Genomic DNA, 46,313 nt, shown 5'->3' with positions numbered 1-46,313 from the left:
AATGGTACAAAATATTTATTTTGTTTTAATACAATATACAATGAATTGGTTACAATGTCAAAATAGTTTAATTAAATTAAATAAAATAAAATTCAAAAATGTAGATAAAATAGTTGTTTTTAACAAATAAAATGTAGGTAGGCATAAGGATAAATTAAAGGATATTGAACAAATTGAAAATAATGAACAAATTTTATTGAAACTTTTAAGGAGGCACAAGATGTATAGAAATAATAAGGGTAACTTTAAGAAAATAGAATTTAATGAGGTATATAAACGTGCAGTTAACGGAGGAAATTTTGGAGTATTTGAATGGAGTATAAATAAAAATGAAATGTTCATTTCTGAAAAAATAAAAGAGTTAACTGGGTACAAATTTGAATATGTTAAAGATATGATGGAATTCATCAATGTTATAGCTTATGAAGAAGATAAAATATTAGCAATGAGAGATTTAAATAGGCATATTAGTGGAGATTTACCATTTTATCAGAGTACATTCAGAATAAAAAATCAAAATGGACAAATTAGATGGGTGAGGTTTAAGGGGAAAATCTTTAAAGATAAAGCAGGAAGGTATAATTTATTTTCAGGAGTAATGTCAGATGTTACAAAAAACAAAATGCTTGAAGGGTGTGATAATCTCACTAGGATTCCCAATAGAGTATTTATTTTTGAAGAACTTAACAATTTAATAAAAGATATAAGAATTAATAATAGAAAAGGTGCATTGATATATATTGACATAGATAATTTTAAAAATTTAAATGATAATTTTGGATGGCATTTTGGAGATATGATTTTGGTGTTATTTTCTCAATTAATTACTACTTTACTTGATAAACATGGTAAATTAGCAAGATTAGGAGGAGATGAATTTATAATATTAATTGACGAATTTAATGACATAAAAGAAATAGAAGAAATATGCAATAGAATTCAGGAGTATATGGAAAAACCTTTCGAAGTAATGGATAAAAAAGTTTATATAACTGTAAGCTTAGGAGTAACAATTTTTCCGGATGACAGCTCAAACATGGATGAATTATTAAAATTTTGCAGTTTTGCAATGTACAAATCTAAAAATAAGGGGAAAAATATGTGTACTTTTTTTGATAAGCAAATAGCAGAGACTTATTTTAGAAAAATTCTAATTGAAAGTCAATTAAAAAATTCAATTAATAATAATGAATTAGATATTTTTTATCAGCCTCAAATTGATGCTAAAAATAATGAAATTATAGGCATTGAAGCACTTTTAAGATGGAATAATTGTAAACTTGGAAATGTTTCACCTCGTGAATTTATTCCCATTGCTGAAGATATAGAATATATAATACAAATAGGAAACTGGGTCTTAGATGAAAGTTTAAAAACTGCTTCTAGGTGGAGGAAAAAAGGTTATAAATTTAATGTCATTTCTGTAAATATATCACCTATACAAATAAAAAGAATTGATTTTAAGGACAACTTATTAAATACATGTGCAAAGTACAATATTCCACCTTCCTCACTTGAAATAGAAATAACAGAGGGAACTTTAATGGAGGCTTGTAAAGATAGAATTGAAGCATTAAATCAACTTATTAAAAGTGGTGTAAATATTGCAATAGATGATTTTGGAACAGGGTATTCTTCATTAAACTATTTAGTTACTTTACCAGTTAACACATTAAAAATAGATAAATCCTTTATTGATAACATTAAAAATGAGAAAAATAAAGCTTTAATTAAATGTATATTAAATTTATCAAAGTCTCTAAAATATAAAATAGTTACTGAAGGTGTGGAAACAAAGGAACAAATGGATTTACTTGTTGATTTAGGATGCAATATAATACAAGGTTACTATTTTAGCAAGCCACTTCCATTGAATGAAATTGAAGATTTATTGGAGAAGAAAAGTGAAATGTTAAAAATAACTTAGAGGTAAAAAATATAGGTCTTGCTTTCAAATAATAATTTTTACAAATATTGTAAAAATTTAATGACCGCATTAGAGAAATCTGATGCGGTTTTTGATATTTTATATAAAAATAATAAAATATCAATATCCATATAAAGCATTGACAAATTATTAATAAAAAGATATTATAATTGATAAATTAATAAAAAAACAACATTTTTTATTAATTTGACTGAATAAATTCACAAGTAGGGGAGGGTGGAGTGATTTGTTTACTTGTAAAGAAATGCTTAAAACAGAAGGATTGGAAAAGATAAGATTAGTTGCAGGAAAAGGTGGGTTAGATAAAATAATAAACTGGGTTCATGTGATTGAAGTACCAGAAGTAGTGGATTGGGTAGAAGGAGGAGAACTTCTTCTTATAACAGGAGTAACAATACAGGATAATAAAGAAGCACTTTTGAAGCTTGTAAGAGATATAAATGGAAAGCGACTTTCAGGACTCGTTATAAACGTAGGACCATATATAAAGAAAACTCCAGATGAAGTTATAGAGCTTGCTAATTCTTTGAATTTTCCGGTATTTGAGCTTCCTTTTGAAGTAAAGCTTATAGGAATCACCCACATAATATGCAGAGAAATTTTTTCTAGTAAAATTCAGCAAGAATCTATGAATAGTTTTATGAATGAATTAATATTTGGTGAAGATGTTATAAATGATGTAGCAATAGATAGAGCTGTAAAATATGGGTATGATATAGAAAAAAATTATTATGCAATCATAGTAGAAATTGATGATTTTAATGAATACCTTCAAAGAAATAATATAGGAAAAGAAGAAAAAATAATAGAAGCCAAGCAGCACATATTAAAAATAATTGATACTGTTATGAAAAACTGCAATGAAAAATATATGTATATGACAGTAAGTGATTCTTTTTATCTAATGATAGAGGTAGATAAAAATGCCAATTATACGGACTTTATTAGTGAAATTGCAAGAAGGATTAGTGAAGATATAAGTAAAAATATTAATAACCTTACTGTAAGTATTGGCATAGGAGAAAAAGCATGTACATTAAGTGAATTTAGAAGTGCCGCATTGGAAGCCAAAAATGCAGTAGAGATATCTAAAAGATTATATGGAAAGAATAGCATGGGAGATTGCAGAAAGCTTGGAGTCTATAAATTATTTCTTGGTATTGAAAATGTAGATATAATGCTAAAGATATATAATGAAAAACTGGGAAAATTAAAGAGTAATGAAAAGAGTAGCTCCAATGAATTATTAAACTCCTTAGAGATATATATTGATGAAAATAGAAATATAGGAAATGCTGCTGAAAGGTTATTCATTCATAGAAATACTATGAAATATAGAATTAATAAGATTGAAGAAATACTTGAATGTGACCTTAAAGATGATAAGACTATGTTTAATATAATGTTATGTCTTAAGATAGGGAGATTCTTAGGTCTAAATTGATTTGGTTTTGAAGAGCTGAAACTTAAGATTTTATGTATAGTATACAAAAAAAATAAAAAAATTTGGATACCATGGACATAGGATTTAAATTAACAATATGTTATTATAACTTTATTGAAATTGATAAATTGATAAAAATAAAGATTAAATTTTGATAAATTATCATTAGAGAGGTGAGCGAATGAGTTGTTTTATTTTTCAGAGTCCTGTGAAAGTAATCTATGGTATAGATTCTACAAGAGCTGTGGGAAAAGAGGCTGCTAACTATGGGAAAAAAGCTATGTTAGTAACGGGGAGAAACTCTTCCAAAAAAACTGGTGCACTTTCGAAAGTAGTAGACAGTCTTAAAGAAAATAACCTAGAAGTTCTTATATTTGATGAAGTTGAATCAGATCCTAGTGTAAAAACTGTAAGAAAAGGTACAGAAAAAGCTAAAGAACAAGGTGTTGATTTTATTGTAGCTTTAGGAGGAGGAAGTGCCTTAGATGCAGCTAAAGGAATTAGTGCTATGTGTACAAATGCAGGAGATATTACTGATTATGAAAAAATTACCCTTACAAAAATGGGATTACCAGTAATTGCAATACCGACAACTGCAGGCACAGGAAGTGAAATTAGTAAATTTACAATAATTACAGATACTGAAAGAAAAATAAAAATGCTTATAGGAGGAGAGGCCATAATTCCTAAGGTTGCAATTTTAGATCCAAGTCTTACTATAATGATGCCCAAGAATGTAACAGCGGCAACAGGAATGGATGCACTAACACATGCTATAGAGGCTTATATCTCTAGGGCAAGTCAACCTATGACAGAGATGTATGCATTAAAAGCTATAGAGATTATAAGTAAAAACTTACCTAAGGCTGTATTGGATGGTGAAAATATTGAAGCAAGACAAAATATGTTAATTGGACAAATGTATGCAGGTTTTGCATTCAGTAATGCTTCAGTAGCATTAGTACATGCTATGGCAAGGCCACTAGGTGCATATTTTGATGTAGCACATGGACTTGCAAATGCACTGCTGCTTCCAAAGGTTATGGAATTTAACAGACCAGCTTGCAAGGAAAAATTAGTGAAAGTGGCGATAGCAATGGGAGAAAAGGTTGATGGGTTATCAGAAAATGAGGGGAGCTTTGCAGCCGTTAAAGCAATAAATAACCTGTTTTTAGAAACAGGACTTCCAAAAGCATTAAAAGAAGTAGGAGTCCTGAAAGAAAGTATTAAAGATTTGGCTAGGGATGCGCTTGAAAGTGGAAGTGTACTTTTCAATCCTAGAAAACCAAGTTTAGAAGAAATCATAAATATTTATGAAAAAATATATTAATTTTTAGAGGCTTAAGGGGGAAGAGAAATGTTAGTTTTAGAGAATAATAATGTAACAACAGAACAAGTAAAGGAATTTGATAAAAAATATAATCTTCATTCTTGGAGTGTACAAGGAACTTTAAATCCTATGGTAATTGAAAAGGCAGAGGGAATTTATTTTTGGGATAGTGAAGGTAAAAAATACTTTGATATGTCCTCTCAGCTTGTAAATATAAATGTAGGACATGGAAATAAAAAGATAATTGAGGCTATTAAAAAACAAGCGGATAAGATGGCCTTTATGGGACCAGGATATGCAATAGATGTAAGATCCATGCTAGCAAAAAAAGTAATTGAAAAAGCTCCAGATAACATGGGAAAGGTCTTTTTCACTCTTGGAGGATCAGATTCAAATGAAAATGCAATTAAAATAGCAAAGATGTTTACAGGAAGAAACAAAATCTTTTCAAGATACCGTTCTTATCATGGTGCTAGCTACGGGGCTGCAAATTTGACAGGAGAACCTAGAAGATATACTTGTGAGCCAGGTATATCCGGTTTTGTAAAGTTCTTTGATCCTTATATTTATAGAGCGGGCATTGAATTTGAAAGTGAAGAGGATGCATCAAAATATTATGTAGATAAATTAAGAGAGCAATTAATTTATGAGGGAGCTGAAAATGTTGCAGCAATATTTTTAGAAACTGTAACAGGAAGTAATGGGGTAATAATACCACCAAAGGGATATTTAAAGGGTGTAAGAGAAATTTGTGATGAGTTCGGAATACTCATGGTGTGTGATGAAGTTATGGCAGGATGGGGAAGAACAGGAAAATGGTTTGCTTGTGAAAACTTTGGTGTAAAGCCGGATATTATCACTTTTGCGAAGGGTATAACCTGTGGATATATACCATTTGGAGGAGTAATAGTAGATAAAAAAATAGCTGAATATTTTGATAATAATATGCTTATGTGCGGTTTAACTTACAATGCTCATCCAATGGGATGCGCTGCAGGAATTGCAACTTTAGAAGTTTATGAAGAAGAAAATTTAATTGAAAACAGTAGGAAAATGGGAAAAGTACTTGGAGAACTTTTAGAAGATATTAAAGAAAAGCATCCATCAGTTGGAGATGTAAGGTATATTGGACTATTTTCAGCAGTTGAATTAGTAAAAGATAAGAATACCAGAGAAGCATTAGTTCCATATGGAAAAGATCCAGATAAAATCATGTCAAGAGTAATTGGAATGTTAAAAGAGAAGGGTTTTTCAACTTATCATCATGAAAACAACATAATGATAGCTCCTCCACTTATTATCAAGGAAGATGAACTTAGAGAAGCTATGAGTATTTTTGATAGGGTAATGTGTTTTGTTGATGAATATATAAAAAGAACAATTTGATAATGACAATGTAAAAAGCGATTTAAATATAAATATAGGGGTGTGTGATAAAATGGAGAGCATTAGTTGTAACAGAGAAAGAATGGAAGATAAGATTGTTACATTTAGTAAATTTGGTGATACTGGGAGAGGTGGAATAACAAGGCTGGCTTTATCAGAAGCAGATCTTCAGGCGAGAGCAGAATTTTGCAAGAGAATGAAAGGCCTTGGGGGAGATATTGTGTCGGATGATATGGGAAATATATATGCTACCTTTAAGGGATCAGAAGATCTTCCACATATTGCTATGGGCTCGCATTGTGATTCAGTGGTACAAGGGGGAAATTATGATGGTATCTTAGGAGTACTTACTGCAATGGAAGTAGCTGAAACTATTGTCATAGAAGAAATTATGCATCGCCATCCAATAACAGTTATGATTTGGACTAATGAAGAAGGTGCTCGCTTCGATCCGGCAATGATGTCATCAGGCGTTATTACAGGTAAATTTGATAAGGCAAAGATGTTGGTATCAAAGGATAAGGAAGGAGTAACCTTTGGTGAGGCTCTGGAGGCAAGTGGGTACAAAGGTGATGAGAAAAATAGAATTAATCCTAAGGATTATATGGCACTTGTAGAACTTCATATCGAACAAGGCCCGGTACTGGAAGCTGAGAAAATTGACATTGGTGTTGTAGAAGGCGTTGTAGGAATGGTAAATTATGAATTTGAATTTATTGGTCAGGCTGGTCATGCAGGAACAGTTCCACAGAAAATGAGACAGGATGCTCTTTTAGCAGCTTCTGAAGCCATACAGTATTTGCATAGAGAGCTTGATAAACTTGACAAAAAACTGGTTTATACTACTGGTAGAATTATATGTTCACCAAATGTACATACAATTATACCAGATAATGTTAAGTTTACCTTGGACGCAAGACATCAAGACCCAGAGGTAATAGAGCGGGTTGTTGAAATTATAAAGAAAATTCCTTCTGAACTTGCAAAATGTAAGGTAAGCTACAAGGAGTTGTGGTCACGAAAAACTGTAAGTTTTAACAAAGAGTTTGTAGGTTTCGTTGAAAAAAATGCAAAGTTTTATGGCTACTCAAATATGAGAATGTACAGCGGACCAGGGCATGATGCTCAGTTTGCGGCAGATATGCTGCCTACGACTATGATATTTGTTCCAAGTATTGGTGGGCACAGTCATTGTGAAATAGAAAAAACTACCCTTGAGGATTGCGTAAAAGGAGCTAATGTACTATTACAAACTATCTTAGATATTGATAGAAAGTAAAGATGTACATTTTGATCAATAGAAGTTATTAATAAAGCAGCTTGGATTATAGACATATTTTTAAACATTATAGAAAGGGCTGAGGAAATTTTTGAAAAAATATAAAAATAGGAGTGATAAGTAATGAGAGAAGAAATGTATGAATTGACTGAAAATATGAGTTCAAGCAGCCTTTATAATGAAGATTTAGCACCAACAAAATTAAAGGAAAGAACTTGGAATACTTATAATTATACAGCACTTTGGGTTGGAATGGCTCACTGTGTTCCTACTTATACAATGGCAGGAAGTCTTATAGCACTTGGTATGAGCTGGCTTCAAGCATTGTTAACAATAACTCTTGGAAATCTTATTGTACTAATTCCAATGCTTCTTAATTCTCATCCTGGGGCAAAATACGGAATTTCTTTTCCTGTCTTTGCAAGAGCGTCCTTTGGAACAAAGGGAGCCAATATTGTAGCTGTGCTGAGAGCAGTAGTAGCTTGTGGATGGTTTGGAATAAATACTTTTATAGGAGGAAGTGCACTAAATGTATTGGTATGTGCATTAGCTCCAGGATTTAAAAATCTTGGAGGTAGTTTTCAAATTGCAGGTTTATCACTTTCAGCTGCGATTACCTTCATGATATTTTGGGCAATGGAAATGCTTGTTATATATAAAGGAATGGAAGTAATTAAAAAATTTGAAAACTGGGCTGCACCATTAGTAATGGTATTAGCGTTTATATTACTTGCTTGGATTGTTGTAGCAGCAAAGGGTTTTGGACCATTATTAAATGAGCCAAGTAAACTTACAGGTACAGGACAATTTATGAAGGTATTTATACCATCACTTACAGGTACTATAGGATTTTGGGCGACTTTGTCATTAAATATACCAGACTTCACTAGATTTGCAAAAAGCCAAAAACAGCAGATGAGAGGACAAGCAATAGGTCTACCAACAACGATGACTATATTTTCTGCGATGGGAATAATAATAACTTCTGCTACTGCAATTGTATATGGAAAAGCAATGTGGGACCCTGTTGATGTTGTATCAAAATTTACAAATCCAATTGGATTATTTGTAGGTTTCTTTGGAATAGTAGTGGCATCACTTTCAGTTAATATAGCAGCTAACACTGTATCACCAGCATATGATTTTTCAAACTGTTTTCCAAAGCATATAAGCTTCAAAACAGGAGGACTTATAACAGGAATAATAGGTATAGTAATAATGCCATGGAAGCTTCTTGCAGATCCATCAGGATATATATTTACGTGGCTTGGAACTTATTCAGGAATACTTGGACCGATAGCTGCAATAATAATTTGTGACTATTGGGTCTGCAGAAAAACAAATTTAAATCTAAAGGATCTTTATGACACAGCAGGAGAATATTCATATAAAAATGGTTTTAATCCAGTTGCAATAATTGCATTAGTAGTAGGTATTTTTGGTGCACTTATTGGAAAAATAGTTCCTAGTTTAAGTGGAGTATCTGATTATTCGTGGTTTGTAGGTTTTGCATTATCTTTTATAATCTATGCTGTATTAAATCCTATTAAAAATATAGAAAATTCAGATGAAATACCAAGTGAAAATATAGTTTAAAAAATTACGATGTAATTTTTTAGAGGACAGTGAAGGAGGATTTTTCTCCGCTACACTACGAAAAATCTTTAATCTATAGTTTCGTAGGAGTAGCTTTTGAGTAAGTGATTTATTATAAATCTTTAGTCTGTGTAAGCGATGTTTTGCATTAGCAAAGCAAGCGTAAAAAAATATAATAGTTTTCTGACGTAAGGAAGAAAACTTACCTTCACTGTCCTCTAAAAATTTTGTGTCGCAAAATTTGCGAAAGTTGTGTTAATTAACAAGTGTTATTTACTAAGAAATAAAAAAGGGGTGATTTTATGGATAAGATAATTAAGAATGGCACTATTATAACTGCTTTTGATACTTATAAGGCAGATGTAGCTATTGAAGGTGAAAAAGTTGTTATGATAGCAAATAATATAGTAGATGATAAGGCTGAAATTATTGATGCTTCTGATAAATATATTCTTCCTGGTGCATTAGATGCACATACACATTTGGAAATGCCCTTTGGAGGAACAATTTCTTCGGACAGTTATGAAGCAGGTACACGTGCAGCAGCTTGTGGTGGAGTAACTACTGTTTTTGATTTTGCACTTCAACAAAAAGGTGAAGGAATTATACAGACTGCTAAAAGAAGAAATGAACTTTGTGAACCCCAGGCTTGTGTAGATTACGCTTTTCATGTAGCTATAACAGATCTAACCACGGAAGTACTAAATGAATTTAAAGCTGCAGTGGATTTTGGTATATCAAGCTTTAAAGTATTTATGGTGTATAAAAAGGAAGGACTAATGGTAGATGATGGGGTAATGTGCAAGGTGCTTAAAAAGGGTAAAGAAGTAGGAGCTATGATTGCTGTTCATGCTGAAAATCCAGATCTTATTGATATGAGGACGGAAGAATTTTTAATAGAAGGAAAAACATCAGCATGGTATCATTATCTTTCACGTCCAGAATTTGTTGAAGCGGAAGCTGATATTCGAGCCATACACTGGGCGAAATCACTAAATACACCATTATACATTGTACATCTTGCAAACAAGCAAGGCATGGAAGAAGTTAAAAAAGCAAGAGATGAAGGCTATGAGATATATGCAGAAACTTGTCCGCAGTATCTTCATTTTACAAGTGATGTGTATAAAAGAGAAGATGGTAGAAACTTTGTATGCTCACCTCCAATGAAAGGTCAGGAAAGTCAAGATGCATTATGGCAGGGCATAAAAAGCGGAGATATAGCTACAATTGCTACAGATCACTGTCCTTTCCAAAGCTATGAAAAAGATTGGGGAAAAGATGATTTCACAAAAATACCTAATGGATGTATGGGAATTGAAAATATGTACCCATATATGCTAAGTGAAGCAAATAAGGGAAGATTATCTTTTAATAGGGTAGTGGAGCTTTGTTCAACAAATCCTGCTAAGATTTATGGATGTGCTCCTGAAAAAGGAACCATAGCAGTAGGCTCTGATGCAGATATAGTAATATATGATCCTAATAAGGAATTTACAGTTTCAAAAGATAATATGCATTCAGATGTAGATCATACTATTTGGGAAGGTTTGAAACTTAAGGGATATATTGATACCACTCTTTCAAGAGGAAGAATAGTATTTAAAGAAGGAGAATTTTTAGGACAACCTGGCTGGGGAAAATTCTTAAAGAGAAAACCGAGAGCTTAAGAAGATTTGTGCCTAAAGGATAAGTATGAAAGGAATGAATACAAATATGGGAAAAATAAATTTCATTATGTTAAAGGAAGAAGCATCAAGATGTTTGTTATGTTATGAACCACCCTGCAGTAGTTCTTGTCCAGTAGGAAAAAATCCAGCAAGTGTAATTATGTCCTTAAGAATGGACAACTATAAAGGAGCCGCTTTAAAAGTAGAAAAAGCTATAGAAGATCTAGGACGGTGTGGAGAAGCTTGTGACAATAAAATGCATTGTCAAAGGAATTGTGTAAGAGGAAAAATTGACAGACCTATTAAAATAAGAATGGTTCAGGAAGCTTTATGTTTATAACTGAAACAATTTTTTAACAAATAGAAATATAGTACAGAATGCTTAATAGAGGATGTTGCACTATATAGATATCTATAGTGCTGAGACTTGGAAACATATCCCGGAGTGTAAGCCAACTTTTGGCAGTGTGGATATCTATAAGTACAAAGGAGGATATATAATGAGTAAAGATTTATCTATAGAGTTTTGTGGAATTAAATGTGAAAATCCTTTTTTTCTTTCATCTTCTGTTGTAGGAAGTAATTATGAAATGTGCGCAAAGGCATTAGAAATGGGCTGGGCGGGAGTCGTTTTTAAAACAATAGGTTTTTATATTCCTAGAGAGGTTTCCCCACGTTTTGATGTAATCGGTAAAGAAAATACGCCGTTTATGGGATTTAAAAATTTAGAACAAATTTCGGATCATACTCTGGAACAAAACCTAGCTTGGTTACAAAAATTAAAAAGGGATTTTCCAAGTAAAGTAATAGTTGCATCTATAATGGGGGAAAACGAGGAAGAATGGACAGAACTTGCAAAGCTTGTAACAGAAGCTGGTGTGGATATAGTAGAGTGTAACTTTTCTTGTCCTCAAATGACTAGTGAAGCTATGGGAGCAGATGTAGGACAAAGTCCAGAATTAGTTGGGAAATATTGTGAAGCAACTAGAAAAGGAACTCATCTTCCAATATTATCGAAAATGACGCCTAATATTGGAGATATGATAATACCAGCAGTAGCATCTATTGAAGGTGGAGCAGATGGTATTGCAGCAATAAACACAATAAAAAGCATAACTAGAATAGATCTTGATACACTTACACCTTTTCCGGTTATAAATGGAAAGTCCGCTGTATCCGGATATTCGGGTAAAGCAATAAAACCAATAGCACTAAGATTTATAAACGATCTAGCACAAAGTGATAGACTTAAGGGAATTCCGATAAGTGGAATGGGAGGAATAGAAACTTGGAGGGATGCAGTTGAATTTTTAAGCTTGGGAGCCAGTAACTTGCAAATTACTACAGCAGTTATGCAATATGGATATAGAATAATTGAGGATTTAATTAATGGTATTACTTTGTATATGGAAGAAAACGGCTTTGAAAAGCTGGAGGATTTGGTTGGAATAGCTTTAAAGAATATAGTTACAGCAGATAAATTAGACAGAAACTATGTAATATATCCTAGGTTTAATAAAGAAAATTGTGTTGGTTGTGGAAGATGCTATATTTCATGCTATGATGGTGGACATCAAGCCATAAAATGGGAAAGTGAAATTAGAGAACCTAAGTTAATAAATGAAAAATGTGTTGGATGCCATCTATGTGCAAATGTATGCATGATAAATGGAATTTCAGCAGGAGAAAAGGTGTATAAATGATTTAATTTACTGCAATATTAATGCAATGAAGAGTCTTTGAATTTCAAAGACTTTTGTTGTTTTTTGAAGTGAAAATACTGAGCCTTAGCCTTATCAAAAGTATTTATCGTGCCGAAAGAATGTCAATATACACTGAAGGATAAGTTAAGTGTGGGTCGTGTTTACCTATATTTACTGGTGATAAATGAATGCAAAATTCAATACGATTCTTATCACTTATAATATGTTAAAATAATATTATACAAAGTTTATCAATTGAAAGCCAAACTTCAAAAGGGGACAAGGAGTGAAAAAATGAAAAAGAAGTTTTTTATAATATTTTTATCTTCCATTTGTTTAATTACTATAGGTTATAAAGTTTTTACACAGAAAGATAAATATTTCAGCAGTAATATAACAAAGGTGCAGATTAAAAATACATCCAGTGAAAAAAAGAACGAGACAATTGGCCAAAAGTTAAAGAAGAGCATAATACTGATAAGTTCAGATAAAGATAAAGATGGAATAAAAGATCAGGAAGATATAGTTCTTGGAGCAAGAAAAGAAGCAGATAAGAAAATAAAATATAAAGGAGACTATTATGTTGGTGGATATCCTCCAGAGAATGAAGGAGTATGCACTGATTTAGTATGGAGAGCATTTAAAGAGGCTGGATATAATCTAAAAGATATGGTAGATGAGGATATAAGAAATCATCCTAGTGACTATAAGAGAATTGAGGGTAAGCCAGATCCTAATATAGATTTTAGAAGAGTGCCTAATCTTTATGTTTATTTTAAAAAGCATGCAAATAGTCTTACTACTGAATTAAAGGCTAACGATATAGAGAATTTAAAAGAATGGCAGCCCGGGGATATCTTAACCTTTGATCACAGTGAGCATATAGCTATAGTTTCTGATAAAAGAAGAGCAGATGGTATTCCGTATATAATACATAATGCACCACCTTATGCTAGAGAGGGGGATGAAATTATGTATTGGATGCCAAAAATAACAGGTCATTTTAGATTTCCAAAGCAATAATGGTTGTGATTGTAAGCATGCAAAATATATCAAATTGTAGTGAAAAGTCTGCATTTATTTCTATTGACTGAAATAAGAAATAAGTGTATATTTATATATAGATAAACGATGCATAGTAATTCTATGCATAATGTTTGGAGGTGAAATTATGGCAGTTAATAAAGAGCTTATGAAAGGAAGTACAATAATTTTAATTTTGTCACTTTTAGATAAGAAGTCGATGTATGGCTATGAAATGATAAAAGAGATAGAAGCAAAATCTGATGGAGTATTTACTTTTAAAGAAGGAACCCTATATCCTATACTTCATTCTCTAGAGAGAGAGGGAATGGTAGAGTGTTATTGGACAGAAGCTGATAGCGGAAGAAAAAGAAAATACTATAGAATAACTAAGACGGGAAAAAGTCATATGAATGAAAAGCAGGAGGAATGGAAAGTATTTCGCTCAGCAGTAGATAAAGTTATATGGGAGGGGTTTTCATGGGGATAGAAGCTTATAAAATAGATGAATATATTAATAGAGTTTGCAGCCATGTCAAATACAAAAAGGCGCATAATGAGATAAAGGAAGAACTTTTTGATCACCTGCAAGAAAAAATAGAAGGATTAATGGAAAATGGAATAATTGAAGAAGAAGCAGTAAAAGAATCTATTTTACAAATGGGTGATGCTGAAATTATTGGTAAACAGCTAAATGAGAGTCACAAAGCAGTTCCTGAAATTTCTATTATACTTTTAACAGTTGTATTATCACTTATAGGATTACTTAGCATTTATTTTATTGCAACAAGAGGAATAGACCTAAATATAGATAGAGTCTATAGAACTATATTTTACAATGTACTCGGTTGTTGTATAATGACAGCATTATATTTCTTTAATTATAAAACCCTTGAAAGGTATTCTAAAATTATTTATACCATAATAAGTTTAATATTATTTTTTCAATGTATTGTATGTCCTGAGATAAACGGTACAAAGAGGTGGATTAACTTAGGTTTTTTGAGCATGGATATTACAGAAATGAGTTTGTTTTTGTATGCTATCACTCTTCCAAAGATGCTGCAGGATTTAGAGTGGGACAGCATAAAGCATATAGCATATCTATTTTTTATAGCTTTTATACCGTTAGGACTATATGTGCTTTTAAATACAATGATGTGTTTAATAATTTATCTAGTATTATTTATAACTCTCATGATTCTTGTAAAAGCAAAATTAAGGTATATTCTTATTATGATATTTACAGTTTTAGGTGGCACTATTACGTTTATTGCTTCAAGAGAATATCATATTAAAAGATTAATGGTATTCTTACATCCAGAAAGTGATCCCAATGGAGCAGGTTATATTAATTCACAAATTTCATTAGTTTTAAAATCAGTGGGATTATATGGTCATGGTTTAAATTCTCCTCCTAGAACTATTCCAGAGATACAAAATGATTTTGTGCTTACCTACATAATTTATGCTTTTGGATGGATAGGTGGAATTGTGGTTATATCATTGGCTTTTATATTTATAATACGCTTATTTATGGCAGCAAAGAAAATAAGAGATAGCTTTGGAAGCTTAGTTATTCAGGGATTTTTGTGTATTTTTGCACTAAAATTTATTTGGAATATACTTATGATATTAGGCTTTATGCCTATTGTATCAGTAAGTTTGCCCTTTATAAGTTATGGAGGATCAGGATTGGTGGTTCAAATGGCGGCAGTAGGGCTTATATTAAGTATATATAAAGCGAAAAACTTGTCTAATACTTCAAGTATTAGTATTAAATCTTAAGGGATTATTGTACTTAGGCAGTCTTTATCTTTTCTTCTTCTGTTGTAAAAAACAGTTTTTGCGTTGTTTTATCTTCATATTTAAGTCAATTACAGTTCACTATATTTGAAAAACAGAATCCTGCACTTAGTTTACAACACAGAAGTCTAAAAGGACAACAGGTATATACTTTCAATAGCTATTGAGTTTGTAGAAAAATATAGCAATTAGGAGTATAATTGTAATTTTATTTTGGTTTTCAGCAAATATAATACTACATTTAAAATTGCAATTATGGATGGACAGCTGTAAAGTATTGTGGCATAGTTTCAATAATAGTTATTATGGTCCAGACTATATTTGCAAAGATTTATACAAGTGTTTATTCAAAAGAATTACTAGAGAAGATATTGAGAAACTAATAAAAGATTCACTAAAATTAGACTATATATCTAATTTTAGTGAGTCTTTTTGGTTACTTAGTCTATATTTATGCGGAGAGATTCCTTCATATTTTATAAAAACTTTAGTGAAATAAGCGGGATCTATATAACCAAGATCAAGGGATATACTGCTTATGCTTCTGTTTGTAGATACTAGTAATTTTTTTCCTTCTTTTATTCGTACTTTAGATACGTACTCTGTAAAATTTACACCTGTGTTATTCTTAAAATATCTACTAAAATACTGAGGATTTAAATGTACGAATTCTGATACTGATTCAAGAGTTAAGTTTTTATTAAAGTTCTTTTTTATATATTTAACAGCTTTAAAAATAGGATCTTTATTGGAAGATATATCTTCAGAACTTTGGGAAAATATTTTTTCGTTTTTTAATAAAGATATAACTTTAGTAACAGAATTACTGAGTTCTTCAGGTCTTATAGGTTTTAATATGTAGTCAACTACACCAAGTTTAATAGCATTTTGTGCAAAGTTAAAGTTATCAAAAGCTGTCAAAATAATTGTCTTTACATTTGGATTAAATTGAATTATTGATTGTTGTGCTTCTAAACCATTTTTTCCTGGCATTTTGATATCCATAATGAGTATATTAGGTTTATATTTTTTGGCTAATAATATAGCATCGTCTCCATTAGCTGCCTCAGCTACTATTTCTATATTGCTAAAGTTCTTTTTTAGCATAAAGCGAATAACTTTACGTTCAAAAGCTTCATCATCTACAATTAATAATTTACACATAATATTATATCTCCTCTAAAAATTTTAGTGAACTCAAAATATATATACTAGTACATTTAATAATTATTTAACAATATCAAATAATTATGCTTAAAGATTTATATGAAAAAGTTAATTGACACCTACTATTAGTGTAAGAAAATATTGAGTATTTGTAAAGAATATACTAATTTACATCAAAAAAATACATAAATCAATACAAAAAATACAATTTTAATAAGTTTATATAGACAATAAAATAGTCAAAATAGTATAAAAAATATCAGGAATATTAGAATAAAATAAATATATAAAAGGAGGAATTATATGAATATATTTAGCGTTAAACCTAAAATTTGTTTTGATAAGGGATCAATAGAGTATTTAAATACTATAAGAAATAAAAGAGTATGCATAGTTACAGATCCATTTATGCTTAAATCAGGTGCTGTAGATAATATAGTTAACATATTTAAGGCTAATGAAGTGAAATATGAAATTTTTTCAGAAATAAAACCTGACCCATCAATTGAAACTGTTGCTGCAGGAGTAAATAAAATGAGAACTTTTAAACCAGATGTAATAATTGCATTAGGTGGGGGCTCCTCAATTGATGCTACCAAAAGCATCATATTATTTACTATTAAAATATTAAATTCTAATGGAGATAAATACAATAGGCCATTATTTATAGCTATACCAACTACCAGTGGTACAGGATCTGAAGTTACTTCATTTTCAGTAATTACTATGGGAACTACAAAATTTCCTTTAGTTGATGAGGAGATGGTTCCGGATATAGCTATAATAGATGCAGATTTTGTTAAAACAGTACCTCCACAAATAACAGCTGATACAGCCATGGATGTTTTAACCCATGCTATTGAGGCTTATGTTTCTAAAAATAGCTCTGATTATACAGATGCTCTTGCTGAAAAAACTGTAAAATTGGTATTTGGGTATTTATTGAGAGCTTACAAGGATGGAAATGATATGGTCGCAAGAGAAAAACTGCATAATGCATCATGTATGGCCGGTATGGCATTTACAAATGCAAATTTAGGAATTAATCATAGCATAGCTCATACTGTAGGTGGAAATTTCCACATTCCTCATGGTAGAGCAAATTCAATTGTTCTACCTTATGTAATTAAATATAATGCAGAGCTTCAAGGGCAAAGAGAAACAGAAGCAGCTAGAAAATATGCTGATTTATCTAGAATATTGGGTCTTCCATGTTCCTCAACAGAGGAAGGAGTTATCAGTATTATTTGTGCAATAAAAGTACTTATGAGAGAAACTAATATTCCAAGCAATCTAAAAGAAGCAAATGTAAACAAAAATGAGCTATTTAGTAAGTTGGAAAGCATGGTAGATGCAGCATTAAAAGATAATTGTACAAAAACTAATCCAAGAATACCTAGCAAAGAAGATATAGTAAGTTTAATTAAAGAGATTTATGAAGATTAGTCATAGAATATGTTTAAAGATAAATTAAGTTTATTTCATATAAGATGGGCTTATCAGAACGCATATGTATGCATTTTGATACAGCTCTTTTTCTTTTATAGGAACTCTTTATTAAACAAAATAGGCATTAGAAAAAATAAAAAACTATTGACTTTGAGTTTACTCCAAGTGGTAGAATTATATATTAGCAAGAAACAACTTGCAATGAAACAAAAACAATTGATAATAATGTAGGACAATTATTAAGGAGGAAATACAGTAATGGAAAAGAAAAAATTAGGATTTGGATTTATGCGTTTGCCGCTAAAGAGCCAGGATGATCAAGCAAGTTTTGATATGGATACGTTAAATCAAATGGTGGATACTTTTTTGGAAAGAGGATTTACTTATTTTGATACAGCTTATATGTATCATATGGGTAAAAGTGAGATGGCTATAAGAGAGGCTTTAGTAAGACGCCACAAAAGGGAAAGCTTCACTTTAGCAACAAAATTGCCAACTATGATGTTGAAAACAAAGGAAGATCAAGAAAGAATCTTCAATGAGCAATTAGAAAAATGTGGTGTAGATTATTTCGATTATTATCTTCTTCACAATTTAGGAGTAGTAAATTATGAGACAGCTAAAAAATTAGATAGCTTTTCATTTGTACAGGAAAAAAAGAAAGAAGGAAAAGTAAGAAGTATTGGATTCTCTTTCCATGATAATGCTGACCTGCTGGACGAAATTCTGACAGCGCATCCTGAAATGGAGTTTGTTCAATTACAAATCAATTATATGGATTGGGAAAATGAGAGTATTCAATCAAGAAAATGCTATGAAGTAGCAAGAAAGCATAATAAACCAGTTATTGTTATGGAACCCATAAAAGGCGGTACTCTTGCTAAAGTACCTGAAAAATTAGAGCAATTATTTAAAGAATATTATCCAGACATGTCTGTACCATCATGGGCAATTCGTTATGTAGCAAGCCATGAGGGAGTCATGATGGTATTAAGTGGAATGTCCAATATGGAGCAGCTATTGGATAATACAGGATATATGCAGGAGTTCAAGCCATTTGTACAGGAAGAATATGATATTATAGAAAAAGCCGTAGAAATTATTAATGAAACAATTGCAATTCCGTGTACAGCCTGTCAGTATTGTGTAGATGGATGTCCTAAAAATATAGCTATTCCAAAATATTTTGCATTATATAATGCGGAAAAGCAATCGGTAAAGACTGCTATGTCTATACAAAGAGTATATTATAATAACTATACAAACACATATGGAAAAGCATCAGAGTGTATTGGATGTAAACAGTGTGAAAAAAGCTGTCCACAACATATTCAAATTATAAAAGGTTTAAAGGATGTAGCGGATACCTTTGAAATATAAAAGGCTATTGACTTAAATCGAATTTAAAATGATATGCTTATTTGGGAGGTACATGATATGGAATATCGAGTTTTGGGAAGAACAGGAATTAAAGTAAGTGCCATTGGTATTGGTGGTGAGGGATTTGAAAATAAAAGTTATGAAGATTGCGAAGCAATTGTTGATTGTGCTATCAAAGAAGGTATTAATTTTATTGATATATATAATTCAAATCCACAAGTTAGAAGTAATGTTGGTAAAGCATTAAGTAAATATCCTAGAAGTAGTTTTGTTATTGAAGGACATTTATGTTCTACCTGGGATAAAGGACAATATCGACGCACTAGGGATTTTAATGAGATTGTAAATGCATATGAGGATTTCTTAGATAGAATGCAGTTAGACTATGTAGATATAGGTATGATTCATTATGTTGATGATCAAAAAGATTTTGATAACATTTTTAATGGAGAAATAATAAATTATGCTCAAGGATTGAAAGAAAAAGGTGTTATTAAATCTTTAGGAATATCAACACATAATACGGATATTGCTTTTAAGGCAGTGAAAAGTGGAATAGTTGATGTAATTTTATTTAGTATCAATGCGGCTTATGATATGCTGCCACCTATCGAGGATGTATACAGTCTATTTGAAGAAAGCACTTTTAAGAATAGAACCTATGCAGGTATCGACCCAAAGCGTGATAAGTTATATCGAATCTGTGAAAATGAGGGTGTTGCTCTAACTGTTATGAAAGGGTATGCGGCAGGGGTATTACTAAGTGACAAACAATCACCCTTTGAAAAAGCACTGACTCCAATACAATGCTTACATTACTGTTTAAGTAGACCGGCAGTTGCTTCAGTAATGGTTGGAGTATCTAATACATATCAAATACTTGCAGCAAGCGCTTATTCTACTGCAAGTAATAAAGAAAAAGATTATAGCGAAGTTCTTTCCAATGCTCCAAGAAAGTCCTTTAGCGGACATTGTATGTATTGTGGACATTGCGCACCATGTTCAAAAAAGATAGATATTGCATCAGTAAATAAATATTTAGATTTAGCGTTAATTCAAGAGGATGTCCCTGAAACATTAAAGAACCATTATGACCTATTAGAACATCATGCAGATGAATGTATAGAATGTGGAGCATGTGTGAAGAACTGTCCATTCGGCGTAGATATTATTAATAAAATGAAACGAGCAGTGAAGTTGTTTGGTAATTAAATCCTAAAATGGGAATAAACTGGGAATAAGTCCATGGAATGGGCCTCGCTTTGGCGGGGCTTTTTAATTATAAATATATCTTTTATTAGTACTTTACTACATATTTACAATAGATCTCCACCACATTCTAAAAGCTACTTCCAAGTTTTCTTCAAGATTGTCTGAATTATCTTTAGCAAAATTAGCAAATGATTGTACTGATGCAGCAAAGGAATTTATAATTAAGTTAAGATTTACATTAATGATTATTTCAGTATCAATTGCTTCTTGAAAAAGTTCTAATATGAAATCAAAGTTTCTGGATGCTTCTTTTTTACTTAAATTATCAATATAAGGTGAATTTGAAAACATCAAGTAGAAGGTCATACAATCCATGTTTTCTAAGCTCCAGTGAACGCAATTGAGCCAGAACTGCTTAATATTACTTTTACTTGTTTTATGTGAAACCATACGATCTAAAAGATAACTTTTATAATCTTCCTTTGTTTTTATATATAATTTACTTATTAAATCTTCTTTAGTTTTAAAGTGGTGAAAGAGTGCACCATTAGATACGCCGGCTTCTTTTGCTATTTTTGCTGTAGATGTACCATGGAAACCTTCCTTTATGAAAAGTTTTAAAGCTGCATTTAATATTTTATCTTTACTATCCATATTATTTTACCCTCCAGAGTGATTACTCTTTTACATAATCTAGCACATATATGTTTAGTATGTCAATAAGTATCAGGGATTATGTTTAGCTTAAACGGTTCAATTATATATTCAGGTTTAGCTTCAAATGTTGGAAGTGGAGGAATTGCAATTATAAATTCTTCTAGAATGTTAATAGATAGATTAAATTGAAGTCGAGCCTTCGAAAAATTTCTATAAAACCTCTTGACTTAGAGTAGACTCCAAGTGGTAAGGTATATATAACAAAGAAATATTATATCTTCATCAGTTACAACAGGTGTTACTGTAGTGACTAATAAAAATATTTAAGAAAATGAAATGTTTTAATGAAGAATAGAAGAATAATTGGAGGTGCAAACCCTTGACTATTGCAGAAGTAAGCAAAAAATTTGATATTTCGCAGGATACGCTCCGTTATTATGAACGTATTGGATTGCTTCATCGTGTGAATCGTAATAAAAGTGGAATTAGGAATTACACTGAAGAAGATTGCAAGTGGGTTGAATTCATCAAGTGTATGCGAAGTGCAGGTCTTTCTATTGAAGTATTGATTGAATATGTTGCACTGTTTGAGCAGGGCGATGAGACAATTGGAACAAGAAAAGAGCTCTTAATAGAACAGCGTAAGCAGCTTATAACAAGACTAGAAGATATGAAAAAAACATTAGAACGCCTAGATTATAAAATCGAGAAGTATGGACACTTAGCAGTTAAAAATGAAAAAAATAAAGAGACTAAAGAATTAATTTCAAAAGAAAAAAGTTATTTTATTTAAGATAAAAAATTTTGTATGAAATTCTTGCATTAAATATAATGAGATGATATTATATTTAATAATAGAGTAACTGCTCTATAAAAATACAGAAATATGAATGCATAACATAACAAAACACTAAAAAATAACAATTTTTAAGATTAAACAGTCGGTTTTTTTAAAAAGATTAGATTTTAAAATAAAGGAGATGGAAAGATGTTATATAGAAAATTTGGTAAAACAAATGAAGAGGTTTCAGTTTTAGGTTTTGGATGTATGAGATTACCTATTATTGATGGAGATGTTACTAAGATTGATGACGAAAAGGCCATAGAAATGATTCATCATGCAATTGATGAAGGGGTTAATTATATAGATACTGCATATCCTTATCATGGAACTGGAATGGCAAAAGGTGGAGAAAGTGAGCCATTTGTTGGTAGAGCTTTGAAAGGTGGATATAGGGAAAAAGTTAATTTAGCGACAAAGCTTCCTAGTTGGTTAATTAATACTAGAGAAGATATGGATAAATATTTAAATGAGCAATTAGAACGCCTTCAAACAGATAAAATAGATTTTTATTTAGTACATGCTTTAAATAGAGGTGTTTGGGAGAATTTAAAGAAATTAGGAATAGATGAGTTTTTAAATTCAGCTATTAAAGATGGAAGAATAAGATATGCAGGGTTCTCCTTTCACGATGAGTTAGATGTATTTAAAGAGATAGTTGATTATTATGATTGGTCATTTTGTCAGATTCAATATAATTATTTAGATGAAAATTTTCAAGCAGGAACAGAAGGTTTAAAATATGCAGCAGATAAAGATTTGGGAATTGTCATTATGGAACCGCTTAGAGGAGGAAAGCTAGTTCAAGGTCTTCCAGATGCAGCTACAGATGCTCTTGAAAAAGCAGAGATTAAAAGATCGACCGTTGAATGGGCTCTAAGATGGGTATGGAATCATCCGGAAGTATCGGTAGTACTTAGTGGTATGAGTGTAATGGATCATGTCAATGAAAACTTGAGAATTGCGGGTGTTGCATTACCAAATTCTTTGACAGAAAAAGAATTAGAAATAATGGATAATGTAAAAGAAGCATATAAGCAAAGAACAAAGGTTAATTGTACAGGTTGTCAATATTGTATGCCTTGTCCATCAGGAGTAAATATTCCTAAGAACTTTACTTTTTATAATCAATATCATATGCTCGCTACGCCGCAAACAGAAGGAGAATTTAAATTTCAATATAATATGCTTGTAGGTGCATCAGAAAAACCAGATAAATGTGTAGAATGCGGCAAATGTGAAAGTCATTGTCCACAAGGAATTAAAATTCCCGAAGAGTTAAAAAATGTTAAGGAACTATTTGTGTAGATATAGATAAACACGGCAGAAAGTAGACTTATACTTCGGAATATGTTTCCAAGCTTCAGTACTATAAAAATCTTTAGTCAATCTGAAGCTCAACATTTTGAAAATCTAAGAAGCATTTATAAACTCCCTCAAACATATAAATACTTCTTAGATTTTCTAAAATGTTTCGCTAAGATTGACTAAAAAATTTTTATATGTGCTTTCAGCTTTGGAAACATATCCCTGCATATAAGTCTACTTTCTGGTTTGCTTATAAATACTTTTAAAATTTTAGGAAAGATAAGTTTGAGTACAAATATAAAAAATATTAAAGATGATATTAAAATTCAAAGGGTAAGAAGGAGTAATAAAAATGAAGGTTTTATATTATGATTGTTTTTGCGGAATAAGTGGTGATATGAATTTAGCAGTATTAATAGATATAGGAGTTCCTAAAGAATATCTGACTCAGGAACTTTCAAAACTCAACCTAGAGTCTGAATATGAAATGAAAATTGAAAGATCTGAAAAGCTTGGAATAACAGGAACTAGGGTAGAGGTTATATTAAAAGATAAATTAGAGGATATGACATATAGTCAAGAACAGGTGCTACATGGTCATAATCATGAACATAACAATGAGCATATTCATGAACACTCTCATCACCATGGTGATGAACTGCATCATAATGAAAATAAACATAAGCATGAACACATCCACGAAAGTCACATTCACAACCATGAGCACCATCATAGGAACTTGAGAGATATAGAAGAAATAATAAGTTCCAGTGACTTAAGTGATAAAGTTAAAAAGCTTAGTTTAGATATGTTTATGAAGGTTGCAGAAGCAGAAGCAAAGATTCATGGAAAAGATTTATACGAAGTGCATTTCCATGAGGTAGGAGCTATTGATTCAATTGTAGATATGGTGGGAGCAGCTATTTGTTTAGACTACTTAAGAGTAGATAAAATTATTGCGTCACCAGTTCAAGTTGGGGGTGGATTTGTTAAATGTGCTCATGGTCTTATGCCAGTACCAGCCCCTGCAACAGCAGAAATACTAAAGAATATTCCTATAAATACTGGTATAGTTCAGTTTGAAACAACTACTCCTACAGGGGCGGCAATACTGGCAGCAAACGTTCAGGAATTTACTTCTAAGGCTGAATTTTCAATTAAAAAGGTTGCCTATGGAATAGGTCATAGAGATCTAGAAATTCCAAATGTTTTAAGAGTGTATTTAGGTGAGCAGGAAAGTTAGTAAAATATAAAATAAGTTATGATATATATTTTACTTGATTAGAAAGATAGGAACTATTGACTTGAATTAGACTCTAGGTGTTATAATATCAAAATGGAGGTAAATTCATTAAGAAAGAATAGATTAGATCCTTTTTACATCTGGTTTGGAATTAAAAAGTGTAAAGCGGGTTTATATTGTATATTTAAAGTTATAATGAGATTGTTTGTTTAGAGAGGTAGGAGATACAAATGATTAATAATGAGAAATATAATGAATTAGTAAAATACCTTAAAAGTTTGGGAAAAGTAATTCTGGCATTTTCAGGTGGAGTAGACAGCACCTTTTTACTTAAAGTAGCGAAAGAAGCACTACAGGATAATGTAAAGGCAGTAACAATTTTATCACCATATATTCCAAAGTGGGAAATAGCAGAAGCTAAGGAACTGGTAAAAGAGTTAGGGGTGCAGCATGAAATTATAGAAGCGCCAATTATTGATTCTATCAGATATAATCCAGAAGATAGATGTTACCTTTGTAAAACGGCAGTATTTAGTATGATACTATCTATAGCTAAAGAACAAGGCTATAATTATGTAATTGACGGAACAAATTTTGATGATACTAAAGACTATAGACCAGGACTTAGAGCGTTAAAAGAGTTAGAAGTAAAAAGTCCGCTTTTAGAATGTAAACTAACAAAAGCGGAAATAAGAGCATTTTCTAAGGAGCTAAATCTCAATACTTGGAACAAGCCTCCATACGCTTGTCTTTTAACAAGAATACCTTATGGAGTTGAATTGAAAGAGGAATATTTTAGGAAAATTGAAAGTGCAGAAAGATATATGATGAGTATAGGCTTTAGAGCTGTTAGGGTAAGATGCCATGGAGATTTAGCAAGAATTGAAGTTAATAGAAGTGATAGAAGCAAATTATTCAATGAAGAACTTTTAGATACTATTTCTAAAAATATAAAAGAAATTGGATTTAAATATGTAAGTTTAGATTTAGAGGGATATAGAGTAGGAAGCTTTAACGAAGCTATTAATCAAAACGTTAAATAAAAAACATTCAGGTGTGTTTATGTTTTCATAGGCACACTTTTTTCTATATTCAATGGTTGATGATATGTTAAAGTTGGTAAGTTATTTAGAAAAATAGATAATATTTTCTTATAAGCTAGATAGATGATATAATAGGTTATAATGATATGTATTATAATTGCTGACAAGGATGGTGGAATTTGTGAGCGACTCAACATTGGAAAAATTATTTAATAAGGAAGATATATTACATGGACAAGTATTTTTTAATGGAAAAGATTTCATTGAAAACGCATCAGAAGTTATTCTTATAGTTGGTAAGTATGGGAAAATTATATATGGTAACAAGAAAGCAATTGAAGCTTATGGATATTCCTTTGACGAACTTGTTAATTTAGATATTTTTGCACTTAGAAATGAAGATACTAAGGAATTTACTCAAAAACAATTAAATAAGGCTTTAAATAGTGGCATAAAATTTAGAACTTATCACTACAGAAAAGATGGTTCAAAATTTCCCGTTGAAGTAAGATCAATTTATAGCAATAAAAAATCAAAGGATATGGTAGTCAGTATTATAAGAGACATTTCTGATGTAGAGGAAGTATATAAAGATATTACAGATAGAAAGTTAATAGATCAAGAATTACAAGAAAAGTGCAAAAAATTAGAACTATTAAAACAAAAAGCAGAAGATGCAAATAAAGCAAAATCCATTTTCTTGGCTAATATGAGTCATGAAATAAGAACACCAATGAACAGCATCCTTGCAACTATACAACTTTTACAATTGGAATGTATAAATGAAGAACAAAGCAAATATGTCAAGATATTAAATGAATCAGCACACACTATGCTGAGTGTAATTAACAATTTGCTAGATATTTCCAAAATAGAATCAGGAAAATTTAAATTAAATAATCAATCTTTTAATTTAAAAGAAACTATAAATAATATTTATAACAATCTTTTAATAACAGGAAATTCTAAAGGATTAGAAGTAAGTTATTACTTGGATCCAAGTATTAATTTTGAGATCATAGGTGATGAATTAAAGTTAAAGGAGATTTTGAACAATTTAATTAGTAATGCAGTTAAATTTACGGATGAAGGATATGTGTCTTTCAGGGTAAAAATGATTTCTAACGATGAAAGTAGCGAAAAAATAGAATTTAAGATAAAGGATTCAGGTATTGGAATAGAGGAAGAGTTTAAAGAAAAAATATTTAATGACTATATTCAGGGGGATTTATCCATCAAAAAAAAGCATATGGGAACAGGATTAGGTCTCGCCATTTCAAAACAATTTGCTAATTTAATGAATGGAGATATATGTTTTGAAAGTATTCTAGGAAAAGGGTCTACATTTATTTTTACATGCGAGTTTAAAAAATTTGAACATAAAGAACGAAAATTGAAGATAAGTAATATGGCAAAAGATAAAATTACTATTAGCAGGATAGAACAAGACAAAGTCATTTTATGCGTGGAAGATAACTTAATAAATCAAGAGGTTATGGAAGGGATAATTAAAAGAAAGGGTTACAAATACATTGCAGCCTATAATGGGAATGAGGCTTTAAGTATATTAAAAAATAATAAGGTTGATTTAATATTAATGGATGTGCAAATGCCAGAATTGAATGGATTCGAAACAACTAAAATTATTAGAGAAGAAGAATTAGATGGAAAACGCATACCAATTATTGCAATGACTGCATATGCTATGCGTGAGGATAAAGATAAATGCATAAAAGCAGATATGGATGATTACATAGTTAAGCCTTTTGATATTGAAAAGCTTTATGAATTTATGGAATTTCATTTAAGGACTTAAATTGAAAAATCACTCACTAATAATACCAAGTTTTTTAATAAAAAATTACAGAATTTTTAGAGGTTGAGATCTAGATTGTATTTAGATTTCAGCCTTTAATTATAGTGAATTTTAAAGATTGGGGATGGAAAGAGTAATAAAATGAAAAAAGTAAGAGACTCATTAAAAAATAGAATTATTACTACCTTTATCGGCATCGCTGTTTGTATAACAGTCATCATAGGGTATATAGCATTTAATGAATCAAATAAAGTGGTGGAAAGCAATATTATAAAAATAGAGAATGACTCGGCTAAAGAAATTTTAAATAGAATAGATGAGTTTATTAATATACCTATATTTATTAACAGTTCGAATTATAATGTAATTAAAAGTAATATAGTAGATATACATAATAAGAAAGAAAGGGAAATATTTTTTTCTAGCATAATGAAAGCAAGTTCAGAACACATATATAGTTTCAGTTATGGCACCGAAAATGGGGAATATTATGGTGCAAGAAGAACTGAAAAAGGTAAAATAGAGGTTATGAGAAGTGATGCTGAAACTAATTATGAATCTTGTTACTATTCTTTGAAAGATGATTTAACTTCAGGAGAGTTTGTAGAAAACTTTGGGAAATTTGATGCTAGAACAAGAGATTGGTATACAGCCGCTAAAGAAAAAAGAGGCCCTACATTTTCAAACGTGTATGAACATTTTGTTATGAAGGATTTAGCAATTACTGCAGCCTATCCAATTTATGATAACAAGGGTGCTTTTAAAGGTGTGTTAGGAACGCATGTTACTCTTTCAAAGATAAATACGTATTTGAAGGAGATTTTGAAAAACAGTAGAGCAACTGCTTATATTATAGAAAAAAGTTCAGGTCAGATTGTTGCTAATTCACTTGGAAATCCTAATTTTACAACGCTTGCAGATGGTCAAATCAAAGGAATTAAAATTAAAGAGGTTAATGACAGGTACATACAAGAAGCCTATTCAGACTATAAAAACAATTCCAAAGATCATTTTATAGTAAATACAGATAGTGACAAGTTTTATATCAGAGTGAGTGAATATAAAAAAGAAGGAATAGATTGGTTAATTATAACGTCATTTCCTGAAAGTCAATTTATAAATAATATGTCAAAAAATATTTATACTTTCGTATGCCTGTCTATAATTCTTCTGGGTACTGTTATAATACTTTGGATAAAAAGAACAGAATACTTTGTAAAACCTATAGACGATTTAATAAGTATAACAGAAAAATTTTCTAAGGGAGATTTATCAAAAAGAGCTAGGATTGTTAGGAACGATGAGATAGGAAAATTATCTGATGCATTTAATGTAATGGCGGAGAAATTATGTGTGTTAATATCTGATCTTAAAGGTAGAAAGCTTGAACTGGAACAAATTAATATAGATTTACAAGCGGCAAAGGTAGAGGCTGAGAAGGCCAATAAAGCAAAAAGTCGGTTTCTTGCCAATATGAGTCATGAGATACGAACACCCATGAATGGAATTATTGGTATGGCTGATTTAATATTAATGACTGATTTAGAGGAAGAGCAGAGGAAAATGATTGACATAATGAAAAAATCTACTAAAGATTTGCTTCAAATTATTAATGATATACTTGATTTATCTAAAATAGAAGCTGAAAAAGTTGAACTTGTACCTGAATGGACTTACATGGAAACTTTTGTTAACAGAATGGAAAATTTTTATGCACCATTAGTCTATAATAAAAATCTTATTTTAAAGATAGAAGTGGAAGATGATGTTCCGGAACAAATATATGTCGATTCGGTTAGATTAAATCAAGTAATTACTAATCTTTTGGGGAATGCCATTAAATTTACACAGAAAGGTGAAATTAAACTATATGTTAAAAAGATCAGAGCTTCAGAAAATAAAGTTCAGTTAATGTTCTCAATAGGTGATACAGGAATAGGAATAAAAAAAGAAGATATTCCCAAGCTCTTCAATTACTTTACCCAACTCGATGACAGTAATAAAAAAAGGTTTCAGGGAACTGGCTTAGGACTTGCTATATCTAAAAGACTTGTAGAACTTATGGAAGGGAAAATAGGGGTTGAGAGTGAATTAGGGAAAGGAAGTACATTTTATTTTACAATTTGGGTTGAGGATGTAAAAAAACAATAAAAATACACTATCAAGTAGTAAAGTTAAAAAACAAAGGACATGTATATAATGAAAAGTAGATGTCATTATATACATGTTCCTTGTTTTTATGGATTGCGTTAATACATTTTGATGTCAACATAAGCAATAGTTGACTTGGTCAAAGGTCGAATTATAAGTGAACTTGTAATATAAAATAAATTGAATGAACAAAAATACAGTGATATGATTTATGTAACGAACGTTATATACATAGGTAAAATAAAAAGGAAGAAATATTTGACTTTCATAAGAATAATTTGCATAAGGTGGTAAGTGTTTTGGAAAATGCAACAAGAGATAAAATATTTTATACGTCCTTTAGACTTTTTTTAGAAAATGGATATGAAGCAACTAATATTAGAGACATTTGCAGGGAGGTAGGGGTTAAGGCATCAACTGTGTATTTTTACTATAAATCAAAACAAGATTTGTTTTTTTATATTTATGACAATATCCGTAATGATTATATTAATTATATTCGAAGCATAGAGGCGTTAAATCAAGATATCTCAATAAAAGATAAATTATGTATATTGTTAAAGAAGAAGATAGAGTATTATGCTTCTGATATATCAAAAAGAAAGTTTGTTCTTAGATGTCATTTGTTTCCACCAGAAGAAATATCAAATGTAATAAGAGAAAAATATAGGCTATATACAAGTAAAGAGAATAAAATTATTCTAGATATTATCGGTAATCCTCAATACGATGATAAATTTATAAATGAAAATATAGATAATTATTTGCTTAAACTTAAACATTTAGAAAATAACTTAGTTTATGAAATGGCTACGTCCACTATAAAGATAAGTGATGGAGTTGTTGAAAAAATATGGGATATTTATTTTGACTTAATGTAATAAAAAGAAAAATAATGAAAAGGCTTTTAAGAATAGGCACGAATTTTAATAAATTAATCAAATTTCTCATAGGGTAGTCAATTTTTATCATACAAGGGAGGGATTGTATGGAAATAGTAGATCAATTTAAGGAAAGACTATCTATTAAAAATTTTTATGATGTTATTAGAATCGTGGATCCTGCAAAGAAATTAATTACTATTGTCGCAGATAATAAGATGAATGAAAGATTAAGAGAGGATATTAACAATAGCCAGATTAGTAATATGCCTTTATCTATAATTATGACAGATATAGACTTTTTAAAAAAAGTAAATCATAAGTATGGATATGTTATTGGTGACAAAATATTAATTGGTTTTTCTGATTTAATACTGAAGTCAATGAGAAACAATGCTGATTGGGTTGGTAGGTTTGGTGTAGAAGAATTTATTGTCGTATTAAATAATACCGGTTTAAAAGATGCATACAATGTTGCTGAAACAATAAGGAAGAAATTAGAAAATACAATTTTTAATTATGCTGGAATTAGTATTAACATAACTGCAAGTTTTGGGGTATATAACATCAAAAGCAGTGATGCGGATAGCTTAGATTTATTAGAGCAAGTAGAGAAAAATCTCTATAAGGCTAAGACTAGTGGTGGGAATAGGACAATAATAAATCAAGATAATATAAATGGAATTAAAACTGAAAATCTTAAAGAAAAAGCTATCAAATTGTCGGGGTTGAATAAACATATAAATGAAATAAGAGAAATCTTAAATGAAGTATGCTGCAATGTTGATACAAGTGAAACTGTTGATGGTAGGTTAATAGTAAGTGAATATTTAGATGAATTAATAGTAGCGTACATGAAGGAATTGAATGATTTAAAATAAAGTTTATGAATCTATTAGAGAGATAGCTAGAAAACATAAATAACAAATAGTAAGGAGTGTAAAAAATGTTCTTATGAAGATGAAAAAAGATAACCAAGGATATACAGAAAATTTTGAAATGTATAGACAAGCAATTGAAGAAGCTAATATTGCAGTTTGGGAGTGGAAGCTTAAAGAAAATATATTTTTCGCCTCTGCTGCGTTAAAGAAGATTACTCAGTATGATACAAGTGAGTATAATAGTCTACTTAGTTTTATTAAGAATATGGCAATACATGAAGATGTAGAGAGTGCAATAAACGATTTGAATTTTTTTATAGAGGGAAAGGTATCTTTCTATAGAAGTGAATTTAGAATTATTACAAAAGAAAATAAGCTAAAATGGGTTTTGTTTAAAGGAAATATGATAAAAAGTGAAAGCGAAGAAGTGAAAAGTCTTTTTGGGATAGTAAGTGATATTACAGAAGAAAAAGATATCCAAAGGATATCAATGGAAGGCTTGTATTATGATTCTATTACTAAATTACCAAATAGGAATTTGTTTCTAATGGATTTCAAAAATGTTTTAGATAAGATCATACATTTCGATCAAGAAGGAGCAATAATATTTGTAGATTTAGATAATTTTAAGTCTATAAATGATACTTTGGGTCATGATTATGGAGATTTAATATTAAAAGTCTTTTCACAATTATTAAATATATGTGTTAAGAACTACGGTACTTTGTATAGAGTAGGTGGAGATGAATTTGTTATACTTGTGGAGAAATTCGATTCTGTTGAAAAGTTAAAAGAGATATGTGATATGATATTAGATTATTGCAAAAAACCTTTTGAGCTTAATGAAAAACAATTATATATGACCACAAGCATAGGAATATCAATTTTTCCACGAGATAGTTATGCTTCCAATGATCTGTTGAAATTTGCAGACTTAGCCATGTATGAGTCAAAAGCTAGAGGAAAAAATACATACACTTTTTTTGAACAAGCTCTAAGTGAATCATATACAAGAAGAATTTTAATTGAAAATGAATTAAAGGAAGCGATAAAAAAGAATGAGCTCTATATTGTGTATCAGCCACAAATTGATGCTTTAGAAAATAGAATAGTTGCATTTGAAGCATTATTAAGATGGAATAATAAAAAACTTGGTTTTGTATCTCCAGTTGAATTTATACCTATAGCTGAAAGAACTGGAATAATTCTAGATATAGGTGATTGGGTACTTAATAAAGTATGTAAAAAAATCTGTGAGTTCAAAGAAAAAAAATATAAATTTAATAATGTGTCCATAAATGTTTCACCTATTCAGATAAAAAGGTCTAACTTTAAAGATAAAATAATAAATGTTTGTAAGGAAAATAGAATTCCTTTAAACTTACTTGAAATTGAAATAACAGAAAGAACTTTAATTGAATTAAATGATGAAAAAATTGCAGATCTAAATGAGTTGATAAAAAAAGGCGTAAACATTTCTATTGATGATTTTGGGACAGGCTATTCCTCTTTGAGTTATCTAACGATTTTACCTATTAATACTTTGAAAATAGATAAATCTTTCATTGACAATATTGAAAATGAGAAAAATAGGGCTGTAATAGAGTGTATTTTAAATTTATCCAAAAGTCTAAAATACAAAGTTATAGCTGAAGGTGTTGAAATAAAAGAGCAGCTTGGAGTATTAATGAACTTAGGTTGTAATATAATTCAAGGATACTATTTCAGTAAGCCAGTTGATGAAGAGAAGCTTGAAGGAATGCTAAAAAATAATAAGTCTACTATGTGAATACTTTGAGCTAGATAAGGTGGGATGAGAGATGGGTGATCAAATCAATGACAACAGTTTTATAAACAATTATAACGATTTACAAATTTACAGGGCGGCACTGTATAATGCAAATGATATAATAATTTTATTTTCAAGTGAAGGCAATATATTAAAAGCTAACAAGAAAGCTATTGATTCTTATGGGTATAATAAAGAAGAATTGCTTTCAAAAAATATATTTGAACTAAGGAAGAGAGAAAAGCCAGAGATTATAAATGCTCAATTTAAAAGAGCTAAATTTGGTGAGATTGAGTTTCAGACCAGACATTATAGAAAAGATGGTTCAAGGTTTCCGGTAGAGGTAAAATCAATAGGAGTAGAAATTGATAATCATAAATTTATTTTAAGTATTATAAGAGATATAACTAATCGAATAAAAAATGAGAAAGAAACAAGAGAATTGGCTTCGTTAGTCGAAAATACAGAAGATGCTATAATAGGAAAAAATCTAGAAGGAATTATTACAAGTTGGAATAGGGGAGCGGAAAATATTTATGGCTATAAAAAAGAAGAAACCATTGGTAAGCATATATCTATAATTATTCCAGAAGAAAAAATTGATGATTTTTATAAAATAATGCAAAAGATTAAAAATGATGATAAAATTAAAGGCTTTGAGAGTATAAGAAAAAAGAAAGATGGCAATCTCATAAACGTTTCTATTACAGTTTCGCCTATTTATGATTTAGAAGGAAATTTAATAGGCGCTTCAAATATCACGAGAGATATAACAGATACTAAAAGAATAGAAAAGGAATTAAGAGATAAATATGAAGAAATATCTGCTTTATATGAAGAACTCATGGCAACAGAAGAAGAATTAAGAGCAAATTATCAAGAATTAGAAGAAGCTAAGGAAGAGGCAGATAAGGCCAATAAAGCTAAAAGTGAATTTCTTGCTAATATGAGTCATGAGATTAGAACTCCTATGAATGGAATAATAGGATTAATAGATTTACTTGAGTTAACTAAACTCAACAATCATCAAAAAGAATATTTAGATATGTTTAGATATTCGTCCAGATTGTTACTAAGTATTTTAAACTCTATATTAGACATTTCTAAAATAGAATCAGGTAAGTTTGAACTTAATTTAAAACCTTTCAACCTAAAAAAAACGTTAGATAGAATTACTAAAGAACTATCCATTGCTTGTAACAATAAAAGTTTAGAAGTGTTTTATTACATAGATCCATACATAAGTTTTGATTTAATAGGTGATGAAATCAGATTAAATCAAGTATTAATAAATTTAATTAATAATGCTATTAAATTTACGGAAAAAGGCCAGATAATATTTAAGGTTAAAAAGATAAATAGCTCTAATAATAAATCAACCCTCGAATTTTCTGTACAGGATACAGGAATTGGAGTCAAAGAAGAGTTTAAAAATGATATCTTCAAAAAATTTGTTCAACAAGATATGACATATACTAAAAAATATTATGGTACAGGGTTAGGGCTCGCTATCTCAAGAGATATAGCAAAGCTAATGAATGGTGATATATGGTTTGATAGTGTTGAAAATAAGGGAAGTACTTTTTATTTTACAGCAGAATTCTTACTAGATTATACAAAAGATACTTATAGCAAAAATCTAGATTTATCAGATAATAAAATGACTTTGAATAAAGCTAAAAGGATATTAATAGTTGAAGATAACGAGATAAATATGAAAATAGCCTGCGAAATGATAGAAAGATTAGGGTATAAATTTGAGTGCGCATATAATGGTAAACAAGCCTTAGAAATTTTGAAAGAAAGTCCATTTGATATAATACTTATGGATATACAAATGCCAGAATTAAATGGGTATGACACTACCAAAATAATTAGGAAAGGAGAAATAGGAACACAAAAACACATTCATATTATTGCAATGACTGCGTACTCTATGAATGGAGATAGGGAAACATGTATTGAAATGGGCATGGATGATTATATTTCTAAACCCTTTGATATCAATACATTAAAGAATGTTGTTTTGAAATTTATATAGAATTTAGAGGATGAAAAAATGAAGAGAACAAGAGATTTTACGATTAAGGCAAAGCTTTTAGTCGGTTTTTTGATTTTATAATGTAAAAAAAAAGTGTATATTATTTCAAACTTTAAGGAGAAGGGGAAATACAACCTTCTCTTCTTTATTTTCAAGAATATGCTTAAGAAAGAAGCATTGCGTTAAGCATTGTTTTGTGTAATATTATACAAATGTTTGTAATAAAACTATAAAGTAATAATTATTATGAAGACTTTTTATGAAAGTTTCTCTTATTAGTTTAAGAGGTTGTAAGATAAATGTACTTATAATTCATAAAATAGATATATAGGAGGCAATTAAATGTTTAAAATTCAAAAGTACAATAACATTTCAAAGGAAAAACTTAATACAATGAAAGAGGATTTATACGAAATCGGTGAAAATTTCGATAATCCAGATGGAATTCTTCTTAGAAGCTTTAACTTACTTAATGCTGAGCTTCCTCAAAATCTTAAAGCAATTGCGAGAGCAGGAGCAGGAGTTAATAATATACCAATAGACCAATGTTCTGAAAGGGGAATTGTTGTATTTAATACTCCAGGGGCAAATGCAAATGGTGTCAAAGAGTTAGTTATAGCATCTCTTTTCCTTTCTTCACGGAAGATATATAGTGGAATAAATTGGACTAAAACTCTTAAAGGAAAAGGTGAAGATGTTCCTAAATTAGTAGAAAAATTTAAAAGCCGATTTGAAGGTCCCGAGCTTAAAGGTAAAAAGCTTGGAATTGTGGGGCTTGGAGCTATAGGAGTAATGGTTGCCAATGATGCACTTGCACTTGGCATGGAAGTAATAGGATACGATCCTTATATATCAGTGGATTCAGCGTGGAAGCTCTCGCGAAATGTAATAAAAGAGACAAATTTTGATAACTTACTAGCTACAGCAGATTATGTTACTATTCATGTTCCATTAAATAGCAATACTAAAGATATGATCAGTAAAGAGAAGTTTTCGATTATGAAAAAAGGTATAAAAATAATAAATATGGCAAGAGGCGGACTGATTATAAATAAAGATTTACTTGAAGCAATAGAAGATGGGACTGTAAGCTGTTATGTTACAGACTTTCCAGAGGATGAATTAATAGGTAATGATAATATTATCACAATCCCTCACTTGGGAGCTTCAACCCCTGAATCAGAGGAAAATTGTGCAGCTATGGCAATAGATGAACTTAAAAACTTTCTTGAAATAGGCACCATTAAAAATTCAGTGAATTTTCCAGATTGTAAGATGAATTATAAAGGCGACACAAGACTTTTAGCGGCTAATATTAATGTTCCTAATATGGTTGGACAGATAGCTACTGTATTAGCACAAAACAAAATAAATATTGCCAGTATGTTGAATAAACACAAAGGAAGCATTGCATATAATATAATAGATGTTGATGGAGATATACCTGATGAAGTAGTTGGAAAAATTAAGGCAATTGATGGAGTTGTAATGGTAAGAGTTATTAGAGAATGATACTGGACTTAAATTATATATTCTAGTAAAATGGATTTAGCCTACAGGGAGGTTAAATCCATTTTAAATTAAGATATTAAAATTGACAGAGGTGGAGATTAAGTGGAAAAGCAAAACAGTAAGTATAGGTGGGTTGTGTTTGGCTCAGCATTATTTGCATATTTTTTAATTGTGAGTCAAAGAACAGCACCAGGATTAATTTCAGATCAATTAATGAAAGATTTTAATGTGACAGCATCTAAAATTGGGTTACTGGCAAGTATTCAATTTTTAGCTTATTCTGGTTTACAAATACCCATTGGGATATTGTCTGATCGGTATGGTCCCAATTTTTTTCTTATTACAGGAACACTGCTTAGTGGTTTAGGTACTTTAATTTATAGCGCTGCAACCAATATACCAATTCTACTTTTTGGTAGATTATTGGATGGAATAGGAGATGCAGCAATTTGGGTTAATTTAGTATTGATTTTAAGTCGTTGGTTTAAGGCAAAAGAATTTGTTGGATTACTTGGACTAGCTGGAATGAGTGGAGGACTTGGATTCTTATTGGCAACGGTTCCTTTTTCAGCATGGATTTCTTTATCCGGTTGGAGAATACCATTCTTTGTAACGGGAATTATTTTATGTTTTTGTTCTGTTCTTCTTTATTTTGTTCTTGTTAAAAAGCCAAAGCAAATGAGAAAAAGCCTTTCAGCGACCAATCCTGCTGAAAAAGGACATAAACGTGAAAAAATTATTGTTATCCTAAGACGGGTATTTTTCCATCGTCAGGCATGGGCAACATTTTTATGTCATTTCGGTCTTGTAGGTACATATGTAGGATTTATAGGCTCTTGGGCAGTGCCCTATGGAATGCACGTATATGGAATGACACGTTCAGGTGCAAGCCAGCTTATTATGGTTGGGCTTGTTGGAGCTCTTATTGGAGCACCTATAACTAGTTTCATTTCAACCCGATTGGGAGCTATTAAAAAACCTTATGTTATCATTCATTTTGTTAGTCTTGTGAGTTGGGGGGCTTTCATTTTCTTTGGTGGGAGGCCGCCATTCTCCATTTTAGTTACCCTTTTCCTAAGTGTTGGTTTTTGTAATGGATCAAGTGCGTTGACATTTGCAGCTGTTCGTCAATCCTTTTCTATAAAAGAGGTAGGTGTTGTTTCTGGATTTGCAAATATGGGAGGATTCTTAAGTGCTGTTCTGTTACCAAGTATCTTTGGAAAAGTATTGGATCATTTTAATACTGGTCCAAGTAATGTTGGATATCTTTACGGATTCATTATACCGGTTATATTTGCAGTGTTTGGCTTAGTTGGAGGAATTCTTCTTGAAAAAGAACATAAGGAAGCAATAAAAGATTGATGTTAGAGTAATAAAAATCATTTGAGATTTTTATTACTCTAAAGCTTTTTTTGGTTTATCCAGACTAACAAACTTTTTCTATTGTCCTTGACGAAGGGTACATTTTAATGAGGCGGTTCACTTTAAATTCAATTCTAATTCTAATAAGGAGAATAAGAAACTTTCTTATTTTCATCACAGTAAGCTTGTACATCTTTTCCTTTCATCTTGGTATTTAATTGAATAGGGTTCTGCCATAGATCATAAATATGTTTTAAAGTGGCTTCCATATAAACAAAGTTTAAATCTCTACCTTCATACATATGCTCTAAAATGAGAGTTCGATTGTTTTTAGATACTTCCTTTACTATAATATTTGGTATTGTTCCCATGCCGCAGGTATTACACAAAGTATCTCTAATTTTCATCCAACCTGTGTCGTCAGAAATTTCATCTATTATATAGTCTTCTCCTGATTTTGCATACTGGAATAGATTAAGTTCGTAGCATAGATCTTTGGTTAAATACCTCCTTATAAAGGATTCGTCTCTCTCTAGAGCTCTTATTTCAAATATTTTATCTATACCATATTTATTTTCTATAGACTTGAACATTTCAAAGCCTAAATGATAGGGATTTATTCTTCCCATACTAGGAGTAATAACGTCATTATGTCTTTTAATAAATTCAATGTGTAGAGAATCTGGAAGATGAAGTTTGTTTAAAATTTTATAATGCCAGTAACTTGCCCAACCTTCATTCATGATTTTTGTTTCAATTTGTGGTATAAAATACTCGGTTTCTTTTCTTACTACATTTAAAACATTCTTCTGCCACTCCGAGAGATCTCCATGAGTTGCAATAAATCCTATAATATCCTCATTAAGGTCTCCTTTTATTCCTATAACTCTATTCTTTTGAAACCTTATAGCATGAGCTGAATTTAATATATTTTCCACGCCCTCATACCCAATACTTGGATCATTAACATATTCACGTATCATATCAGCATTGTTTTTAAACATTTCTAAGGCATAGGAAGCTTTTGTACCTTCTTTAAACAATCTGTTATTTTTAAAAAAATCATTATGGCCATATACATGAGCCATAGTAAGAATCTGTAGAAGCAATGTGTTATCCTTCATTAAATAAGCAAGACATGGATCAGAGTTTATTACCATTTCATAAGCAAGACCAGTAAGATTATATTTGTATAGAGATTCTATTTTTTCATAAGATTTACCGAAGCTCCAGTGAGGATATCTGGAAGGCATACCTACATAGGATTCATAGGCAATCATATCCCTATAACTTATCGTTTCAAATTCCTGTGAATAGAAATCAAGACCTAACTTTTCTGCCATGCTTTCTATAGTTTCACACCATATTTTTAGATCTGTGCTTGAATACTCCAAGAAAATCACCTCGCTTCCAATTCTTTTTTCAATATTTCTTTAAGTGATTTCCAAAGATCTTGCTTTTCATGAATACTAACAGCAGTGAAATTATTTTTATCTATTCCATTTTTAAAAATTTCTTTTATATTACTGCCATAGAGGCTTGGAATAATCTCAGCGTAGCTGAAGAGATTGCAAATTTCACTCAATTCTTTACCGCTTTTTAAAGCAGCTTCGTTATCTTCACTCCAGTTATCGCCATCACTAACATAGAAAGTGTATAAATTCCAGTAGGAAGGGTTATAATTTTCTTCAATTACTTCTAGTGCTTTCTTTAGTCCACTGGAAATATAGGTTCCTCCAGATTCTACCTTGTGAAAAAATTCAACTTCTGTAACTACTTTTGCAGTAGTGGAGTGAGCAATAAATTTTACTTCTACATTATTGTATTTCATTTTTATAAATTGATATAAGATAAAGAAAAAGGATCTAGCAAGAAATTTCTTAGTGCTATCCATAGAACCTGAAGTATCCATAACACAAAGAATAGCAGCATTTAGTTCACGTTTAGGTTTCTTTTTTACCCTAAAATATCTTATATCATCCTGTCTAAAAGGAAATCTTTGTTTAAATTTCGTAGTATTTTCAATTGTATCTTTTGAGGATGTATCTTCTTCCACCTCATGCATGGCTTTTTTGGCTAATTGTTTTCTTTTTAATTTTTCCACTACAGTTTTCTTCTTAGCAAATCTAGGATTAATACCATTTTTTTGATAACCTACTCTTTTCATTGAACTACTTGATAAAAGCTCGGAGGATTTTTTCTTATTCATAAGAGGAAGGTCTAAATCCTCCATAAGGTAATTTATGATATCTTCAAGAGTAATTTCAGTCTCATATACATCTTCACCTTCTTCATTTCCAGGGCCACCTTTACCTTTGCCTTTTTGAGCCTTCTCTTCTCCGATTTTATCTCCTCTTTTTTGAGAACCATCTCCGCTGCCAACGCCTGGATTTTTGTTATCTCCATATATAAACTGATACTCCTTAATGCCTTTTATAGGAATTTTGACTTTTTTATCCTTACTTTGTCCTATAATGCTTTCTTCAGATACAATATCTGCTAAATTGTCTTTAATAGATTTCTCCACCAATTGTCTATGACGCCTTCTGTCTTCTAAAGATCTATCATGATGCTCACCTGCATCAAATTCTCTGAAAATAGCCATAGATTATCAGTCCTTCCATAAGTTATTAGCAGCATATTTTAAGATAACATCGCAGCAGTAGTCGCAATAACCATTTGCCTTCATTTCCTCAACCATAGAATTATATTTTTCATCTTGATTTTTATCTCTAACCTTTGATTTAGTTATAATTCTTGACAATTCTTTTACAGAGGCTGTAAGTTTCTTTTCAATTGCTTCTTTTAATGGTTCGTAAGAAGTATAATCGATCTTACCTCCATTTCTTATAACATAGAACATATAAGAAGTAACATCTGTCCTAAAGCCCTTTGCAGAACTTTCTGAAATACCAATATGCTCTTCTATTGATCTCATAAAGCTTTCGTCTGGATCGAGTTCTTCACCAGTAGACTTGTCCTTGATTTTGTTTTTATTCACATAAGCTTCTGCATGATCAAGATAGTTATCAAAAAGACTCTCAGCTTGTTCTTTAAAACTATGAATAAAGGCTTTAGTTACTTCTTTTTCCAATATTTTGTTGTATTCTTTTCTAATGTTATCTTGAAGAAATGTTAAATATCTCTTTTTATCATCTTCAGCTATATCTAAATCCTTAACTGCCTTTAATAGACTTTCTATTACACTTAATGGATTAATACAATTGTGTTCTGAACTCGAAAGTGCATGATCTAAAGCTTTAACAATAAATCTAGTAGAAATTCCTGCCATACCTTCTCTCATTCCAGCTTCTTCTTTTAACTCGGCAAAATCAATTTTTTTAGTGCTGCCTTTCTCGATTATATCTTCTCCGTTGTAAATTTTTAATTTAGTCATTGAATCTACCTTGTTTGATGGTGAAAGCCTAGAAAGAATAGCAAACATTGCAGCAGTTTCAATGGTATGAGGAGCTATATGAGCATTAAACTGACTCTTTTTCAGTATTTTTTTATATATTCTTACTTCTTCGTTTAATTCCATACAATAAGGAACTTCAATTTTTACAATTCTATCAAGTATAGCTTCATTGGTATGGTCAGATTTAAACCTATTCCATTCAGATTCGTTGGAATGAGCTAAGATAATTCCATCAAAATATATCATTGAACCTTTACCTGGAGATGGAACAGATTTTTCCTGAGTTGCGGTAATAACTGTATGCAGATACTCAACATCATTTTTGAAAACTTCAATAAACTCTACAAGGCCTCTATTACCAACATTGAAAGCTCCATTTAAAGAGAATATTCTTGGATCATCCTCAGCATACATGTCCATTTTTGAAATATCAATTGAACCTGTAAGTACAGAAGTATCTTGGTTATTTGGGTCTACAGGAGGTACTACACCTACACCCTTTCTTGAACGAATAGAGAAATCTGTTGTAACTACTGGGAAGTTCTCATATTCTCCATTATATTCGTGTTTTAATCTGTGTTTGCAGATAGGACATAAATCTCCTTCGATTTGAATACCTAAAGCATCTTCAAAATCTTTTCTTAAGTGTTTTGGTATCAGATGTAAAGGTTCTTCTCTCATAGGGCATCCCTTAAGAGCATATATGGGATCTGCACTTTCTAATGACTTTTTAACTGTATCAACTAAAGAAGATTTTCCAGCTCCAACAGGTCCTACTAAATAGAGTACTTGCCTGGATTCCTCACCTTTCATGGCTGCAGAATGAAAATAGTTAACTAGTTTCATTATTACCTTATCAATTCCGAAGAAATCATCTTTAAAAAAATTATATTTCTTTATAGGTTCATTTCCATATAATTTTTTTATTCTTGGATTTTCTTCAGGTCGCAATACTTTATATCCCTTACTGGTTATAATGTCATACATTCTTTTGTGTGACAATTTTACGATTTGAGGATTGTCCTTAATGATTTGCAAATATTGCAAAAATGTACCTTCAAATTCTTGTCTTTTTCTTATCTCCCTATCTTTTTCAATCATTTCTTTGAAATTCATAAGTCTTCCTCCCTTTTTTAAAAATCAATTACTACATGTTGAAAATAAATTATGTACAGAAATTGTTAAATACAATTATGAAATATTAATATGTATAAATTTCATTTTAAAAAAACATTAAGTATTAAAAAGGAGTGATATTTCATTTGAAAAAGATATATGTCAAAGAATTAATTTCGTGTAAACGTTGAAATAACTAATATTGCGTAAAACTAAAAGATTAACGATAGTATTGTTGTAAAATGAATTGAATATGTAGAAAATTAAAATTATGAATTTAATTATATTGTTTTCTTGCAATTATGTCAATGTTTTTATTTTGTTAATTTAATCCATATACTAGGTATTGGTTCATAAAATATTAATACTTCTGAGGTATGATATTATTATAAAAGTATTAGTGTGAAAAGTAAGTTAAATATTAGTGTAAGCATAGAGATTAAGTTTCTAAGGGCATTTAACAAAGTTTATTAAATTAATAATCATATAGTATAATATATATAAAAAGGAAGTGGCAATAGATGAAAATTTTAGTAGTAATTCCATTAAATGAAGAGGAAAAAGAAAAACTTAAGTCAAAGATGCCGGAGGCAGAGTATATTTTTATATCTGTTGAAGAAATTAGTGAGGAACTTGTAAAAAGTGCTGATATAATTATTGGTAATGTTCCATCACAATACATAAAGGGAACTAAAAAGCTTAAATGGCTGCAATTAAATAGTGCAGGCACAGATGGATACTGTGAAGCTGGTGTAATTCCTAAAGGAGCATATCTTACGAATGCTACTGGAGCCTATGGACTTGCAATATCTGAACATATGTTAGGTTTAGTGTTTGAAATTAAAAAAAAGCTGAATTTATATTATAGAAATCAGATGGAACATATGTGGAAGGATGAAGGAAATGTTACTTCCATAGAAGGAAGTACTACATTAGTTGTGGGACTAGGCGATATCGGAGGAGACTTTGCTAGAAAGATGAAGGCACTTGGAAGCTATACAATAGGTGTAAAAAGAACTAAAGGACAAAAGCCAGAATATATTGATGAATTATATACAATGGAAGACTTGAATGACCTTTTACCTAAAGCGGATGTAGTGGCTTTATCGCTTCCAGGGACAAAGGAGACTTACCATTTATTTAATAAGGATAAATTTAATTTAATGAAGAAAAGTTCAATTATTATTAATGTAGGAAGAGGAAATTGTATATGTACTGAAGATTTGTGTGATGCGCTTGAAAATGGAATAATTAGTGGAGCAGGTCTTGATGTAACAGAACCAGAACCATTACCATCTCAACATAGATTATGGGATGTACCAGGAGTCATTATTACTCCTCACATATCAGGATTTTTTCATCTTCCAGAAACCTTGAGAAGAATTGTTAGCATAAGTATTGAAAATCTTGAACATTTTAAGAAACATGAGCCATTAAAAAATATAGTAGACTTTAATACTGGCTACAGAATGAAAAATAAATAGATTAAATTTAATTGAGAAAACCTTAGGTTAGCAAATGTCTTCCTAAGGTTTTATGGGTATTAGTCAAAGAATCTTTGCAAAGTTTAGAAATTAGTTTTTAATTCTTATTGCTTTAACAGAAGAGTTCCGAAATTTATCGTTTTATATCAAGCTAATCTCTCCAAATGTGCCACAAAGCATTATTGGTGCCTCTAGCAAATACGTCAGTTCTGTTAGGTCCCCAGGATACTGCGGCAGGATCTGAAGTGAGTATACCATTAAGATTTTGCCAGTTACTCCAGCGGGATCCATTCCAGGATTTGGTTATAAGTTGATTGTTTTGATTTCTAGCGAATACTTCTAGTCTGTTAGAAGATCTAGAGGATACAGCAGGAGCAGAGGTTAAATTTCCACCAAGATCTTCCCAATTACTCCAGCGGTTACCGTCCCACCACTTGTGATATAGGCGATTACCTTGACCACGAGTAAATACATCAATTCTGTTAGATCCCCAAGAAACAGCAGCTGGAGAGGAGGTCAGGTTTCCACCAAGGTTTTCCCAGTCACTCCAGCGAGAACCGTTCCAATATTTATGATAAAGAGCATTATCTGTTCCTCGAACAAAGGTGTCAATTCTATTAGATCCCCAAGAGGCAGCAGCAGGAGCAGAGGATAGAACGCCTCCAAGATCTTCCCAGTTGCTCCATTGAGATCCATTCCAATATTTATGCCACATAGAATTATTGGTGCCTCTAGCAAATACATCAATTCTGTTAGGTCCCCAGGAAACAGCGGCAGGAGCAGAAGTTAGGATACCTCCAAGGTTTTCCCAGTTACTCCAGCGAGATCCGTTCCACCACTTATGATATAAATTACTATTATTTCCAGCTGAAAATACATCAAGTCTGTTTGGTGCCCAAGAAGAAGAAGAAGGGCCAGAAGTTAAGACTCCACCAAGATCTTCCCATTTACTCCATCTAGCACCTGGAACTGGTGGTGGAACGGGGATACTACTGTTTCTAAGAGTAAACTCTATCACAGCTCTAAAAGTGCTATCAACTATAGTGTTAGGAACTTCTGCACGACGAAGAGAGTTGAAAATTGAATCATGTAATCTTCTGAAATCATTAAAAATAGCATTAGTTCTTCGATTTATGTTTCCAGTATATTTTGAGGCATTATTTAAGGTATAATTAATAGCTGTTCTAAAGTAGATATCAACCTGATTTCGCGATATTCCATATTTTGTAAAATTTCTAAAAAGCCGAGGTTCTTGTTCATTAATCAAGCGTAGAATTCTGTTTACTTCCTGCTGTGGAGCCCTAGAATCCAAGTCTAAGTCATCGGGATCATAATACTCATCATAGTAATCAAGGTAACCATCGTTATAATAGTTGTCAGATCTTCTTATCTGTGAATTGAAAAATGGACAGATATTTTGATGTATACAGTAAGGGCATTGAAAAAATTGATTATTATACATTTAAATTCTCCTTCTATATTTGCTGTGGTTAAAAACCTCACCAATACTATTATATGATCAAAACTAGGAGGTGCTACAAAAACTAATAGTAATAAATTATGATATCTAAAATTAGTAGTTTATATTGAGCAGAAGGGAATACTGCATTTAGTCAAGTATGATCGAAAGTAGTATGCAACAGCTGATTTTTATTACGATATAATTCTAATAATTTAATAGTCTGTGTAGAATTTATTTTTGTTGATATTTATATTTTCATGAATATATAAAATATGATATAATAAGAGTAATTATTTAATAATGTATATTTAATTGACAAATTTAGGAGGTTGCACTATGAAAACTGATTTATTAGAAAAGGGAGCAATATTACAAAGAGACAAAGAAACATATGGAATTGCACCACATTTAACTGCTGGTATTGTGACTCCAGACATCTTAAGAACTATTGCAGATGTAGCTGAGAAGTATAATGCAGCAGCTATTAAAGTAACCGGAGCTCAAAGAATTGCAATAGTCGGATTAAAAGAAGAAGATTTGGACAATGTTTGGAAAGACTTGGATATGGATCCAGGTGCAGCAATAGGTTTATGTGTAAGAAGTGTAAAAATATGTCCAGGAACTACTTTTTGCAAAAGAGGTCTTCAAGATTCAGTAGCAGTTGGATCAAAATTAGATAGCTTATACCATGGAAAAAAATTACCTAATAAATTTAAAATAGGTGTAAGTGGTTGTCCTAATAGCTGTGCAGATAGTGCATTCAAGGATATAGGATTAATAGGAGGTGGAAAGGGCTGGATGCTCTATGTTGGTGGAAAAGGTGGGGCCAAGCCTAGAATAGCGGATAAAATAGCGCTTTCTGTATCAGAAGAAAAGATATATGAGTTAATAGAGAAAGTTATTCAGGTATATAAT

34 protein-coding genes and 1 pseudogene (1 of these 35 only partly in view) are annotated in these 46,313 nt (G+C 30.8%); 29 read left to right on the top strand and 6 right to left on the bottom strand.

Annotation, left to right across the window (positions count from 1 at the left end; all coding sequences use genetic code 11):
* Nucleotides 1–220: 220 nt before the first annotated feature.
* The 12 genes from I6U48_RS02575 to I6U48_RS02520 all read left to right on the top strand — a co-directional run bounded on the left by I6U48_RS02575 (nucleotide 221) and on the right by I6U48_RS02520 (nucleotide 15,167).
* Complete coding sequence (locus I6U48_RS02575; protein WP_218318838.1) at nucleotides 221–1,927, top strand: bifunctional diguanylate cyclase/phosphodiesterase; 1,707 nt, start codon at nucleotides 221–223, stop codon at nucleotides 1,925–1,927.
* Between the two features lie 247 nt (nucleotides 1,928–2,174).
* Complete coding sequence (locus I6U48_RS02570; RefSeq protein ID WP_246615168.1) at nucleotides 2,175–3,392, top strand: PucR family transcriptional regulator; 1,218 nt, start codon at nucleotides 2,175–2,177, stop codon at nucleotides 3,390–3,392.
* A 181-nt stretch (nucleotides 3,393–3,573) separates the two neighbouring features.
* Nucleotides 3,574–4,722, top strand: a complete 1,149-nt coding sequence (locus I6U48_RS02565; protein ID WP_218318837.1) for an iron-containing alcohol dehydrogenase — start codon at nucleotides 3,574–3,576, stop codon at nucleotides 4,720–4,722.
* A 27-nt stretch (nucleotides 4,723–4,749) separates the two neighbouring features.
* Nucleotides 4,750–6,108 (top strand): aminotransferase class III-fold pyridoxal phosphate-dependent enzyme, encoded by a 1,359-nt coding sequence (locus tag I6U48_RS02560; RefSeq protein WP_218318836.1) that lies wholly within the window; start codon nucleotides 4,750–4,752, stop codon nucleotides 6,106–6,108.
* 52 nt (nucleotides 6,109–6,160) lie between these two features.
* The gene (locus I6U48_RS02555) at nucleotides 6,161–7,387 is read left to right on the top strand and encodes a Zn-dependent hydrolase (RefSeq protein WP_218318835.1); all 1,227 of its coding nucleotides are present in this window, start codon (nucleotides 6,161–6,163) and stop codon (nucleotides 7,385–7,387) included.
* Between the two features lie 123 nt (nucleotides 7,388–7,510).
* Nucleotides 7,511–8,983, top strand: coding sequence for an NCS1 family nucleobase:cation symporter-1 (locus I6U48_RS02550; RefSeq protein ID WP_218318834.1), 1,473 nt, complete (start codon nucleotides 7,511–7,513; stop codon nucleotides 8,981–8,983).
* A 302-nt stretch (nucleotides 8,984–9,285) separates the two neighbouring features.
* On the top strand, nucleotides 9,286–10,653 hold the full coding sequence (gene hydA, locus I6U48_RS02545) for a dihydropyrimidinase (RefSeq protein ID WP_218318833.1): 1,368 nt from the start codon (nucleotides 9,286–9,288) through the stop codon (nucleotides 10,651–10,653).
* Between the two features lie 25 nt (nucleotides 10,654–10,678).
* Nucleotides 10,679–10,993, top strand: a complete 315-nt coding sequence (locus I6U48_RS02540) for a hypothetical protein (RefSeq protein WP_246615167.1) — start codon at nucleotides 10,679–10,681, stop codon at nucleotides 10,991–10,993.
* Between the two features lie 157 nt (nucleotides 10,994–11,150).
* On the top strand, nucleotides 11,151–12,356 hold the full coding sequence (preA, locus tag I6U48_RS02535; protein WP_376774516.1) for an NAD-dependent dihydropyrimidine dehydrogenase subunit PreA: 1,206 nt from the start codon (nucleotides 11,151–11,153) through the stop codon (nucleotides 12,354–12,356).
* A gap of 294 nt (nucleotides 12,357–12,650) precedes the next feature.
* Nucleotides 12,651–13,379: a DUF1287 domain-containing protein gene (locus I6U48_RS02530; RefSeq protein WP_218318831.1), complete on the top strand. Its 729-nt coding sequence runs from the start codon at nucleotides 12,651–12,653 to the stop codon at nucleotides 13,377–13,379.
* Between the two features lie 148 nt (nucleotides 13,380–13,527).
* Nucleotides 13,528–13,869 carry a PadR family transcriptional regulator gene (locus I6U48_RS02525; RefSeq protein ID WP_218318830.1) on the top strand — a complete coding sequence of 114 codons (342 nt, stop codon included), beginning with the start codon at nucleotides 13,528–13,530 and terminating at the stop codon, nucleotides 13,867–13,869.
* Nucleotides 13,860–15,167, top strand: a complete 1,308-nt coding sequence (locus I6U48_RS02520) for an FtsW/RodA/SpoVE family cell cycle protein (RefSeq protein ID WP_218318829.1) — start codon at nucleotides 13,860–13,862, stop codon at nucleotides 15,165–15,167. Before I6U48_RS02525 ends, I6U48_RS02520 begins: the two co-directional genes overlap by 10 nt.
* A 423-nt stretch (nucleotides 15,168–15,590) precedes the next feature.
* Here I6U48_RS02520 and I6U48_RS02515 read toward each other — a convergent pair whose 3' ends face one another.
* Complete coding sequence (locus tag I6U48_RS02515) at nucleotides 15,591–16,349, bottom strand: response regulator transcription factor (RefSeq protein ID WP_218318828.1); 759 nt, start codon at nucleotides 16,347–16,349, stop codon at nucleotides 15,591–15,593.
* A gap of 306 nt (nucleotides 16,350–16,655) precedes the next feature.
* Here I6U48_RS02515 and I6U48_RS02510 point away from each other — a divergent pair, with 306 nt between their 5' ends.
* The 3 genes from I6U48_RS02510 to I6U48_RS02500 all read left to right on the top strand — a co-directional run bounded on the left by I6U48_RS02510 (nucleotide 16,656) and on the right by I6U48_RS02500 (nucleotide 20,393).
* Nucleotides 16,656–17,798 carry a 1-propanol dehydrogenase PduQ gene (locus tag I6U48_RS02510; protein WP_218318827.1) on the top strand — a complete coding sequence of 381 codons (1,143 nt, stop codon included), beginning with the start codon at nucleotides 16,656–16,658 and terminating at the stop codon, nucleotides 17,796–17,798.
* Nucleotides 17,799–18,059: 261 nt separating this feature from the next.
* Nucleotides 18,060–19,181, top strand: coding sequence for an aldo/keto reductase (locus I6U48_RS02505; RefSeq protein WP_218318826.1), 1,122 nt, complete (start codon nucleotides 18,060–18,062; stop codon nucleotides 19,179–19,181).
* Between the two features lie 57 nt (nucleotides 19,182–19,238).
* Nucleotides 19,239–20,393 (top strand): aldo/keto reductase, encoded by a 1,155-nt coding sequence (locus I6U48_RS02500; protein WP_218318825.1) that lies wholly within the window; start codon nucleotides 19,239–19,241, stop codon nucleotides 20,391–20,393.
* A gap of 96 nt (nucleotides 20,394–20,489) precedes the next feature.
* Here the strand turns inward: I6U48_RS02500 and I6U48_RS02495 are convergent, their stop codons facing one another.
* Entirely contained in the window at nucleotides 20,490–21,047 is a 558-nt protein-coding gene (locus tag I6U48_RS02495) for a TetR/AcrR family transcriptional regulator (RefSeq protein WP_218318824.1), read from the bottom strand.
* Between the two features lie 382 nt (nucleotides 21,048–21,429).
* Here I6U48_RS02495 and I6U48_RS02490 point away from each other — a divergent pair, with 382 nt between their 5' ends.
* From I6U48_RS02490 to I6U48_RS02435, 12 genes and pseudogenes are all read left to right on the top strand, one after another.
* On the top strand, nucleotides 21,430–21,843 hold the full coding sequence (locus I6U48_RS02490; RefSeq protein WP_218318823.1) for a MerR family transcriptional regulator: 414 nt from the start codon (nucleotides 21,430–21,432) through the stop codon (nucleotides 21,841–21,843).
* 195 nt (nucleotides 21,844–22,038) lie between these two features.
* Nucleotides 22,039–23,199, top strand: coding sequence for an aldo/keto reductase (locus I6U48_RS02485; RefSeq protein WP_218318822.1), 1,161 nt, complete (start codon nucleotides 22,039–22,041; stop codon nucleotides 23,197–23,199).
* Between the two features lie 352 nt (nucleotides 23,200–23,551).
* Nucleotides 23,552–24,439 (top strand): annotated as a pseudogene (gene larC, locus I6U48_RS02480) (nickel pincer cofactor biosynthesis protein LarC); the annotation flags it as partial.
* Between the two features lie 233 nt (nucleotides 24,440–24,672).
* Complete coding sequence (gene larE / locus I6U48_RS02475; RefSeq protein WP_218318820.1) at nucleotides 24,673–25,485, top strand: ATP-dependent sacrificial sulfur transferase LarE; 813 nt, start codon at nucleotides 24,673–24,675, stop codon at nucleotides 25,483–25,485.
* A 181-nt stretch (nucleotides 25,486–25,666) separates the two neighbouring features.
* Nucleotides 25,667–27,301 carry a PAS domain-containing hybrid sensor histidine kinase/response regulator gene (locus I6U48_RS02470; RefSeq protein WP_312890859.1) on the top strand — a complete coding sequence of 545 codons (1,635 nt, stop codon included), beginning with the start codon at nucleotides 25,667–25,669 and terminating at the stop codon, nucleotides 27,299–27,301.
* Between the two features lie 141 nt (nucleotides 27,302–27,442).
* Nucleotides 27,443–29,452, top strand: coding sequence for a hybrid sensor histidine kinase/response regulator (locus I6U48_RS02465; protein ID WP_218318818.1), 2,010 nt, complete (start codon nucleotides 27,443–27,445; stop codon nucleotides 29,450–29,452).
* A 299-nt stretch (nucleotides 29,453–29,751) separates the two neighbouring features.
* Nucleotides 29,752–30,333, top strand: a complete 582-nt coding sequence (locus I6U48_RS02460) for a TetR/AcrR family transcriptional regulator (RefSeq protein WP_218318817.1) — start codon at nucleotides 29,752–29,754, stop codon at nucleotides 30,331–30,333.
* Between the two features lie 107 nt (nucleotides 30,334–30,440).
* The gene (locus I6U48_RS02455; protein WP_218318816.1) at nucleotides 30,441–31,214 is read left to right on the top strand and encodes a GGDEF domain-containing protein; all 774 of its coding nucleotides are present in this window, start codon (nucleotides 30,441–30,443) and stop codon (nucleotides 31,212–31,214) included.
* Between the two features lie 73 nt (nucleotides 31,215–31,287).
* Nucleotides 31,288–33,003, top strand: coding sequence for a sensor domain-containing protein (locus tag I6U48_RS02450; protein ID WP_218318815.1), 1,716 nt, complete (start codon nucleotides 31,288–31,290; stop codon nucleotides 33,001–33,003).
* Between the two features lie 31 nt (nucleotides 33,004–33,034).
* The gene (locus tag I6U48_RS02445) at nucleotides 33,035–35,044 is read left to right on the top strand and encodes a PAS domain-containing hybrid sensor histidine kinase/response regulator (RefSeq protein WP_218318814.1); all 2,010 of its coding nucleotides are present in this window, start codon (nucleotides 33,035–33,037) and stop codon (nucleotides 35,042–35,044) included.
* A 342-nt stretch (nucleotides 35,045–35,386) separates the two neighbouring features.
* Nucleotides 35,387–36,556 (top strand): phosphoglycerate dehydrogenase, encoded by a 1,170-nt coding sequence (locus tag I6U48_RS02440; protein ID WP_218318813.1) that lies wholly within the window; start codon nucleotides 35,387–35,389, stop codon nucleotides 36,554–36,556.
* 135 nt (nucleotides 36,557–36,691) lie between these two features.
* Nucleotides 36,692–37,918 carry an MFS transporter gene (locus tag I6U48_RS02435; protein WP_218318812.1) on the top strand — a complete coding sequence of 409 codons (1,227 nt, stop codon included), beginning with the start codon at nucleotides 36,692–36,694 and terminating at the stop codon, nucleotides 37,916–37,918.
* A gap of 140 nt (nucleotides 37,919–38,058) precedes the next feature.
* On the opposite strand, the gene I6U48_RS02430 is transcribed toward I6U48_RS02435, so the two are convergent.
* From I6U48_RS02430 to I6U48_RS02420, 3 genes are read right to left on the bottom strand one after another with little or no spacing between them, the layout of a single operon-like run.
* Nucleotides 38,059–39,312, bottom strand: coding sequence for a SpoVR family protein (locus tag I6U48_RS02430; protein ID WP_218318811.1), 1,254 nt, complete (start codon nucleotides 39,310–39,312; stop codon nucleotides 38,059–38,061).
* A 5-nt stretch (nucleotides 39,313–39,317) separates the two neighbouring features.
* Nucleotides 39,318–40,523, bottom strand: a complete 1,206-nt coding sequence (gene yhbH, locus I6U48_RS02425; RefSeq protein ID WP_218318810.1) for a sporulation protein YhbH — start codon at nucleotides 40,521–40,523, stop codon at nucleotides 39,318–39,320.
* A 6-nt stretch (nucleotides 40,524–40,529) separates the two neighbouring features.
* Nucleotides 40,530–42,452 (bottom strand): PrkA family serine protein kinase, encoded by a 1,923-nt coding sequence (locus I6U48_RS02420; RefSeq protein ID WP_218318809.1) that lies wholly within the window; start codon nucleotides 42,450–42,452, stop codon nucleotides 40,530–40,532.
* A 521-nt stretch (nucleotides 42,453–42,973) separates the two neighbouring features.
* Between I6U48_RS02420 and I6U48_RS02415 the strand changes: the two genes are divergently transcribed.
* Nucleotides 42,974–43,936 carry a D-2-hydroxyacid dehydrogenase gene (locus tag I6U48_RS02415; protein ID WP_218318808.1) on the top strand — a complete coding sequence of 321 codons (963 nt, stop codon included), beginning with the start codon at nucleotides 42,974–42,976 and terminating at the stop codon, nucleotides 43,934–43,936.
* A gap of 151 nt (nucleotides 43,937–44,087) precedes the next feature.
* Here the strand turns inward: I6U48_RS02415 and I6U48_RS02410 are convergent, their stop codons facing one another.
* A complete protein-coding gene (locus tag I6U48_RS02410) occupies nucleotides 44,088–44,951 on the bottom strand; it encodes a PLL family lectin (protein ID WP_512699244.1) in 864 nt (287 codons plus the stop codon).
* 783 nt (nucleotides 44,952–45,734) lie between these two features.
* On the opposite strand from I6U48_RS02410, the gene I6U48_RS02405 reads away from it, so the two are divergent.
* A protein-coding gene (locus I6U48_RS02405; RefSeq protein WP_218318806.1) for a ferredoxin-like domain-containing protein crosses the window boundary here: on the top strand, nucleotides 45,735–46,313 show its 5' portion. 96 nt of this gene lie beyond the right edge of the window; only the first 579 of its 675 coding nucleotides appear in the window; it begins with the start codon at nucleotides 45,735–45,737; its stop codon lies beyond the right edge, outside the window.

Origin of the sequence: Clostridium thailandense, assembly GCF_019207025.1 — a bacterium.
Lineage (GTDB): Bacteria > Bacillota > Clostridia > Clostridiales > Clostridiaceae > Clostridium_AM > Clostridium_AM thailandense.
This window is presented reverse-complemented; position numbering and strand designations above follow the sequence as displayed.

Excerpts from the sequence above, each read along its gene's own strand:
- I6U48_RS02550 (WP_218318834.1), top strand. The coding sequence starts at position 7,511 with ATGAGAGAAGAAATGTATGAATTGACTGAAAATATGAGTTCAAGCAGC.
- I6U48_RS02555 (WP_218318835.1), top strand. The coding sequence starts at position 6,161 with ATGGAGAGCATTAGTTGTAACAGAGAAAGAATGGAAGATAAGATTGTT.
- I6U48_RS02440 (WP_218318813.1), top strand. The coding sequence starts at position 35,387 with ATGTTTAAAATTCAAAAGTACAATAACATTTCAAAGGAAAAACTTAAT.
- I6U48_RS02420 (WP_218318809.1), bottom strand. The coding sequence starts at position 42,452 with ATGAATTTCAAAGAAATGATTGAAAAAGATAGGGAGATAAGAAAAAGA.
- I6U48_RS02515 (WP_218318828.1), bottom strand. The coding sequence starts at position 16,349 with ATGTGTAAATTATTAATTGTAGATGATGAAGCTTTTGAACGTAAAGTT.
- yhbH (WP_218318810.1), bottom strand. The coding sequence starts at position 40,523 with ATGGCTATTTTCAGAGAATTTGATGCAGGTGAGCATCATGATAGATCT.
- hydA (WP_218318833.1), top strand. The coding sequence starts at position 9,286 with ATGGATAAGATAATTAAGAATGGCACTATTATAACTGCTTTTGATACT.
- I6U48_RS02525 (WP_218318830.1), top strand. The coding sequence starts at position 13,528 with ATGGCAGTTAATAAAGAGCTTATGAAAGGAAGTACAATAATTTTAATT.
- I6U48_RS02415 (WP_218318808.1), top strand. The coding sequence starts at position 42,974 with ATGAAAATTTTAGTAGTAATTCCATTAAATGAAGAGGAAAAAGAAAAA.
- I6U48_RS02540 (WP_246615167.1), top strand. The coding sequence starts at position 10,679 with ATGAAAGGAATGAATACAAATATGGGAAAAATAAATTTCATTATGTTA.
- I6U48_RS02510 (WP_218318827.1), top strand. The coding sequence starts at position 16,656 with ATGAATATATTTAGCGTTAAACCTAAAATTTGTTTTGATAAGGGATCA.
- I6U48_RS02450 (WP_218318815.1), top strand. The coding sequence starts at position 31,288 with ATGAAGATGAAAAAAGATAACCAAGGATATACAGAAAATTTTGAAATG.
- I6U48_RS02575 (WP_218318838.1), top strand. The coding sequence starts at position 221 with ATGTATAGAAATAATAAGGGTAACTTTAAGAAAATAGAATTTAATGAG.
- I6U48_RS02500 (WP_218318825.1), top strand. The coding sequence starts at position 19,239 with ATGGAATATCGAGTTTTGGGAAGAACAGGAATTAAAGTAAGTGCCATT.
- I6U48_RS02445 (WP_218318814.1), top strand. The coding sequence starts at position 33,035 with ATGGGTGATCAAATCAATGACAACAGTTTTATAAACAATTATAACGAT.
- I6U48_RS02465 (WP_218318818.1), top strand. The coding sequence starts at position 27,443 with ATGAAAAAAGTAAGAGACTCATTAAAAAATAGAATTATTACTACCTTT.
- larE (WP_218318820.1), top strand. The coding sequence starts at position 24,673 with ATGATTAATAATGAGAAATATAATGAATTAGTAAAATACCTTAAAAGT.
- I6U48_RS02520 (WP_218318829.1), top strand. The coding sequence starts at position 13,860 with ATGGGGATAGAAGCTTATAAAATAGATGAATATATTAATAGAGTTTGC.
- I6U48_RS02560 (WP_218318836.1), top strand. The coding sequence starts at position 4,750 with ATGTTAGTTTTAGAGAATAATAATGTAACAACAGAACAAGTAAAGGAA.
- I6U48_RS02505 (WP_218318826.1), top strand. The coding sequence starts at position 18,060 with ATGGAAAAGAAAAAATTAGGATTTGGATTTATGCGTTTGCCGCTAAAG.
- I6U48_RS02485 (WP_218318822.1), top strand. The coding sequence starts at position 22,039 with ATGTTATATAGAAAATTTGGTAAAACAAATGAAGAGGTTTCAGTTTTA.
- I6U48_RS02530 (WP_218318831.1), top strand. The coding sequence starts at position 12,651 with ATGAAAAAGAAGTTTTTTATAATATTTTTATCTTCCATTTGTTTAATT.
- I6U48_RS02565 (WP_218318837.1), top strand. The coding sequence starts at position 3,574 with ATGAGTTGTTTTATTTTTCAGAGTCCTGTGAAAGTAATCTATGGTATA.
- I6U48_RS02495 (WP_218318824.1), bottom strand. The coding sequence starts at position 21,047 with ATGGATAGTAAAGATAAAATATTAAATGCAGCTTTAAAACTTTTCATA.
- I6U48_RS02455 (WP_218318816.1), top strand. The coding sequence starts at position 30,441 with ATGGAAATAGTAGATCAATTTAAGGAAAGACTATCTATTAAAAATTTT.